Source organism: Sulfurimonas sp. (genome assembly GCF_041583195.1).
Taxonomy (GTDB): domain Bacteria; phylum Campylobacterota; class Campylobacteria; order Campylobacterales; family Sulfurimonadaceae; genus Sulfurimonas.
This window is the reverse complement of the sequence record NZ_JBFHGL010000011.1, coordinates 57,672-101,017: the sequence shown is the minus strand read 5'-3', so window position 1 is coordinate 101,017 and position 43,346 is coordinate 57,672. Positions and strand designations below refer to the sequence as shown.

The 43,346-nt window shown below is 33.3% G+C and carries 48 protein-coding genes, 1 tRNA gene and 1 rRNA gene (1 of these 50 only partly in view); 36 read left to right on the top strand and 14 right to left on the bottom strand.

What is annotated here, in order from left to right:
- The first annotated feature begins 15 nt into the window (after positions 1-15).
- Positions 16-131: ribosomal RNA gene (gene rrf / locus ABZA65_RS10400) — 5S ribosomal RNA — on the top strand.
- Between the two features lie 77 nt (positions 132-208).
- Positions 209-285, top strand: a tRNA-Thr gene (locus ABZA65_RS10395).
- Here ABZA65_RS10395 and aat read toward each other — a convergent pair.
- The 4 genes from aat to ABZA65_RS10375 are packed head-to-tail and all read right to left on the bottom strand — an operon-like array spanning position 286 to position 4,667.
- Positions 286-969 (bottom strand): leucyl/phenylalanyl-tRNA--protein transferase, encoded by a 684-nt coding sequence (gene aat, locus ABZA65_RS10390; protein ID WP_373073367.1) that lies wholly within the window; start codon positions 967-969, stop codon positions 286-288.
- Positions 951-3,131, bottom strand: coding sequence for an ATP-dependent Clp protease ATP-binding subunit ClpA (gene clpA, locus ABZA65_RS10385; RefSeq protein ID WP_373073365.1), 2,181 nt, complete (start codon positions 3,129-3,131; stop codon positions 951-953). Before clpA ends, aat begins: the two co-directional genes overlap by 19 nt.
- Position 3,132: 1 nt before the next feature.
- Entirely contained in the window at positions 3,133-3,432 is a 300-nt protein-coding gene (locus ABZA65_RS10380) for an ATP-dependent Clp protease adaptor ClpS (RefSeq protein ID WP_373073363.1), read from the bottom strand.
- On the bottom strand, positions 3,432-4,667 hold the full coding sequence (locus tag ABZA65_RS10375; protein ID WP_373073361.1) for an aminotransferase class I/II-fold pyridoxal phosphate-dependent enzyme: 1,236 nt from the start codon (positions 4,665-4,667) through the stop codon (positions 3,432-3,434). Before ABZA65_RS10375 ends, ABZA65_RS10380 begins: the two co-directional genes overlap by 1 nt.
- A 50-nt stretch (positions 4,668-4,717) precedes the next feature.
- Here ABZA65_RS10375 and bioD point away from each other — a divergent pair, with 50 nt between their 5' ends.
- The 17 genes from bioD (at position 4,718) to dxs (ending at position 22,956) form a co-directional block, all read left to right on the top strand.
- Entirely contained in the window at positions 4,718-5,365 is a 648-nt protein-coding gene (gene bioD / locus ABZA65_RS10370) for a dethiobiotin synthase (protein ID WP_373073359.1), read from the top strand.
- A 25-nt stretch (positions 5,366-5,390) separates the two neighbouring features.
- Positions 5,391-6,269, top strand: a complete 879-nt coding sequence (locus ABZA65_RS10365; RefSeq protein WP_373073357.1) for an aspartate carbamoyltransferase catalytic subunit — start codon at positions 5,391-5,393, stop codon at positions 6,267-6,269.
- Positions 6,256-7,194, top strand: coding sequence for an aminodeoxychorismate synthase component I (locus ABZA65_RS10360; RefSeq protein WP_373073355.1), 939 nt, complete (start codon positions 6,256-6,258; stop codon positions 7,192-7,194). Before ABZA65_RS10365 ends, ABZA65_RS10360 begins: the two co-directional genes overlap by 14 nt.
- A gap of 7 nt (positions 7,195-7,201) precedes the next feature.
- Positions 7,202-8,521: a sensor histidine kinase gene (locus ABZA65_RS10355; protein ID WP_373073353.1), complete on the top strand. Its 1,320-nt coding sequence runs from the start codon at positions 7,202-7,204 to the stop codon at positions 8,519-8,521.
- A gap of 360 nt (positions 8,522-8,881) precedes the next feature.
- Complete coding sequence (locus ABZA65_RS10350) at positions 8,882-9,862, top strand: transaldolase (protein ID WP_373073351.1); 981 nt, start codon at positions 8,882-8,884, stop codon at positions 9,860-9,862.
- Complete coding sequence (locus tag ABZA65_RS10345) at positions 9,859-11,058, top strand: type IV pilus twitching motility protein PilT (RefSeq protein ID WP_373073349.1); 1,200 nt, start codon at positions 9,859-9,861, stop codon at positions 11,056-11,058. Before ABZA65_RS10350 ends, ABZA65_RS10345 begins: the two co-directional genes overlap by 4 nt.
- Positions 11,059-11,128: 70 nt before the next feature.
- Positions 11,129-11,665 carry a 50S ribosomal protein L25/general stress protein Ctc gene (locus ABZA65_RS10340; RefSeq protein WP_373073347.1) on the top strand — a complete coding sequence of 179 codons (537 nt, stop codon included), beginning with the start codon at positions 11,129-11,131 and terminating at the stop codon, positions 11,663-11,665.
- Positions 11,665-12,225 (top strand): aminoacyl-tRNA hydrolase, encoded by a 561-nt coding sequence (pth, locus tag ABZA65_RS10335; protein ID WP_373073369.1) that lies wholly within the window; start codon positions 11,665-11,667, stop codon positions 12,223-12,225. Before ABZA65_RS10340 ends, pth begins: the two co-directional genes overlap by 1 nt.
- A gap of 24 nt (positions 12,226-12,249) precedes the next feature.
- A complete protein-coding gene (locus tag ABZA65_RS10330) occupies positions 12,250-13,320 on the top strand; it encodes an LptF/LptG family permease (RefSeq protein ID WP_373073345.1) in 1,071 nt (356 codons plus the stop codon).
- Positions 13,321-13,393: 73 nt separating this feature from the next.
- Entirely contained in the window at positions 13,394-14,602 is a 1,209-nt protein-coding gene (gene lysA, locus ABZA65_RS10325; protein WP_373073343.1) for a diaminopimelate decarboxylase, read from the top strand.
- A 1-nt stretch (position 14,603) separates the two neighbouring features.
- Positions 14,604-15,383: an HAD-IIA family hydrolase gene (locus ABZA65_RS10320; protein WP_373073341.1), complete on the top strand. Its 780-nt coding sequence runs from the start codon at positions 14,604-14,606 to the stop codon at positions 15,381-15,383.
- Positions 15,384-15,393: 10 nt separating this feature from the next.
- Positions 15,394-16,482: a prephenate dehydratase gene (gene pheA, locus ABZA65_RS10315; protein ID WP_373073339.1), complete on the top strand. Its 1,089-nt coding sequence runs from the start codon at positions 15,394-15,396 to the stop codon at positions 16,480-16,482.
- Positions 16,472-17,569 (top strand): histidinol-phosphate transaminase, encoded by a 1,098-nt coding sequence (hisC, locus tag ABZA65_RS10310; protein ID WP_373073337.1) that lies wholly within the window; start codon positions 16,472-16,474, stop codon positions 17,567-17,569. The genes pheA and hisC overlap by 11 nt, the downstream gene beginning before the upstream one ends.
- Before the next feature lie 10 nt (positions 17,570-17,579).
- Positions 17,580-19,292 carry a flagellar basal-body MS-ring/collar protein FliF gene (gene fliF, locus ABZA65_RS10305; RefSeq protein ID WP_373073335.1) on the top strand — a complete coding sequence of 571 codons (1,713 nt, stop codon included), beginning with the start codon at positions 17,580-17,582 and terminating at the stop codon, positions 19,290-19,292.
- 3 nt (positions 19,293-19,295) lie between these two features.
- Positions 19,296-20,321, top strand: coding sequence for a flagellar motor switch protein FliG (fliG, locus tag ABZA65_RS10300; RefSeq protein WP_373073333.1), 1,026 nt, complete (start codon positions 19,296-19,298; stop codon positions 20,319-20,321).
- Positions 20,322-20,324: 3 nt separating this feature from the next.
- Complete coding sequence (gene fliH / locus ABZA65_RS10295; RefSeq protein WP_373073331.1) at positions 20,325-21,134, top strand: flagellar assembly protein FliH; 810 nt, start codon at positions 20,325-20,327, stop codon at positions 21,132-21,134.
- A gap of 7 nt (positions 21,135-21,141) precedes the next feature.
- A complete protein-coding gene (gene dxs, locus ABZA65_RS10290) occupies positions 21,142-22,956 on the top strand; it encodes a 1-deoxy-D-xylulose-5-phosphate synthase (protein ID WP_373073329.1) in 1,815 nt (604 codons plus the stop codon).
- Here dxs and pgeF read toward each other — a convergent pair.
- On the bottom strand, positions 22,953-23,651 hold the full coding sequence (gene pgeF, locus ABZA65_RS10285; RefSeq protein ID WP_373073327.1) for a peptidoglycan editing factor PgeF: 699 nt from the start codon (positions 23,649-23,651) through the stop codon (positions 22,953-22,955). The two genes, dxs and pgeF, sit on opposite strands and share 4 nt — an antisense overlap.
- Before the next feature lie 28 nt (positions 23,652-23,679).
- Here pgeF and ovoA point away from each other — a divergent pair, with 28 nt between their 5' ends.
- Genes ovoA through ABZA65_RS10265 form a run of 4 tightly spaced genes read left to right on the top strand, consistent with a single transcriptional unit; the run spans position 23,680 to position 27,389 of the window.
- Entirely contained in the window at positions 23,680-25,569 is a 1,890-nt protein-coding gene (ovoA, locus tag ABZA65_RS10280) for a 5-histidylcysteine sulfoxide synthase (RefSeq protein WP_373073325.1), read from the top strand.
- The gene (locus tag ABZA65_RS10275; RefSeq protein ID WP_373073323.1) at positions 25,566-26,753 is read left to right on the top strand and encodes a PatB family C-S lyase; all 1,188 of its coding nucleotides are present in this window, start codon (positions 25,566-25,568) and stop codon (positions 26,751-26,753) included. Before ovoA ends, ABZA65_RS10275 begins: the two co-directional genes overlap by 4 nt.
- On the top strand, positions 26,746-26,979 hold the full coding sequence (locus ABZA65_RS10270; protein WP_373073321.1) for a hypothetical protein: 234 nt from the start codon (positions 26,746-26,748) through the stop codon (positions 26,977-26,979). The genes ABZA65_RS10275 and ABZA65_RS10270 overlap by 8 nt, the downstream gene beginning before the upstream one ends.
- Positions 26,976-27,389, top strand: coding sequence for a pyridoxamine 5'-phosphate oxidase family protein (locus ABZA65_RS10265; protein WP_373073319.1), 414 nt, complete (start codon positions 26,976-26,978; stop codon positions 27,387-27,389). The genes ABZA65_RS10270 and ABZA65_RS10265 overlap by 4 nt, the downstream gene beginning before the upstream one ends.
- Here the strand turns inward: ABZA65_RS10265 and ABZA65_RS10260 are convergent.
- A complete protein-coding gene (locus tag ABZA65_RS10260; protein WP_373073317.1) occupies positions 27,386-27,565 on the bottom strand; it encodes a uracil-DNA glycosylase in 180 nt (59 codons plus the stop codon). The genes ABZA65_RS10265 and ABZA65_RS10260 overlap by 4 nt on opposite strands.
- A 60-nt stretch (positions 27,566-27,625) precedes the next feature.
- On the opposite strand from ABZA65_RS10260, the gene ABZA65_RS10255 reads away from it, so the two are divergent.
- The 3 genes from ABZA65_RS10255 to ABZA65_RS10245 are packed head-to-tail and all read left to right on the top strand — an operon-like array spanning position 27,626 to position 29,677.
- Complete coding sequence (locus ABZA65_RS10255) at positions 27,626-28,315, top strand: dUTP diphosphatase (protein ID WP_373073315.1); 690 nt, start codon at positions 27,626-27,628, stop codon at positions 28,313-28,315.
- 20 nt (positions 28,316-28,335) lie between these two features.
- Positions 28,336-28,908: an ABC transporter ATP-binding protein gene (locus ABZA65_RS10250; RefSeq protein ID WP_373073313.1), complete on the top strand. Its 573-nt coding sequence runs from the start codon at positions 28,336-28,338 to the stop codon at positions 28,906-28,908.
- 16 nt (positions 28,909-28,924) lie between these two features.
- Positions 28,925-29,677, top strand: a complete 753-nt coding sequence (locus ABZA65_RS10245) for a YdiY family protein (RefSeq protein WP_373073311.1) — start codon at positions 28,925-28,927, stop codon at positions 29,675-29,677.
- Here the strand turns inward: ABZA65_RS10245 and crcB are convergent.
- The 7 genes from crcB to ABZA65_RS10210 are packed head-to-tail and all read right to left on the bottom strand — an operon-like array spanning position 29,674 to position 34,803.
- On the bottom strand, positions 29,674-30,063 hold the full coding sequence (gene crcB, locus ABZA65_RS10240) for a fluoride efflux transporter CrcB (RefSeq protein ID WP_373073309.1): 390 nt from the start codon (positions 30,061-30,063) through the stop codon (positions 29,674-29,676). The genes ABZA65_RS10245 and crcB overlap by 4 nt on opposite strands.
- On the bottom strand, positions 30,032-30,730 hold the full coding sequence (locus ABZA65_RS10235) for a lysophospholipid acyltransferase family protein (protein WP_373073307.1): 699 nt from the start codon (positions 30,728-30,730) through the stop codon (positions 30,032-30,034). Before ABZA65_RS10235 ends, crcB begins: the two co-directional genes overlap by 32 nt.
- Positions 30,708-31,808 carry a hypothetical protein gene (locus ABZA65_RS10230; protein WP_373073305.1) on the bottom strand — a complete coding sequence of 367 codons (1,101 nt, stop codon included), beginning with the start codon at positions 31,806-31,808 and terminating at the stop codon, positions 30,708-30,710. Before ABZA65_RS10230 ends, ABZA65_RS10235 begins: the two co-directional genes overlap by 23 nt.
- Complete coding sequence (purQ, locus tag ABZA65_RS10225; RefSeq protein WP_373073303.1) at positions 31,808-32,482, bottom strand: phosphoribosylformylglycinamidine synthase subunit PurQ; 675 nt, start codon at positions 32,480-32,482, stop codon at positions 31,808-31,810. Before purQ ends, ABZA65_RS10230 begins: the two co-directional genes overlap by 1 nt.
- Position 32,483: 1 nt before the next feature.
- Positions 32,484-32,726, bottom strand: coding sequence for a phosphoribosylformylglycinamidine synthase subunit PurS (gene purS, locus ABZA65_RS10220; protein WP_373073301.1), 243 nt, complete (start codon positions 32,724-32,726; stop codon positions 32,484-32,486).
- A 13-nt stretch (positions 32,727-32,739) separates the two neighbouring features.
- Complete coding sequence (gene purC, locus ABZA65_RS10215; RefSeq protein WP_373073299.1) at positions 32,740-33,453, bottom strand: phosphoribosylaminoimidazolesuccinocarboxamide synthase; 714 nt, start codon at positions 33,451-33,453, stop codon at positions 32,740-32,742.
- A gap of 21 nt (positions 33,454-33,474) precedes the next feature.
- Positions 33,475-34,803, bottom strand: a complete 1,329-nt coding sequence (locus ABZA65_RS10210; RefSeq protein ID WP_373073297.1) for a S41 family peptidase — start codon at positions 34,801-34,803, stop codon at positions 33,475-33,477.
- A gap of 111 nt (positions 34,804-34,914) precedes the next feature.
- Here ABZA65_RS10210 and ABZA65_RS10205 point away from each other — a divergent pair, with 111 nt between their 5' ends.
- Genes ABZA65_RS10205 through ABZA65_RS10190 form a run of 4 tightly spaced genes read left to right on the top strand, consistent with a single transcriptional unit; the run spans position 34,915 to position 37,345 of the window.
- Entirely contained in the window at positions 34,915-35,361 is a 447-nt protein-coding gene (locus ABZA65_RS10205) for a low molecular weight protein-tyrosine-phosphatase (protein ID WP_373073295.1), read from the top strand.
- A 16-nt stretch (positions 35,362-35,377) separates the two neighbouring features.
- Positions 35,378-36,307 (top strand): cysteine synthase A, encoded by a 930-nt coding sequence (cysK, locus tag ABZA65_RS10200; protein ID WP_373073293.1) that lies wholly within the window; start codon positions 35,378-35,380, stop codon positions 36,305-36,307.
- Positions 36,297-36,893, top strand: a complete 597-nt coding sequence (locus ABZA65_RS10195) for an aminotransferase class IV family protein (protein ID WP_373073291.1) — start codon at positions 36,297-36,299, stop codon at positions 36,891-36,893. Before cysK ends, ABZA65_RS10195 begins: the two co-directional genes overlap by 11 nt.
- Positions 36,887-37,345: a hypothetical protein gene (locus ABZA65_RS10190; protein ID WP_373073289.1), complete on the top strand. Its 459-nt coding sequence runs from the start codon at positions 36,887-36,889 to the stop codon at positions 37,343-37,345. Before ABZA65_RS10195 ends, ABZA65_RS10190 begins: the two co-directional genes overlap by 7 nt.
- Positions 37,346-37,442: 97 nt before the next feature.
- Here ABZA65_RS10190 and ABZA65_RS10185 read toward each other — a convergent pair whose 3' ends face one another.
- Entirely contained in the window at positions 37,443-38,345 is a 903-nt protein-coding gene (locus ABZA65_RS10185; protein WP_373073287.1) for a LysR family transcriptional regulator, read from the bottom strand.
- Between the two features lie 126 nt (positions 38,346-38,471).
- Here ABZA65_RS10185 and ABZA65_RS10180 point away from each other — a divergent pair, with 126 nt between their 5' ends.
- The 6 genes in view from ABZA65_RS10180 to ABZA65_RS10155 are tightly spaced (at most 49 nt apart) and all read left to right on the top strand, a layout consistent with a single transcriptional unit that may run on beyond the window.
- Positions 38,472-40,520 carry an ATP-dependent helicase gene (locus ABZA65_RS10180; RefSeq protein ID WP_373073285.1) on the top strand — a complete coding sequence of 683 codons (2,049 nt, stop codon included), beginning with the start codon at positions 38,472-38,474 and terminating at the stop codon, positions 40,518-40,520.
- 7 nt (positions 40,521-40,527) lie between these two features.
- Complete coding sequence (truB, locus tag ABZA65_RS10175) at positions 40,528-41,352, top strand: tRNA pseudouridine(55) synthase TruB (protein ID WP_373073283.1); 825 nt, start codon at positions 40,528-40,530, stop codon at positions 41,350-41,352.
- On the top strand, positions 41,346-41,576 hold the full coding sequence (gene csrA, locus ABZA65_RS10170) for a carbon storage regulator CsrA (protein WP_373073281.1): 231 nt from the start codon (positions 41,346-41,348) through the stop codon (positions 41,574-41,576). The genes truB and csrA overlap by 7 nt, the downstream gene beginning before the upstream one ends.
- Position 41,577: 1 nt before the next feature.
- Entirely contained in the window at positions 41,578-42,345 is a 768-nt protein-coding gene (locus ABZA65_RS10165; RefSeq protein WP_373073279.1) for a 4-(cytidine 5'-diphospho)-2-C-methyl-D-erythritol kinase, read from the top strand.
- 49 nt (positions 42,346-42,394) lie between these two features.
- Entirely contained in the window at positions 42,395-42,847 is a 453-nt protein-coding gene (gene smpB, locus ABZA65_RS10160; protein WP_373073277.1) for an SsrA-binding protein SmpB, read from the top strand.
- Positions 42,847-43,346: the 5' portion of a M23 family metallopeptidase gene (locus tag ABZA65_RS10155; RefSeq protein ID WP_373073275.1), read on the top strand. Its footprint extends 331 nt past the window's final position; the window shows 500 of its 831 coding nt (coding positions 1-500); the start codon lies at positions 42,847-42,849; its stop codon lies off the right edge, out of view. The genes smpB and ABZA65_RS10155 overlap by 1 nt, the downstream gene beginning before the upstream one ends.

The following is a 43,346-nucleotide window of genomic DNA, read 5'->3' as shown; positions in this document are numbered from 1 at the left end:
TTTACACTTGATTGTCTAGGTGGCAACAGAGAGAGGGAAACGCCTGGTCCCATTCCGAACCCAGAAGCTAAGCCTCTCATCGCTGATAATACTTGTCCTTTCAGGATTGGGAATGTAGGTCGCCGCCTAGTTGATCAGTTTTTAACTTTCTATTTATTTATTAATTTCAATTTTACTATTCATAATGTTTAAAGAATTAATATTATTTGCTGTCATAGCTCAGTTGGCTAGAGCAGCTGATTTGTAATCAGCAGGCCCGGGGTTCAAATCCTCGTGACAGCACCACTATTCGTTTATAATTTCCCATCTATTATCTATATTATCCATATTAACTTTATGTAATCTATCTAAAAAGTATGTTCTTGACACCTCTTTTGCTCCAAGACTTTTTAGATGCTCTGTTGGAACTTGGCAATCAATAAAGTCATAGCCCCATATTTTAAGGTGTTTTACCAGTATTGCATAAGCTGATTTAGAAGCATCACTTACGTCTGCAAACATTGATTCACCACAAAATACTTTACCTACAACTACACCGTATAAACCACCTACAAGTTTACCATTTAAATAGCTTTCTACTGAATGTGCAAATCCTAGGGAATATAGTTCTTCGTAAGCTTCTATAATATCTTTTTGAATCCATGTACCTGGCTGATCTTTTCTTGGTATAGTTCCACACCTGCGTATAACATTTGAAAAGTTTGTATCGAATTTATACTCAAATTTTTTCATACTTTTTTTTAGTGAACGTGAGAGTTTAAAATCATCTAATTCCATAATAAACCTTGGATCAGGAGACCACCAAAGTATAGGTTCATCTTTGTTGTACCAAGGAAATATGCCATTTTGATATGCACGGATTAAACGTGAAGGCGTTAAATCACCTCCCCACGCTACAATTCCGTCTTCATTGGCATCCTCAGGGTGAGGAAATACTAAAGAGAATTTATTTATCTGAGGGATGTACATTTTAAAACGAGTTCATCTTTTAGATCTACTTTAACATTACCACCGTTTTTCAGTTTTCCAAATAATATTTCATCACTTAGTTTGTTTGTAATATTATCCTGTATATATCTTTTTAGAGGACGAGCACCCATCTCTGGAGAGTAAGCCTCTACAGCTATATACTCTTTTGCTTTTTCAGATACCTCAATAGTTATTTTTTTAGATTTTAATTCTGAATTTAGCTCATTTACAAATTTATTTACTATACCTTTTATAGTTTCTAGGTCTAATTGTGAAAACTCTACAATAGCATCTAGACGGTTTCTAAATTCAGGTGTGAAGAATGATTTTAACTCTTCATTTGCTGATATTGATGAATCTTTATTAAAGCCCATAACACTTCTGGCAGTTGCACCTATATTTGATGTCATGATTAGTATTACGTTTTGAAAATCGGCTTTATATCCATTATTATCAGTAAGTGTAGCACTGTCCATAATCTGAAGTAAAATATTAGTAAGATCAGGATGTGCTTTTTCTATCTCATCTAAAAGTAATACTGTATATGGGTGTTTTTTAATAACTTCAGTAAGTAAACCACCTTGTTCAAATCCTACATAACCTGGAGGTGCACCGACTAAACGTGATAGTGCATGTTTCTCCATATATTCACTCATATCAAAGCGCTCAAAGTTTATGCCCAGAGTTTTACTAATTGAGATTGCAAGTTCTGTTTTACCTACACCTGTTGGGCCTGAGAATAAAAATGATGCGATTGGTTTGTCTGCTTTGTTTAAACCTGCTTTAGATATTTTTATAGCTTTTGCAACTTCTAAAACAGCATTGTCCTGACCTATAACCTGAGTTTTTAGCTCACTTTCTAAATTCGATAGAAGTTCAGTCTCGTCTTTATCTATTTTTGAACTGCTTATTCCTATGATTTTAGAGATTGTATTTTCTATATCTTTTACACCGACTTTAGTTTTTGGTTTTTTAAGCAGATGAAATGAAGCTGCCGTTTCATCAATAATATCTATTGCAACATCTGGTAAAAATCTATCTGTTATATATCTTTTAGAGAGCTCAACAGCGCTTTTTATAGCTTTTGGAGTATAAATTACATTATGGTGTTTTTCATACTTCTCTTTTAAACCCTTTAGAATTTTAATACTTGTATCTATTGATGGTTCATCTATATTAACTTTTGAGAATCTTCTGCTTAGTGCTTTGTCTTTTTCAAATCCATTACGGTATTCTGCAAATGTAGTAGCACCCATACATCTTAATTCACCAGATGCAAGAGCAGGTTTTAATTGATTTGCAGCATCCATAGTACCGCTTGTAGCACCAGCACCGATTAGAGTATGAATCTCATCTATAAATAAAATTGCATTCGGATTTGATTTTAATTCATCCATAACACCTTTTAGACGTTTTTCAAAATCACCTCTGTATTTTGTACCTGCAAGCATAGCACTTAGATCAAGTGCATAAAGATCTGCATCTTTAATAATATCAGGAACTTTCCCAGAAGCAATATTTAATGCAAGCCCTTCAGCAATTGCAGTTTTACCAACACCTGCTTCTCCAACTAATATAGGATTGTTTTTCTTTCTTCTGCAAAGTATTTGTGTTACGCGCTCAATCTCATTATTGCGTCCGATCACAGGATCTATTTTTCCAGCTCTCGCTTTTTCTAGAAGATCTATTGAATATTTTGCTAAAAACCCTTCTTCGACCTCTTTAATATCTTCTTTTACGTTTGAGTGTGAAATGATCTCTAACACATCAAGTCTTGAGATATTGTATTCATCTAGTAATGTATGTGTAAATGTGTTTTTTTCCTCAAATAGAGCAGCTATCATATCTCCTATATCGGCACTGTTTTGACCTGCACTTTGAATATGTCTGATCATAGAGTCAACAACACGTGATAGTGCTGCACTCTCATATGGCTCTATTTGAACATTTTGTGGAAGAGGATCAATATTTGTCGTGATATATGTTTTTAGAAGTTGACGCATTTTCTCAACGTCACCACCACATGCTAAAATTATATACATCCCTTCATCAGAACCTAATATTTCATAAAAAAGATGCTCAATTGTTAGATATTCATGCCTTAATTCTTTAGCAAAATTTATAGAGTTTTTTATAACCGAATTTAGATTTGAACTAATCATTTTATTCCTCCTCTATGATACATTTAAGTGGAAAACCACTCTCTTTCGCACGTTTATGTACAGTTAATACCTTTGTTTCAGCTATTTCATAAGTGTAAACACCACATATGCCTTTGTCTTTTTTGTGAACATCCAGCATAATTGCTTCTGCTTGTTCGAATGTTTTGTGAAATACACTCATTAAAATATCTATTACAAACTCCATAGATGTATAATCATCATTTAGTATTAAAACTTTATACTTTTTAGGAAATTTAATCTCAACTTCCTCTGATAATTCATGTTCAATTTGTGTTCCCATTACAAAGCCGCCTTTATAAAATCATCTATTATGTCTTGTGGATTTTCTAACCCTATAGATATTCTTATTAAACCATCTGTTATACCTAAAAACTCACGTTGTTCTTGGTTGAAATCACTATAAATAGTTGATGCCATATGAAGTGCAAGTGTACGGCTATCACCTATATTTGCAGTTAATGTAGCAAGTTTTGTTTTATTTAAAAACTCATATGCTTTTTCCTTAGTACACATATCTATTGTTAAAAGTGTCCCACATCCATTTTTAAATAACTCTTTATATTTTGCATTTTGGTCACTAGATTTTAGAGATGGATGGTTGATTTTAAGCCCTGCAGTGTCTAAAGCACTTGCAACTATTTCTACACTTTTAACTACTCTGTCCATTCTAAGAGCTAAAGTTTCAAGCCCTAGTAAAGTTTGATAGCTTGCATGTGCAGACGCACTCATTCCAAAATCTCTAAGTGCTCTTTTTTTGGCATTTGGAATAAGAGCCATTTTTCCCATTTTATCTATGAATTTATGTAGATCTTTATACCTTGCAGTTTTAAATTTATCATCACCATCGTTAATCGCACGAAATACAGCACACCCGCCAAGGGCAGATGAGTTTCCGGAGATTATTTTTGTTGTTGAATAAACAGCTATATCTGCACCTAGTTCAAGCGGTTTTATACTCATCGGTGTAATTGTATTGTCTACTATTAAAACTACTCCTGCAGAGTTTGCAATATCAGCTATTTTTTTAATCTCAGGAAGTTTCATGTTAGGATTCCCAACACTTTCACAAAAAATTATTTTTGTATTTTCATTTATTTTAGTTTTGATCCCATCAAGGTCATCAACATCTAAAAAGTGCGTAGTAATACCAAAACGTGTCAATGTTTCATTAAAAAGAGAGTAAGTACCGCCAAATAATCCACCTACGGATATGATCTCATCTCCAGAAGATAACAAACTCATAGTAGCTAAAGTTATAGCTCCCATTCCACTACTTGTAGCTACAGCGCCGATTCCACCGTCCATCTGAGCCATAACACTCTCTAATTTAGCAGTTGTTGGATTTCCCATACGTGAATAAAGTGGTTTTTTGACGCTTGCATTAAAAATACCCTCAGCAGTTTCTGGATCTCCATAAGCAAAAGAAGCAGATGACGTTATAGCAGGACTAACTGCTCCTTCTTTGTTTCCAACGCTTTGTACAAATTGGGTACAATATTCTTCAAAATTGTTCATTGTTTAATAACCTTTAAATAATGCAAGATTATAACAAATTTGGGATAATTATGAGTAAAAGAATATTTATTACTGCAACAAATACAGATATCGGAAAAACTTACACAACAAAACTATTATTAAAAGAATTAGCTAGCCGCGGACTTAGAGTTGGGGTTATAAAACCTGTTGAAACAGGAGTAATTGATTGTAAATATCTTGATGGAAATGATCTTTTAAAATGCGTCAAAGATCTTAACTGTGAATTTAGTGATTTAGATGTTGAAGATATAGTCCCAATTTCCTATGAACTGCCTGCTGCTCCATATATTTCATCAGGTGGAAAAAAATTTGATTTTGAGTTGGTAGATAAAAAAGTCAAACTCTTAGAAGAGCGATGTGATGTTTTGATCTTTGAAGGTGCAGGTGGTCTTTTGGTACCAGTTGACGAAGATAATATGGTAGCTGATCTAATCAAATATTATAAAGCAAATGCATTGTTGGTTACTCACTGTTCACTTGGTTGTATAAACGATACTCTCTTGTCAAAACGTTTATTAGATGAGATGGATATAAAGCATACAGTTGCATTTAATTGTAGAGAAGAAGATGATAGTTTTAAGAAAGTTAGTGAACCGTACTTTAAAAAAACAGACTTTAGGGTTTTAAAAGTATCTGATGAGATAGACAAAATTTGTGATGTATTGTATAATTTGTAAAATTTTTACGAGGCAGTTTTAGTAGATGCGACACTTAACACGTACAGATGATTTTACAAAAGAAGAGATAGAACAACTTTTAGAAGATGCAAAGAAGTTTTCAGACGGGAAGTTTCATAGAATTTTACAAGATAAGATAATAATTACACTGTTTTTTGAAAACTCTACACGTACAAAAAGCTCTTTTGAGATAGCTGCAAAACGTTTAGGAGCTGAGATAGTCCATTTAGATGTTGCTAAAAGTTCTACTAAAAAAGGTGAAACACTTGTTGATACTGCGATGAATTTGGATTCAATGGGGCCTGATGCTATTATAGTAAGGCATCAGAACTCAGGTGTACCTAAGATCCTATCAAACCATACAAAAGCTTCTATAATAAATGCTGGGGATGGTGCACATGCACACCCGACTCAGGCACTACTTGATCTTTACACTTTAAAAAATCATTTTGGAGATCTTGAGGGTAAAAAAATAGCGATTGTAGGAGATATTAAAAACTCACGTGTAGCTAATTCAAATATTGAACTACTTGGACGTTTTGGAATGGAAGTTATTCTTGTAGCACCTCCACATTTTTTACCAAAAACAACTTTAAGAACAACTCACTATTTAACGGAAATCATAGATGAAGTGGATGCTATTATGAGTCTGCGTACCCAAACTGAACGTCACTCTTCTCAAAGTTATGCATCACTGAAAGATTATGCAAGTGATTTTTGTATAACTGAGGAGTTGGTTGGTGATAGAGATATTATACTTCTTCATCCAGGACCTGTGCACAGAAATATTGATATCAGCGATGCTATGCTTGAAGATAAGAGATGTAAAGTACTAGAGCAAGTAAGCAACGGTGTACTTATGCGTATGGCAGTGCTGAAAAAACTTATACATGATGTGGGATAAACTTAACAACTTCGGAAAACTAAGAAAACCTTTTTTATTCATAAGTGATTTTGAAGCAAAAGAGATAGTAGTTATCCCATTAGATGAGTTAAAAAACTATGATGTTGAATACTCTATAGATGAACACTACGCTTACAAGAAACATCCATATACTTTAAAAAAAACTCCTATTAACTTTGATGAATATAAAAAGAAATTTGATTATGTTCAAGAAAAAATCAAAAACGGTGACACATATCTTTTAAATTTAACATCTAAAACAAAAATAGAAACACATCTTAGTTTAATAGATATATTTAATATATCCAATGCTCATTATAAGCTTAGATACAAAGATAAATTTGTTTGTTTTTCACCGGAAAAATTTATACAGATTAAAAATAATAAAATAAACACCTTTCCTATGAAAGGTACTATCGATGCAAGCATTCCTCAGGCTAAAAGCGTAATACTCGCAAATCAAAAAGAGATGGCTGAACATATTATGGTTGTTGATCTGTTGAGAAATGATCTAAATATAGTCTCAAGTAATGTAAGAGTAGAAGATTTTAGATATATCACATCTATTGATGCAGGTGAAAAAAAATTATTACAGGTCAGTTCCCATATATGTGGAGATCTAGATGATAGTTGGCATGGGAAGATTGGTAGCATACTAAAAGAGTTGTTACCTGCAGGTAGTATAAGTGGTACACCAAAAAAATCTACATTGGATATAATAAAAAGTACTGAAGAATACACACGTGGATTTTTTAGTGGAGTATTTGGAATTTATGACGGTGATTCTTTTGATAGTGGAGTTATGATCCGTTTTATTGAAAAAACAGATGATGGATTAGTATACAAAAGTGGCGGCGGAATTACACTTGAAAGTGACGCAGAGAGTGAATATAATGAGATGCTAGATAAAGTTTACATACCATAGGATATTTATGAGTTTACTGGAAAACTTTTTAAAAAGCGGTTTTGATTTTGATGATAAAGATTTTATTGTTGAAGGTAAATATCGTGTAACAAATATGATGTTACTGCTATTTATATCAGGACTGATTTTTGGAATACTTACAAATGTTGGTAATCCTGAAAAATATTATCTTATTAAAATAGAGCTATCACTTATAGTTTTAAGTCTTTTGATGATATATGTATTAAGATTAAATACAAAATATTTTTCTTTTATACAAACTGTCTTTTTATTGAAATTTTCTATTTTTTTTAGTTTTTTGTTTTATATCAGTGACTTGTATGATATGAAGTTTTTATGGATATTTTTATATCCGCTAATCTTGCTAAATATACAGTCTGAAAAAAATGTCAAATACTGGTTCATACTTATGGTTGTATCACTTTCAATCGTACCTTATCAGCCATTTGTAGATGTGGCTTTTTCAAAATCTCAGATGCTTTATGTAGTTATTGCTTTTGTTATTGAGAGTTTAGTTGTATATTTTTATCATACAAAAATGAGTTATGCTGCAAATACAATAGTTTCACAACGCGAAAAACTAGAAAACAAACTTGAAGAGTTAACTAAAAAAGACAAGATGCTATCAACTCAATCAAAACAGGCTGTTATGGGAGAGATGATGAGTATGATTGCCCACCAGTGGAGACAGCCGTTATCCGGTGTGACTCTGCAGATATCTAACTTACAGTTTGAGAAGATGCTAGGTAATAAAATAAGTGATGAGAAACTTGAAAAAACTTTAAATAGCATAAGTGATACTCTAGTTTACCTATCAGAAACAGTAGATGATTTTCAAACATATTTTCATCCAAAAAAAACAAAATCAAAAGTTGAAATACATGAGGTTCTAAACAAAGCAATAAATTTTGCAAAAGCAAGAGCCGATAGCAATAAAATTAATATTGAGATAAATAAAAGTCAATATATAGATATTGTAACTTATGAAAATGAGCTGATTCAAATAATTTTAAACCTCATAAATAATGCTATAGATGCATTAATATCTCATGAGGAAGATAAAGATTTAATAATTTCAATAAGAGTTGAAAACTTTTATAATTCTATAAAAATATATGTCACAGATAATGGAATAGGAATTTCTAGTGAAAATATAGAGAGGGTATTTGAACCTTATTTTTCAACAAAAGACAAGAATGGAACAGGACTTGGACTATACATGTCACAAATTATTGCTCAAAAACAGTTTGACGGGGGAATAAGCGTTAGCAGTTCAGGTTCAGGAACTACATTTATCGTAGAGATTAAAAAAGATGTAAATTTTTAGAGATGTTACACAGCTTTTTAATTGCGGTATCTAACCTTATACTAATAGAAATATTTGCCGGTGCATATTACTTTTTTTATTTTGCAATTCTTCTTTTATACATTTACATATTTAATTTGAAAATAAATATCATTCTAGCTTCATCTATTACTATATTGCTATATGCTTTTTTTTATTTTTTTGATCAGTATATATTTGAGTTTTTTTTATATTTTGAAATATACAAGTACTATATATACATAGAAAATGAACTTTTTATCGCACTCAGTACAATTCATATAATTTTGTTAAAATATGTATCTTATTATTTTGATTTAAAAAAAATGGGTTATAATTTAATAAAAAATTAGGAATATTTATATGTATATAGAAGATTTGAAATTCTCGCTTTGGGCCGATTTTATCGAGAGAGACTTTCTTGATAAAGAGTTTAGAGAATTGATTGAATCAAAAACTATAAACGGTGCGACTTCCAATCCTGCAATTTTTAAAAATGCTATTCTTAACTCACCTGCTTACAAAGAGCAAGTAGCAACTTTGAGTGAACTATCACCTAAACAAAAATATGAAGCTGTTGCTATTTTTGATATTAAAAAAGCAGCGGATATATTAAAACCTTTATATGATGAGGGTGATGATGGTTATGTAAGTATAGAAGTTGATCCATTTTTGTGTGATGATGCTGAAGGCACTATAGCAGAAGGAAAAAGACTGTATGCTGAAATAGCACGTCCTAATGTAATGATAAAAGTTCCTGCAACAAAAGCAGGATTTATTGCAATGGAAGAATTGGTAGCATGTGGGATTCCAGTAAATGCAACTCTGATCTTTACTAAAGAACAAGCTATATCTTGTGCAAGAGCTTTTGAAGCAGGTGCTAAAAAAGCAGATAAAGCAGTAGATACTGTAGTGAGTGTCTTTGTAAGTAGAGTTGATCGTGCAATAGATGATACATTGGCAAAACATGGTGTAGATACCGGATTAAGCGGTATCTATAACTCAGCTGATATATACAATGCTGTTGAAGACCTAAAAGTTGAGAGATGTCGTACACTATTTGCAAGTACAGGTGTGAAAGATGATTCTTTAGCACCTCACTATTATATAGAGAACCTATTAGCATATAACAGTGTAAATACTGCTCCTATTGAAACGATAGAAGCTTATGTGCAGATGGGTTTAAAAGATAAAGCACTTCCTATATCCAATGAAGTTATAAAAGAGCACTTTGATAAAGTTAAAGGTGCAGGGATCGAGATGGATGAGGTATATGCAAAACAGATAGAAGACGGACTGCAAGCATTTAAAGATGCATTTCAAGATATATTGGAGAACTTATGAGTGAAAAATTTGATGTAAGTCAATTAGATTTTAAAATAAGAGACAAAATTAACGATTATCTCAAAAAGATGATTGCTTTTGGAGGAAGTGACCTTCATGTTAAGGCAAAGTCTGTTGTACGTGCACGTAAAGACGGTAAGATTCATCAGTTTCCGGGTTGGATTATGTCTGAAGAGGAATCCCGTACTTTGGCAAAAGAGGTCCTAAAAGGTGATTATGTAAAATTTACAGAGCAAAAAGAGTATGACTCTGTTCACAAATACAATGAAAAATACAGTTTCCGTGTGAACTTCTTTTTCCAAAAAGACGGTGTATCTGCCGTATTTAGGATTATTCCAACAGAGATTCCGCCACTTGAAAAACTTGGAATGCCTGATATTGTTAAATCATTTGCAGATAAAGAAAGAGGTATGGTACTAGTTACCGGTGTTACAGGGAGTGGTAAATCAACTACTCTTGCATCTATAGTGGACCTTATAAATAGAACAAAATACAAACATATAATTACGATTGAAGATCCTATTGAATTTACTCATAAAGACAGACTGTGTATTGTTAACCAACGCTCAGTAGGTAAAGATACGCTTTCGTTTAAATCAGCTCTAAAAGCAGCTCTTCGTGAAGATCCTGACATTATCCTAGTTGGTGAGATGCGTGACCGTGAAACAGTTGAACTAGCTCTTCACGCTGCAGATACAGGACACCTTGTTTTCTCAACACTTCACACTACTGATGCAAAAGAGACAGTAAACCGTATAATCTCTTATTTCCCGGTAGATGAGCAACAACGTGTTCGTGTTTCACTCTCAAACGTTATACAAGGCGTTATCTCACAAAGACTTATACCGACTGAAGATAAAGATGGAAAAGTAACTGGTCGTCGTGCAGCTATGGAGATCATGGTGCGTACACCTACAATTGAGAAACTTATTTTAGAAAACCGCGATGTTGAGATCCCTGATGCGGTTGAAGCAGGGCGTGATCTTTATCATTCACAAACATTTGATCAGTCACTTCTTGACCTATATAACGAGGGTGTTATCAGCAGACAAAGAGCAAAAGATTATGCAACTAGTGCATCTGACCTTGAGCTTAAAATGAGTGGACTCAACAGTGGAAAAGTTGATGCTAATATAGCTGATAAGTATGATAAAGATGCAGTTACAGAGGATGATGATATTTTTGATTTAAAATAAAAATATTGTTTAACGGATATTAAAGTTTTATTTGGATAAAATTCCAGACATTTTTTATTAAGGATTAAATATGTTAGAAGGTATTATTAGAGAGAGTACTGGTAAGAAGGCTGTTAAAGCTCTTCGCCGTGATGGTTATCTAATTGCCAACATCTACGGAAAAGGTTTAGACAATGTTAACGCTGCGTTTAAATCAAATGAATATATCCGTACTGTTCGCAACAAAGAGACTATCGCATTCCCAGTAAAAGTTGACGGGAAAGAGTTAAATGTTGTTGTTCAATCATATGAATCTCACCCGTTAACTGCTGAGTTATTACACGTTGACTTAATGGTAGCACAACCAGGTGTTGTTACACACTATAAAGTTCCAGTAAACCCAGTTGGTACACCGGTTGGTCTTAAAAACAAAGCTATGTTAAACGTTGCTAAGCCTCGTTTACGCGTAAAAGCTAAAATTGAAGATTTACCAAATACTATTGACATCGATGTTAACGATTTAGACTTAGGTGATGCAGTTATGATTCGTGACTTAGCAGAGATTCCAAATGTTAAATTCACTGATGATGGACGTGTATCTGTACTAAGTATGATTAAAGCTAAATAATCATGCTCATAGTTGGTCTTGGAAATCCCGGGGCTAACTATGAAAAAACTCGCCATAATATTGGTTTTATGGTGATAGATGCTCTAATAAAGCGTCAAAATGCCACAAAACAAAGCTCATCAAATTTCGATGGGGACCTTTTCAAATTTTCAAATCATTTTTTATTAAAACCGCTTACTTTTATGAACTTATCAGGTATATCTGTTGCCAAAGTTAAAAAGTTCTATAAAGTTGAAGATGTAGTTGTAATACATGATGATTTAGACTTGCCTTTTGGAACACTTAGATTTAAAAAAGCAGGTGGGCATGGTGGTCATAATGGTTTGAAGTCTACAGATGCTCACATTACAAAAGAATATATACGTGTCCGTATGGGTATAGGTAAACCTGAACATAAGGGTGAAGTGGCTTCTTATGTTCTCAGTGATTTTAGTGAGCCTGAACAAGCCCATCTTGATACTTGGATAGAACAAGCTTGCGATTCAGTTGAATATTTACTAGAAAACTCTCTAGAAGATGTAAGCTCTAAATATACTATTAAAAAATTTCAGCTAAAATAACATCAAATAAAATGATGGACACTGATGTTAGCTTTTAAATATGTTTCATATCACTTTCTAAAATACTTTTTTATTATTCTTTTTGCATTGGTTTTATTCTCAGTAGCATTTGAATATACATCTAAGTCTGTAAATACAGTTGAGTCTGCCAACTTGCTTTTAATTTTTTTAGTATACAAAAGCTTTTATGCTATAGATATGCTTTTACCTATATCGCTTGTTTTTGCAATGATATCTACAAAGATATTTTTAATTAGATCAAATGCACTTGTATCGTTTTACTCACTTGGATATTCAAGAGTAGATATATTAAAACCTTTTTTAGTAGTTTCTGTATTGATAACAGGTATGTACGTTTTAATGCATTTTAGTTCTTCATTTTCAAAAGCAAATTCACATGCTAAAAATATAGAAGACAATGCAGAATACTTAAGTCCCACACGAGATTTATTCTTCTCATATAAAGAAAAATTTGTATATTTTTCTAAGATGCTTCCATTACAATCACGTGCAGAAGATATACGTATTTTTACAGCAGTTAATGGCTCTTTAAAAGAGGTTGTAATAGCCTCAAAAGCTGTTTATGAAGATGATTTTTGGCATATTAAATCAGGTGATATTATAAAAAAACCTGACAATTTAGGATTTGATTCTCCAGGGATTACGGTAATTAATAATCAAGATTTAAGACTACTAGAGGGTTTTAAACCAAAAATTCTTGATCAGGTTTATGAGGGTAAAGTTGATTTTACAATTAGTGATGCAATAGATGCATTACTGATTTTAAAAGATGAAAATATTAATCTTGATACTATAAAAGGAGCACTGTATAAAATAATAATATATCCGTTTTTTGCTCCTTGTTTAGTTGTTATCATTTTCTTTTTTGTTCCAATTAGTGCAAGGTTTTTAAATGTTTCATTGTTTAGTTTTGGGGCAATAATAGCTACACTTGTTGTATGGGGTGTTATGTTTATGCTTTCAGAATTTGCAAAAAATAAAACAATTCCATCAGAAGTTGGAATATTATTACCGGTAACAATTTTATTTCTTATAGCCCTAAGACAGTGGTATAAATACCGTTTGAAAACATAAAGAAAACTCACATAACAAAATAATAAGCACTTTTTAGATAAAATATCTCAAAAATATGTTTGGGATAGTATTAATGGATTTTAAAAAAATTGCAAGTGAATATAAAACACCACTATATGTGTATGATTTAGATCATATGACAAAGCAATATGAAAAATTAAAAGAAGCGTTTCGTGGTAGAAAAAGCATATTGGCATATGCTGTAAAATCAAATTCAAATCTAAGTGTTGTGAAACATTTTGCTGACATGGGAAGCGGAGCTGATTGTGTATCTATCGGTGAAGTACGCCGTGCACTTGCTGCTGGTGTAGCTCCATATAAAATTTTATTCAGCGGTGTTGGAAAAAGCGATGATGAGATTCGCGAAGCTATAGAAGCCGATATCCTTTACATCAATGTAGAGAGTGAAGCTGAGCTAGGCCGTGTTGAGCTGATTGCAAAAGAGTTAGGTAAAGTTTGCCGTATTTCTATCAGAGTTAATCCAAATATAGATCCAAAAACTCACCCGTATATATCTACAGGATTACACGATAACAAATTTGGTGTTGAAATAGATGTTGCAAAACGTATGTATATTAAATCTAAAAATTCAGAATTTTTAGATCCTGTTGGAATTCATTTTCATATAGGTAGTCAATTAACTGATCTTGAGCCTATCTATGAAGCAAGTGAGATAGTAGCTGATATGGTTAGAAGTCTTCAGGCTATAGATATTGAACTTAAATTTTTTGATATCGGCGGCGGACTTGGGATTAAGTACGATAATGAAACTACGATTGAACCTTACGATTATGCACAAGCTATACTTGGGACTCTAAAAGGTTTAGATATTACGGTGATTTGTGAGCCAGGTAGATTTTTAACAGGAAACGGCGGATATTTCTTAACAAAAGTTCTTTACGAAAAACAAAACGGTGAGAAAAGATTTGTAGTAGTTGATGGTGCTATGAATGACCTTGCACGTCCAAGTTTATATAATGCATATCATAAAATTGAAGCTATAACAGATAATAAAGGTGAGGTTAGTAAAGCTGATGTCGTAGGACCTGTTTGTGAGAGTTCAGACTTTTTTGCAAAAGATTGTTTCTTGCCAATGCTTGAGCATAATGATCTACTTGTTGTTCACTCTGCCGGTGCTTATGGTTTTGGTATGGGAAGTAACTATAATACTAGAAATAGAAGTGCAGAAGTTGCCGTAAAAGGCGGTGAAGTTAAACTTATTCGTAAGCGTGAGACTTATGAAGATCTAATAGCTTTAGAGAAAGAATTTTTAGGAAAATAGTTTGTATTTCATAGATGTTCAAGGTACTCTCATTAGTGATGAAGATAAAAGCCCTATAAATGGAGCTATAGAGTTTATTGATAAATTAAATATTGATAAAACTCCATATATGGTTGTGACAAACAACACTAAAAACCCATCAAATGAGTTTTATGAGTTTTTAAAAACCAGTGGCTTTAATTTTGATTTTGAAAAGTATCTTGACCCTTTAATGATGCTTGAATCTCGTGTAGAGAAAGATAGTGTAGCAGCTTATGGAGCAGAACAGTTTTTAGAGACTTTACAAAATATGGGGTATAAGTTTAATTATGAAAATCCAAAAACCGTACTTGTCGCTATAAAAGAGGATTTTACCTCAGAAGAGTTTGCCCAGATGATTGACTTTTTACTTAGCGGTGCAAAACTTGTTGGTATGCATGAGACTTCAATCTATGCAAAAAACGGCAAACGTTATCCTGGTGTAGGGGCAGTTTTAAAACTTTTAGAATTTGCAACCAGTTCTAAATATGACGTAGTCGGAAAACCAAGTTTAGCTTTTTACCAAGAGGGTTTGAATGCACTTAAAAAGCAAAAATCAGATGTTAACTACAATGACGTAATTATGATAAGCGATGATGTAAAGGGTGATCTAGGCGGTGCAAAAGAGCTTGGAATGAAGAGCATTTTTGTAACTAGTGGAAAGTACAGAACGAGTGAGGAGATAGTTCCATTTTTAGAGGAACATCTAAAACCGGATGAAGTTTATGCAGATATGGCAGATATTTTAAAACAGATGCAATAGGGAAGTGGATATGAATACATTAGACGATTGTCGTATAAAGATTGACGAGCTTGATGACAAACTACTAGAAATACTAAATGAACGTATGAAAGTAGTAGAACGTGTTGGAAAGATCAAACACGATACAGGTGGTGCTATTTATAGACCTGAACGTGAAAAAGCTATTATTGAACGTTTAAGTGCTAAAAGTAAAGAAGACGGCGGCTTGTTAAATAAAGAAGCTATAGAGGCTATATTTTTAGAACTGTTTGCAGTATCACGTAATCTTGAATTACCTGAACGCATTGCGTATCTAGGACCTGAAGGAAGTTTTACTCATCAAGCTGCTGAGAGTCGTTTTGGTGCTATGAGTGATTATATGCCACTTAGTTCTATATATTCTGTATTTAAAACACTAGAAGCAAAACGTGCCAAATTTGGTGTAGTACCAGTTGAGAACTCACGTGATGGAATTGTAGGTGAAACACTTGATCTCCTGGCAAAGTCATCTGTGAAAATTGTAGCTGAGCTATATATGCCTATCCATATGTCGTTTGCAACTAAATGTAAAGAGCTTAGTGATATCAAAAAAATATATTCAAAAGACAAAGGTTTTGGACAATGTCGTGAATTTTTAAATGAACATGGGTTCTCAGACGTAGAACTAATACCAGTTGAGAGTACGGCAAAAGCTGCAATTTTAGCCAGCGAAGAGCCTAATTCTGCTGCGATCTGTTCTCATATTGCAGCGAAGCTTTATGGAGTACCTATACTTTTTAACGATGTTGAAGACGAGATTGGTAGTTCAACAAGATTTGTAATTTTGAGTGACTTTAAAAACGGGATGAGTGAAAATGATAAAACTTCTATTTTTGTACAGTTAAAAGATGCCGTAAAAGCAGGTGCACTTGTACATTTTTTAAAAGACTTTGATGATGCCAATATTAATATGTCTAAAATAGAATCACGCCCTTCTAAAGACAAAGAAGGATTTGGATATTGGTTTTTTATAGATTTTTACGGTCATATTGATGAACCTAGAATACAAGAGATAGTAAAAAAACATGATGGAGAGATAACATGGCTGGGAAGCTATGTAAAGGGTGATAATGAAATTTAATAAACACATTGAAAATATAAAAACTTATGAAGGTGGAAAACCTATTGAGTTAGTTGTTCGTGAATTTGGTATTAAACCAGAAGATGTTGTAAAACTTGCTTCAAACGAGAATCCAAACGGATGTTCAAGCAAAGTGCAAGAAGCTGTAAGAAACATAGTTGCAAATATGGCTTTGTATCCTGATGATTCTATGATGAAACTAAAAGCTGGGCTTGCACGTCGTTTTGATCTAAAAGATGAGAACATAATCATCGGTTCAGGAAGCGATCAGATTATAGAACTTGCTATACATGCAAAAGCAAATAAAGATAGTAAAGTTTTAGTAAACGGCGTTACATTTGCAATGTATGATGTGTATTCAAAACATATCGGTTGTGAGATCATTAAAACAACTTCGACTGATTCACATGACCTTGAGCAGTTTTATACGCTTTATAAAGAACATAATCCAGATATCATTTTTTTATGTACACCAAACAATCCGACAGGTGATGCTACTGACGCTAAAGATATATTTGAATTCATATCAAAAATAGACAATGATACTCTTGTAGTAGTTGATGGTGCATATATGGAATATGCAAAATATAAAGACTCTAACAAAGCTATTGAGCCAAAAGAATTAATAGAAAAGTTTGAAAATGTATTGTATTTAGGGACTTTCTCAAAAGCTTATGGTCTTGGCGGTATGCGTGTTGGATACGGTCTTGGACGTGCTGATATAATTAAGCAGTTATATAAACTTCGTCCACCATTTAATATTACAACACTTTCACTTGAAGCAGCTTCTGTGGCACTAGAAGATGAAGAGTTTGTAAAAAATAGTATTGAAATGAATTTTAACGAGATGAAACGGTATGAAAATTTCGCAAATGAACAAAAAATAGATATAATTGAAAGCTATACAAACTTTATAACTTTATGTTTCGTAAATCCGAGAAATTCTACTGATATTGCAGATGCACTTCTTAAGCGTGGAATGATAGTTAGAGATTTAAGTGGGTATGGGATGAATGCTATCAGGGTTACTGTTGGTAAACCTGAACAAAATAGCAGATTTTTTGAGTTACTTTTAGAATATTTATAATGGGAATTTAATGGATTTTAAGGCACTTTTTTCACAGTTAGTTGTTTTATACGCAAAGTTAACAAAAGAGCAGAAAATAATCATAGCAGCAGCTATCGTCGGGATAGTTGGATTTTTAATTTTTTTAGTTGTATACACTTCGAAAACTACAAAAGATAATAAATATGAAGTACTTTTTGACAAGTTAAGCTCTTCTGATGCTGCCAAAGTTATTGAGCAGTTGGAAAAAGATAATGTCCCTTATAAGTTAGAAGACAGAAATGTTATTAAAGTTCCTAAAGAGTATGTGTACAAACAAAGAATCTCAATTGCATCTTTGGGAATTCCTAAAGATAACGGCGTAGGATTTGAGTTATTTAACGAGCAAGAGTTCGGTGCTACTAGTTTTGACCAAAATGTAAAATATATGCGTGCTCTAGAGGGTGAGCTCTCTCGTACTATTGAAGCGCTGGCTCCTATTGAGAGTGCCTCAGTTTCTTTAGCCCTTCCAAAAGATTCTCTTTTTATTCAAAAACAGATAGACCCTACGGCATCTATTATGGTAAATATTGTAGAAGACAGAAGACTTTCACCTAAACAGATTCGCGGTATAAAAAATCTTGTTGCATCGGCAGTTCCTAAATTAACAAGTGAAAATGTTATGCTTGTAGATAGTGATGGCGAGACTTTGGGTGATGAAGATGAAATGGCTCAGATGAGTGAGTTATCTCAAGTTCAACAAAGATTTAAAAATAAAGAAGAGAAGAAAAAGCAGAAAAAAATTATTGAAGTAATTTCACCTTTTGTAGGTGGTGAACAAAAAGTTCGTGCGCAAGTTACTATAGAGTTTGATTTTTCAATTAAAAACTCAACTAGTGAAACATTTGATCCTGAAAACGTAGTAAGAAGTGAACAGGTCAGTGAAGAATCACGTGAAGGTTCAACTCCGCCAGAGGTTGGAGGAGTTCCGGGTACAGTTAGTAATATAGGTCCGGTTGAGGGTCTTAAAAGTAACCAAATTACAGAAAAATACTCTAAAAATACAGGTACGACAAACTATGAAGTAGGTAAAACTGTTTCAACGATTAAAAGTCAGTTTGCTAGGGTTAAACGTATAACGGCTGCAGTTTTAGTAGACGGTAGATACAAAAACAAGCTTGATGAAAACGGAAATATGACTAGTGATAAAGAGTATGAACGACTATCGCAAGCTGATTTGGATGCTCTGTCATCTTTAGTTGCACGCTCAATAGGTATAGATGAAAACAGAGGTGATGTTATAACGGTTCAAAACCTTCAATTTAAACGCTCTAAAGGTATTATTGAAGTTGATGAAGTTAGTAAAATTATGCAATTTTCACAAACTTATCTGGCACCGTTCTCTGGACTGTTTAAATATATATTTGTGCTTATATTACTACTTATCCTTTACAAAAAAGCTATATCTCCATTTGCTGAGCGTATGCTTGAGGTTACAAAAGACGAAGAAGAGTTAGAGCGTCCAAATCTTGAAATCGATGATGATGAAGAGGAAGACTTAGTTGAAAAAGTTCAACAAATGCGTAAAAAAGTTGAAGATCAGCTTGGGGTTGGAGAAAACTTTAATGAGGATGAACTTAAATATGATGTACTTCTTGAAAAAGTTAAGACAATGGCTGAAGATGAACCAGAAGCTATCGCGATGTTACTACAGACTCTGTTAAGCGAAGAACAGGCAATGTCTGATATGAAAGATAAAGGCTAATTTATGAATTTAAATCAGGTGCAACAGGCTCAATTTGATGAGATGAGTATGGGAGAAAAGATCGCTATACTTTTATTGCAGCTTGGTGAAGAGATAACTTCTACACTTTTTACGAATATGAACGTTGACAGCATAACTGAAGTGTCAAAGTTTATAGCTAAAGATAAAACTGTTGATCGTGGAGTTGCAACGGCTATACTTGAAGAGTTTTATGCGATCTTCCAGTCTGGTCAGTATCTGACAAGTGGTGGTTTAGAATATGCAAGAGAGTTATTATATAGAACACTAGGTCCTGAAGAAGCTAAGAAAGTACTTGAAAAACTTTCAAAGTCTATGCAGGAATCTCAGAACTTTTCATATCTTTCAAAAATTAAGCCGCAACAGCTTTCAGACTTTATTATTAATGAGCACCCGCAGACTATTGCACTTATTTTAGCTCATATGGATTCAACCGAAGCTGCAGATACATTAAGTTTCTTCCCTGATGAATTAAGAAGTGAAGTATCTATGAGAATGGCAAAACTAGGTGATATCTCTCCATCTGTTATTAAAAGAGTTTCAGCGGTGCTTGAATCTAAACTTGAATCTCTAGCCTCATATAAAGTTGAGGTTGGTGGACCGCGTGCAGTTGCCGATATCTTCAACCGTCTTGGTGCTAAGAGTTCCAAAGCTACTCTATCTCAAATTGAGCAGCAAGATGAAGAACTTGCAACTATCATTAAAGAGATGATGTTTACGTTTGAAGACATCTCTACTCTTGATAGGACAGCTATTACGGAAATACTTAAAGCAATCGATAAGAAAGAGCTTATGCTTGCTCTTAAATCAGCTCCTGAAGAGCTTAAAGAGAAATTTATGTCTGCGATGAGTGAGCGTGCACAAGAGGCATTCTTAGAAGAGATGCAGTTCCTTGGTGCAGTTAAAATGAAAGATGTTGAGGGTGCTCAGCGTAAAATCGTTGAAACTGTTAATGGACTTGCCGAAGCTGGAACTATTCAGATGGGTAGCAACGAAGAGATGGTGGAGTAGAACTTGGCTAAGGTTATTGCTGAAGATAAATTATCTAAACATACTATGGATAAATACAAATTTAAAGTATTTTCTATGAATGCAGGCAACGCTGATGAAGATAGTGTGCAAACATCAGAAAACCAGAGTGTACAGAGAGAAAGTGTTCATGTAGAAGGTTCACATGTCCAAGAGTTGAATGAAGTTGATTCATCTGCATTAAGCACTGGCTCAAAAGACTCATTAATAGAGTCTTTAATGAAAAAAACCGATGAGATGAGTTCGAACTTTATCAAGCTGCAAATGAAGCTTGAAACAATGAGTGACGAACATAAGCTCGAACTTGAAAAAGTAAAAGATGAAGCATTTCAAAAAGGTGTAGAAACTGGACTTGAGCAAGCTAAAGGTAATTTGGATAAAAGTTATGAAGAGGGCTTAAGCCATTTCACATCATCTGTAGAAAAACTAGAAAACAGTGCTAAAGAGTTTGAAATAGCACTAGAAGGGATAAAAGGATCTTTAATTGAAGCGGCTTGCGATATAGCAAAAGAGGTAATATCTATTGAGTTATCTGAAAATTCAAATGAGATTGCTAAAGTTTTATCAGAGGAGCTACTAAAAGAACTTCAAAGTGCATCAAAAGTAAAACTAAAAGTAAATCCTAAAAATCATGGAGCGATCTCTCAAGCACTAAGTTCGATGCAACATGTAGAGATCCTCTCAGATAATGCTGTTAGTGAAGGCGGCGTTATAGTACTGAGCGATGCCGGAAATATTGATGCTCAAATTAAAAAAAGATTTGAGAGAGTTAAGCGTGCTGCTTTAAGCGAGTAAGAAGTATATGGATATAAAATCAAAAAATATTAAAGAATTAGAATCTATTTGTAGTGATATAAGAGAAAAAATTTTAGAAGTAGTAAGTAAAAACGGCGGGCATCTAAGTTCAACACTAGGTGCAACAGAGCTAATTGTAGCTATGCACAAGGTGTTTGACAGCAAAAAAGACCCTTTTATATTTGATGTATCTCACCAATCGTATGCACATAAATTAGTTACTGGCAGATGGGATGAGTTTGATTCTCTTAGAAAATTCGGTGGACTTAGCGGATACACTAAGCCAAGTGAGAGTGATGATGATTATTTTGTCGCAGGTCACAGTTCAACTTCAATCTCTTTAGGTGTAGGAGCTGCAAAAGCAATTGCTCTAAAAGGTGAACAGGAAAAACGTATACCTGTTGTAATGATCGGTGATGGTTCAATGACTGCAGGCATGGTTTATGAAGCATTAAATGAGCTTGGTGATAGAAAATATCCTATGGTTATAATACTTAACGATAATGAGATGAGTATTGCAAAACCTATTGGTGCACTTAGTCGTATGCTTTCATCTGCGATGGCAAGTCCTTTTTATCAAAGATTTAAAAAAAATACTGAGAGTTTTGTAGATAATTTTGGTGATAGTGCTCACTACATTGCAAGAAGAATGGAGGAGTCACTAAAGCTAATAACTCCGGGTATTATGTTTGAAGAGATGGGAATTGATTATATCGGTCCGATAGACGGGCATGATCTAAAGTCGCTTATAGAGACATTTGAGTTGGCAAAAAAACTAGGCAAACCTGTTATTGTTCATGCTCAAACTCTAAAGGGTAAGGGTTATGAGATAGCTGAGGGTAAAGAGGAGAAATGGCATGGTGTTGGTCCATTTGATATAGAAAATGGAGCCTCGTCAAAAAAGTCATCTTCAAAATCAGCAACTCAGATATATACAGAAGCACTTATGCACTTGGCAAAACGTAATGAAAAAATAGTTGGTGCAACTGCAGCTATGCCAAGCGGAACAGGTCTAAGTGAGCTGATGGAGACATACCCTGATAGATTTTGGGATGTGGCAATTGCTGAGCAACATGCTGTTACATCTATGGCAGCACTTGCAAAAGAAGGGTATAAGCCTTTTTGTACGATCTACTCTACATTCTTACAGCGTGGATACGATCAGGTTATACACGATACATGTCTTTTAGATCTTCCTGTTGTATTTGCATTAGATCGTGCAGGTATTGTAGGGGAGGATGGTGAAACTCACCAGGGTGTATTTGATATATCGTTTTTACGTGCAATTCCAAACATGACTCTATTTGCACCAAGAGATGAGAAAAGTTTTCATCAGGCTATGGCTTTTGCATCAGAGTATGAACATCCGTGTTCACTGCGTTATCCTAGAGGTTCATTTACAGAGACAGATCTGCCTGAGTCTGAAGAGTTTGAATTAGGAAAATCTCAGCTTTTAAGATCATCTAAAGGCGAAAAGCTCTTTATTGGTTACGGTGCGGGTGTTAACCGTGCATATGAAACAGCCCAGCTGATGGATGAAGATGTAAGTATTTTAGATTTGCGTTTTGTTAAACCGCTTGATTGTGAGATGTTAAAAGATCTAAGCACTAAACATAAAAAGTGGTATGTATTCTCAGACTCTTCTAAAGCAGGTGGTGTAGGTTCTGCTATTTTAGAGTTTTTATCAGATGAGAAAATTACAGATATTATTTTAGAGAGCTTCGAATATGGGGATAAATTTATAACACACGGAAATACGAAACTTGTTGAAGAGTCTTTAGGACTTTTACCTGAACAACTAGCTAAAAAAATTCAAGGTTAATTTAAAATAATTACCCCTGCAAACCTTCCGGTTTGCCCCTCACGTCTATATGAGTAATACTCTTTTTCATCACATGAACTACATTTTTTTGTAAGTTCAATATTTTGATCTTTAATGCCACATTCGTGCAGTTGATTTAAAATTATTTTATTTACATCAAGGTAAAACTTTTCATCTATTCTTTCAATAGCGTAGCTTAGGTTTAGATCTTTAGCTTCTTGATCTATCTCATCTCCAACCTCATAACAGTTTGTGCATATACTCGCACCAATACTAACTTTTATGTTTTTAATATCTGAATTAAAGTCAGACACAAAACTATCAAGGACATTTTTAACAATATTTTTAAATGCACCCTGACGTCCTGCATGTGCAACTGCTATAACTCCTTTTATCTCATCAAAAAAAAGTACAGGTGTACAGTCAGCTACCATGACCATTAAAGGTGTGTGTTTTTTGTTAGTTATAAGCGCATCACAAGTGGGAGGGTTTTCAAAGTTATCTTTTTCATCTATAATATGGACAATATCGGAATGGATTTGTTTCATATGAACAAGCTTCTCAAGATCGTAGGAGTGTTTTAAAGAAAGTATTTGATGGTTATTTATAACCTTCAATTCATCATCACCTACATGAAAAGCCAAGTTGCCATCCTCTTTGGATGTGAAAAAAAATTTACTCTGATATAATGACATAAGCAATTGTATCTAAAAAGGGTTTGTTTTGAGTAAATTAAGTCTTTATCCGCCTACACTACACGGTACAACCATAGAAGACAAACGTCAAGAGATTTTAGAATATTTTCACAATACTTATGATCTATTTGAGATGATGTTTGAAATTTTAAAAGACGATATCGTATTTTATAAAAAGAGTGAGCCCACACGTCATCCTATGATCTTTTACTTTGGCCATACTGCAGTATTCTATATTAACAAACTTATAAATATGAATATAATAGATAAAAGGATCAACGAGAATTTTGAATCGATATTTGCAGTTGGTGTGGATGAGATGGAGTGGGATGACCTGGACCCATCAAGATACAAGTGGCCTGAAGTTTCACAGGTAAGAGAGTATAGAAACAAAGTAAGAGAACGTGTTGATAAACTTATAAAAGAGATAGACTTTACTTTACCTATTACGTGGGATAGTGATATGTGGATAGTTCTGATGGCAATTGAGCATGAACGCATACATATTGAAACTTCAAGTGTACTACACCGTCAAATGCCCTTAGAATTTATAAAAGAGATTCCTGAGTTCAAAACTTGGGATGATATGAATTCAGTTGTTTATAATTCACTTGTAAAGATTCCTAAAACTCATGTAAAACTTGGAAAAGAGTATGATGATAAATATTACGGCTGGGATAATGAGTATGGAATATATGAAGAAGAAGTAGAAGAGTTTAGCACATCAAAATATCTGGTTTCAAATGCAGAGTTTATGGAATTTGTAAAAGAGGGTGGATATGAGAAAAAAGAGTATTGGTGCGATGAAGGTAAGGAGTTTTTAAAAAAAACAAATGCCAAACATCCGCCCTTTTGGATCAAAGAAGATAAAGGTTATAGTTTTAGAGCATTAACTAAAAAAATAAGGATGCCGCTATCTTGGCCTGTTGAGGTAAACAACCTTGAAGCCATGGCATTTTGCAGATACAAATCAAAAAAAGATGCAAAAGATTATACGCTTCCTAGTGAAGCAGAGTATGAAGCGATATGTAAATATGTAGGTGTTGAAGATATTCAAAGTGAATTTTATGCTAACCATAACTTTGACATGATAGGAAGTGTATCTGTAAATATAAATGAGTATTTTAGCGCTGATCAAAATAGTCTTTACGATGTTGTAGGGAATGTTTGGCAGCATTCACGAACACCGATTCGTCCATTTGAAGGCTTCCGTGTTCATGAAGCATATGATGACTTTACAACACCTACTTACGATGAAAAACACGCACTTATACTTGGATCTTCATGGGCAAGCAGCGGAAACTTGATAATGAAGCATTCACGCTATGCTTTTAGACGTCATTTTTATCAACATGCCGGTTTTAGATATGTCCAGACAAATATGAAAAACGATAAAAACACGCAAGCCGATATGATGGATGATATAAAGAAGAACTATAAACTACAATTTGAAAGTGAGTTTTACAATAAAATTATCCCAGAGTTATTGAAATATATTGATAAAAGATCTAAGGCTTTAGATTTAGCTTGTGGGTGCGGCATGGTAAGTCTTGAACTCTCAAGTGAGTTTGAAAAAGTTGAAGGGATTGAGTTTTCTGCCAGATTTATAAAAGAAGCTATAGAGATAAAAAACAATTCTAAAAACGGGTATAAAAATGTTGAATTCTGGCAGGGTGATATAAAAAATCTAAAACCAAATTTTAAAGATTACGACTTTGTTTTTTTGAGTAACTTAAAAGAGAAAAAAGTTGATGTAGATAGCTTTTTAAAATATGCTTATACAAGGATGAATGAGTCTTCTGTATTTGTTTTATTAGATTTTGAAAACTGCTATGATAGTAATATAAAAGATAAGTTTTCACTTTTGGATAAAAAAGAGATAGAAGGATATCAACTAAGTGTTTGGAGAAAAAGTTGAGTTACAGTTTTGAAAGTTCTGCATGTAGAAAAGATACAAATGCAGAAAAATACAAGTTAAGAGAAAAGCTTTTTGGAACAGATGATATCGAGCCTGTTTGGGTTGCAGATATGGACATTGACACACCAGATTTTGTTGTAGATGCTATTAAAAAAAGGCTTGAACATCCTGTCTTTGGCTATGAAGAAGTTCCAGACAGCGCATATGAAGCTCAGATAGATTGGCTTTATAGACATCACGGTGTAAAGTTTGAAGTTGAAGATTTTTTTTATTCCCATTCGGTTGTTGCTTCTATGCATGCAGCCATACAGGCTTTTAGTGAAGTTGGGGATAATATAATAGTTCAAACACCGGTGTATCCGCCGTTTTTTAAATCAGTAACAAAACTTGATAGAAAAGTATTGTTAAATCCATTAAAAAAACTTAATAATGGGAGTTATACTTTTGATTTAGATGATCTAAAATCAAAAATAGATGATAAAACAAAGATGATCTTACTTTGTTCACCTCATAACCCGGTAGGGCATGTTTGGAGAAAAGATGAGTTAGAGGAACTTTTAGATATATGTATACAACATAATATTGTTGTTTTTGCAGACGAGATACATTCTGATCTTGTATATAAACCAAACAAACATATTCCTTTTGCATCTTTGAGTGATAAAGCAAGAGATATAACGGTAAGTACATACGGCGTCGGCAAGACTTTTAATATGGCAGGTTTTTCAATAAGCACAGTGGTAATCACTAATAAGAAACTAAGAGAAAAATTCCAAGAAGTCCATAAAAAAATTCACTTTGCAGAGGGAACTACACTCTCACACGTAGCTTTTGAAGCTGCATATAAACATGGTGATCTTTGGCTTAGCGAATTACAAGAACATCTATATAAAAACTATACTATGTTAAAAGAGCTTTGTGACAAGTATCCAAGTCTAATAAAATTAACTCCTATTGAAGCTACATATTTAGCATGGTTAGATTGCAAAAATATTAGTAAAAGTGATAAAGAGATAAGGGAGTTTTTTATAAATGAAGCAAAATTAGGACTAAATTCTGGAATTAGCTTCGGCAGGGCAGGAAGTGGATTTATGCGCTTGAATTTTGGTGTATCATCTGCTAAAATGTCGAAGATTATTTCACAATTGGAAACTGCATTTAGAAACAGGGGAAAAAATGGTTAAAAATATTGACTGGGGAGAGTTTAAAGCATTCCGCGCAACAAATTTAAAAGAACAAGATAATTTTATGACGCTGCTGGACTTTCTAAAAAGCTACTATAATCTTTTTAGTGTATATGATATTTTCGATACGCTAAATAATGATGAAACGTCAAAAATGATGTTGGATAAAAGAAATATCACTACTGCGGAAGAATTAGAACCTTACCTTTTTAAAGCGATACATTGAGTCTGGAAAAGATTGAAAGCTTTATAGATAAGCATCATGTACTAAGTTTAGCAACAAGTGTTGAGAGTGAACTTAGTGTATGCAATCTTTTTTATGCCTACGATAAAGACGATATATGCTTTATCGTTGCAAGCAGCGATGATACCACACATATAAATCATATACTAAAAAACTCTTTTGTAGCAGGAACTATTGTACTTGAGACAAAAACGGTTGGAAAGATACAAGGGTTACAGTTTAGAGGAAGTTTTACTTCTTTAGAAGATCAAAGATTAAAAAAACTATACTTTAAAACATTTCCGTATGCACTGGCAATGAATCCTAAGTTATGGCAGATTAAAGTTGATTATTTTAAATTCACCGATAATAATTTAGGGTTTGGAAAAAAACTTATATGGGAGAGAGACTAAGAACTCTTAGGCGGTTTTTTCTCTACAAACTGTGTGCAGTCGATTCCTGAACTTTGGAAAACAACCATAGATGGAATTTGCCCAGATCGAAAACCGTAGGCTCTACATCCGTGAGGTTTTCCCGACTGCCAAGTAACAAAATAGTGTATACATCTTCTACAATTTATTCTTTTCATAAACGGAATTTTATCATATTTAGATACAATATTTTTAGTAAATGAAAGAGAGATGATTAGATGGATAAAATACTAGTAATGCTTCAACTTCAGAATCAACTTAACGATTCTACAAACGGTGAGGACTGGACAAAAGGACTTACTAAAAACAACAAAGTGATCAACTGGAAAAGATGTATCTATATGGAATGTGCTGAGATGATCGACAGTTTTTCTTGGAAACACTGGAAAAATATAGATGCCGATCCTGATTGGGATAACTTACAGATTGAAGTGGTTGATGTTTGGCACTTTATTATCTCACTTGCTATAGAAAATTATGTAACTAATATGCGTGGCGGTGTAGAAGATCTAGGTATAGATATATCTAATATGCCAAGTTTTGAAAAGATCGATGTTAGTAATGACAAGTTCGCGTCTCAAGATGAAGTTATAGAAAAAGTTGAGACTATTATGTCAATAGTTCTTTCTAAATCAGAATTAGATTTAGAAGCATTAATTTCTGAGTTTTTTGAGCTTGTTATTATGAGTGGATTAGATCTAAATACACTTTACAGATTATATGTAGGTAAAAATATTCTAAATCAGTTCCGTCAAGACAATGGTTATAAAGAGGGTTCATACATTAAAGTATGGAACGGTGATGAAGATAATGTTGTTATGAAAAGAATCTGGGAAGATAACAGTGATATTAAGCCTGATGCACTTTATATAGAGCTAACAAAAACATATATATCTATTAATAATTAATGTAAAAACAAGGTATTTCTTTGGAGAACAATTTAATTGAAGTTAAAAATTTATCTTTTGGATATTCAAAAGATAAACTGCTTTTTGACAATTTGTCATTTACACTTCAAAAGGGTCAAATTAAGGCTATTGTAGGACAAAGCGGTGCAGGAAAGAGTACACTTTTTGAACTTATTTTAGGTAATCTAAAACCAATAGAAGGTTCTATTGGTTGTGTAAGAGTAAGTGAGGTTTTTCAAGATCCATACAGCTCATTTCATCCAAGTTACACCATTTTAAATCAGATAGAAGATGTGGCTTCAACAGATGAGTTGAAAACACATTTGGATGTATTAAACCTAGACTATGAACTACTTTTAAAACTTCCACATGAACTCTCAGGTGGGCAACTTCAGCGTGCTTCAATTTTAAGAGCTATTTTGATGAAACCTGAAGTTTTATTGCTTGATGAGCCTACAAGTGCACTTGATAATGTTATACAGTTAGAAGTGATGCATTCTTTAATTAAAAAACTCGATGATATTGGTATGTTACTAATAACTCATGATCTTGAGCTTGCCAAATGGTGTGCAGATGAAATTATACAGATATGAAAAGGATAAATAAAATATGAAATATTTAATAGCAATACTAATGTTAGTGAGCCATCTTTTTGCAGTTGTGTCTATAAAGCCGGTCGAAATAGGAGAAAACCCTGGAGTTTCAGGTGGTATTGAAGCAGGTTTACAAACAAAAAGAGGAAATACACGCAAAGATGCATATAAAGGCTCTATAAGAGTTGTATATGATACAAATGCTAGTTATGTAACATGGGCTCAAATATCAGGAGAGTATGGCGAAGCAAACGATGTTGAAGATACAAACAATATTTACGCACATGTTAGATATATACATAAACTGACTGAAGAGGTTATCAGATATGAATTGTTTGCACAAACTCAAGAAGATAAGTTTAAAGCTATAAGTCACAGAAGACTTGCTGGTGCAGGATTAAGGTTTAAAATTTTTAATACACCTATTGGTGGAAAAGGTTATTATGGTTTAGGTGCATTTTATGAGAATATAAAATATGTAAATCCTACATTAGATCCTGATGAAGAGAATGTAAGGTTAAATAGTTATTTAGCTTATTCAGTTGACTTTTCAAATAAATCATCTTTGGCATATACTCTTTACTATCAGCCAAGTACGGAAAAGTTTAGTGATTACGTTATGACAAACCAATTAGAACTTATATTGCAAATATATGAAGAATTATATTTAAAGTTTAGTGCTACTTATGATTATGATGCTTATCCGCCACACGGCGTAGATGAAAAGTATGACTTCTCACAGTCTACAACTTTTTTATATAAGTTCTAGACTTTAAAAAAATACTTTACTAAGTAAAAACCGCTTCCTGCCATAATAATAGTTCCAAAAGCGTTAGCACTGATATTTAGAAGTGCTAATGCTATATAACCGCCCTCAAGAAGAAAAAAACTCTCAATTGCAAAAGTCGAGTATGTTGTAAGTGCTCCAAGGATACCTGTAGATATAAATGATTTTACATGTAGTGAAAAAAGTGTAGTGTACATAAAGTAGGCTATAACAACACCCATAATAAAGCTGCCGATCAGATTAACACCAAGTGTACCAAAAGGTAGATCGTGTGGAACTTTATGCGATATAAGACCGTTTAAATAAGCTCTTAAAACAGCCCCGATAAAACCACCACTACCTATGGCTAGGATTGTTTGCCAGCTCATTATCATACACCTTTTGCATTTTTTCTCTTAAGTTTTTTAGCCAATCTTGGTTTGTTTTATCAGCTATAAATGAGTCCATATAGATCAGTTTAATACGACCCGGTTTATAGTAGTAGTTTTTTATATTGTAATACTTTGCACTCTGCATTATAACTACCGGTTGAACTTTTAATTTGTATTTATCGGCGATCATTTTTGCACCCATTTTAAATGGTAGCATTTTTCCCTTTGTACTTCTTGTGCCTTCAGGAAACATAGTTATTGTTTTTCCCATATCCAAACGTTTTTTTACGTCACGAACAAGTTTTACAAGTGATGTTTTGCTCTCACGCTCAACCGGGATGTCGTTTGGAAGTTTTAGTGCAAGTCCGAAAAAAGGTATATCAAATAACTCTTTTTTGGCAACCCATGCAAGATCTTTTTTTGTACTTGTCTCCATAATAGCAATATCAATATCACTTTGATGGTTAAGGAGTATCATATTTGCTTCAGGATCTTCCGTGCCTTCGATCTCCACACAAAAAAAAGTGCTTAGTCTTATGATCCATGCAGATATTTTAGGGGCCATAGGCTGAGGAACAATATGAAAAATAAGTATAAGTATAGTAAGTGAGACAAATATTATGATTGTAGCTATCAACCAACTAATATTGGCAAATATTTTCATCTTTAACCCATCCTATTTTATTGTTTTTTAGTTTTACTTTTACAAAACCTTTCGTATCGCCCTCTTTTTGAAGGTATATAAGCTCTTGAGTAGTCTCAAAAATAGTCCCGTTACTAACAGGCAGAAGATATATATTTGTTCCTTTTTCTATACATAGATTTTTTGAAGGAACTGTAATGTATGCAATATATGCGATAGGAAAAATTATGATGATTGAATATATATATTTTCTTCTCCACAGAATAAGTAATAATAAAACTAAAGTAACCGAGATAGCAATAATTAGTTTCACTCTTTCCTTTGACTGATCTTTTGGTTTAAGATCTGTCTGTGTTGTTACTTTATCATCATCTACAATTATAGGAATGCTTATATTGTTGAATCTATTCTGTTCTAGATTAAAGTATGAAAATTTGAAATTTTCAAGTTTTTTATCTACCACTACAAAGTAAGTTATTCTTGAATCCTGAATAGATTCTGTAATAGACTCGATGCCCTGTTTAAACACATTTTTAAAGTTCATGTTAGCTATGTCACATCTTGATGCTTCAGCTACAAATACAATTATATTATGTGTATTGTCAAAGCTTGTTGTCCTATACTCAATTACTCCGAAATAATCAGCAATTATATTTGAGAAATTGTTTCTAGGATTTAAAGATATAACGTTTAGTTTTTTACCTTCTAAAACAGTTTTATCATACTTGTTATTTGGATTTGGCTCTATATAGGCTTCAATGTCCGGAAGTTTTGCCCATTTTTGAGTAGCTAAAAAATAAAAAGTATCATAAAAATATTTTCCGTTTTCTTCTCTGTATGGAATAGTATTTAGTGCTTTAAGACCGCTTTGGTTTGAGAAGTTGTATTTAATTTGTTCATAGTCTTGAGTGATAGAGAGTGTGCGTATAGTTACTGGAAAAATTTCCCCTTTTACTATACGCTGAGGAGTCTCTTCATAGTTAGTATATAGTACTTTAACTGAATTTTCTACAGAGCTATTTGATTCTAGAGAACTGTTTATATCATCTTCGGCAAATAGTGTCAGTACAAATAATACAGTTAAAAGAAAATGGCGCATTATGCTTTTAAAAACCCTTCAAGCATTTTAACACCGTCATCACTTCCAAGTATTGCTTCCATAGCACGTTCTGGGTGTGGCATTAGTCCAAATACATTTTTTTCTTTGTTGCATACACCTGCGATTGAATCAACAGAACCATTAGGATTTAACTCGTTTCCATTTTCATCACAGTAAGTTACAAGAATCTGGTTATTTGCTTTTAACTCTTTTAGACCATCTTCGTCAATATAGTAGTTTCCGTCATGGTGTGCGATAGGAATATTTACAACATCACCGTTATTTAACTCTTTTAAAAAGTCATTGTCGTTATTTTGTACTTTTAAATGGTGGTGTTTAGATATAAAATGAAGGTGTTCATTTCTTTTTAATGCACCTGGTAATAAACCTGCTTCTGTTAAAACTTGAAAACCGTTACAAATACCTAAAACTTTTCCACCATTAGCTGCATATTTACCTACAGCTTTCATAACAGGTGAAAATTTTGCAATAGCACCACTTCTAAGATAATCTCCATATGAAAAACCACCAGCTACTACAAGAAGATCAGTATCAGAAGAAACTTCTTCAGATTTATGCCATAGAATTTCAGTAGAACATCCAAGTTTTTCAAATGCATGTTGCGTATCATATTCACAGTTAGTTCCTGGGAATTGAAGTATCGTTACTTTCATTTTACTTTACCAGCTCTATCTCATAATCTTCAATAACAGTATTGGCTAAAAGATCTTCACACATTTGAGTTACTTCTTCTCTTGCTTTAGCTTCATCAGTGTGTGATAGTTGCATAACTATTTGTTTTCCAACTCTTACATCTTCTACACCGCTGAAATGAAGAGAATCAAGTGCGTGATGTACAGCTTTACCTTGAGAATCGAGTACACCTGCTTTAAGAGATACGTTTACTATTGCTTTCATATTTTATTTATTCCTATTTATTTAATATTCTTTGAAGAACTTGTTCATAAGCTACTTTTAGCCCACCTAAACCTTGACGGAATCTATCTTTATCCATCTTCTCACCACTTTCCATATCCCAGAAACGACAGTTGTCAGGAGAGATCTCATCAACTAAGATGATGTTTCCGTCTTTGTCTTTTCCAAATTCAAGTTTAAAGTCAACTAGATTAAGACCTTTTTCTGCAAAGTACGGGCGTAAAATATCGTTAACTTGTCTTGCCATACGGCGAAGTTTGTCAAGTTCATCCTGATAATCAACTAAACCTAAGATCAATGCATGTTGATCGTTTAGTTTAGGATCGCCAAGTGCATCGCTTTTATAGTCAAATTCAACTAGAGTAAAAGGTAAAACAGTACCGTCTTCAATACCAAGTGTACGAGTTAAGCTACCTGTTGCGATATTACGTACAATTACTTCAATTAGAATTACATCAACTTTCTTGTGAAGCATATGGTTATCGTCTAACATCTCTACAAAGTGAGTTTGAATTCCATTTTGCTCTAAAAGTTTAAACAGCTCAGTTGATATTTTATTGTTGAGTGCGCCTTTACCAGCCTCACTTGATTTTTTCTCACCGTTAAATGCAGTCAAGTCATCTTTGAATTCTGAAATTACTAGGTTTTCATCGTCAGTTAAAAATAACTTTTTTGCTTTACCTTCATAAAGAAGTTCTCTTTTTTCCATTTTTTTGTTTTATCCTTTCTTTTATTTTTTCATAATTATTAGAGCTTTAATAATATCAACGCCCTCTTTTAGTTGTAGATCATTATTTAGCATCTTTTCTGTGATAATCTCTTTGTTGTCTTCTAGGTCTTCTTCTACCGCTTCTTTTTCTTTAGCATCTACTCCGTCAACTTTTTTAAGCTCCTCTTTTAGGTGTTTTTTAAGATCGGCTTCTTTGATTGAAAAACCGTTTTCATTTGTTTTTATACTTCCTGATACAACTTCAATGTCAGGTGTTACACCAACAGCTTGAATAGTACGCCCGCTTGGAAGATAGTATCTTGCAATAGTAAGTTTGATAGCTTCATCTTCTGTAATCGGCAGTACAACCTGTACACTCCCTTTACCAAAAGTTTTCTCACCAACTACTACACCGCGTTTGTGATCTTGAATAGCACCGCTTACAATTTCAGATGCACTTGCACTTCCGCCGTTTACTAAAACAACTAAAGGTACATCCGTAATAGTTGCACTTGAACTGGCATTGTAAACTTGTTTGTCAGAATCTTTGCGACCCCTTTGAGAAACCACAATACCATTATCTACAAAAAGATCAACAAGCCCAACAGCTTGGTCTAAAAGTCCACCAGGATTATTTCTAAGATCAAGTATGATCCCTTTAGTTTTACCTTGGTGTTGTTTAATAGCTTTCTCAACATCTTGTTGAACTTTTTTATCAAAGCTTGTAACACGAACATATAAAATTGTGTCATCTATTGTTTTTGTATATACAGACTGAATAGTTATATTTCCGCGAACTATATTTACTTCAATAGGTTTTGATTCACCCTCACGTACTATTGTTATATCTATCGGATCGCCAATCTTTCCACGCATAATAGATACAGCTTCATCAATAGTCATATTAAGAGTTGATTCTTCATTTATTTTTAAAATGATATCACCGGCTTTAAGACCGGCTTTATCTGCAGGTGTACCTTCTAGAGGCGCTATAACTGTTAAAGCACCATCACGTATACCTACAGTGATTCCAAGTCCGCCGAACTCACCATCTGTTTGAACTTTAAGACGTTTATAGTCTTTTGCAACAAGATAGTTTGAGTGGGCATCCAAATTTTGCATCATACCGGCTAACGCTTTGTCCATCAGCTCTTCGATACTTACATCATCCACATTGTACTGTTCAACAATAGAGATAACTTTTGTAAACTTTGCTAGAGCTTCAAGTCTAGAGGCCTCTTTTGCTACATCACCTTGCTTAGAATCTGCAAAAAGAGTAGTGGAAAACATCATAAGAAATGCTACTGCTACACTTATAAAACCAATTGTTATAAACTTTTTGTTTTTCATTGGGAATCCATTTTAAATTTAGAATGCTTATTATAGTAAAAAGATGTTTAAATAACAATAACTGGTTTAACCGATATGATATAATTTCTCAAAATTATATAAAGAAGAAGTATGATTAGATCAGTTATATTCGTATGTTTAGGAAATATATGCCGCTCCCCTTTAGCTGATGGAATTGCAAATAAATATTCATTAGACAAGGGCTTGAATTTAGTTGTAGATTCAGCAGGAACAGGTGATTGGCATGTAGGTGAAAACCCTTGTGAAAATTCAATTAAAGTTGCACACAAAAACGGTGTTGATATATCAAATTTAGTCTCAAGACAGGTAAAAAAAACAGATTTTGAAAAATACGATTTAGTAGTAGCTCTTGATGATAAAAATTTAAGTGATCTTAATGCACTTGGAGCCAAAAATTTGGTAAAGCTTGGTGATTACGGATATGATGGTGCAGATGTGCCTGATCCGTATTTCTTTAACGGCTTTGAAGGGTTTGATAAAGTTTATGATATGATACAAACTTGTGTAATCAATTTGATAGATGAAAATATAAAATAAGACTAAAGGGAATATTGTGGCTAATATTGCAAATAATGTAACTGAACTTATAGGAAATACGCCTCTTATTAAATTAAACACCCCTTCAAAGTTAAGTGGTGCTACAATACTTGGAAAGTGTGAATTTATGAACCCTACAAGTTCTGTAAAAGACAGACTTGGATTTAATATGATCAGACGTGCACAGGAAAAAGGTTTGATCAATGAAAACTCTACGATCATTGAGCCTACAAGTGGAAATACCGGTATTGCACTTGCAGCAAATTGTGCAGCACAAAATTTAAAACTTGTACTAACTATGCCTGAATCTATGAGTATTGAGCGACGTAATCTTCTAAAGGCACTTGGGTCTGAACTTGTTTTAACACCAGCTGCCAAGGGAATGAGCGGGGCAATTGAGAAAGCTAAGGAACTTGAGGCTTTAACAAACAACTCTATTATCCTTCAGCAGTTTGAAAACGATGCAAATGCAGAGATTCACACCCTTACTACAGCACCTGAGATTCTACGTGATACAGATGGAAATATAGACGCATTTGTAGCGGCAGTTGGAACTGGAGGTACACTTACAGGTACTGCTACAGTGTTAAAAAAAGAGATTCAAAATATTGCAATTTTCGCAGTTGAACCTACAGACTCACCAGTGCTTTCAGGTGGTGAAGGTGGTCCTCACAAAATTCAAGGAATTGGTGCAGGATTTATACCTAAAGTTTTAGATACATCTGTATACTCTGAAGTTATTCAAGTAACTAACGAAGATGCAATTAATACTGCCAAAATGCTGGCTAAAGAAGAAGGCTTACTTGTCGGTATTTCAGCAGGTGCAAATGTTTGGGCTACAATGCAGGTAGCATCACGTGAAGAGTTTAAAGGGAAAACTTTAGTAACTATACTTTGTGATACAGGTGAAAGATACTTAAGTACAGCACTTTTTAATGAAGAGTGAATTTTTAGAGACTATTAAAATTTTAGATGGAACTCCTTACCATCTAGAGTATCATCAAAAAAGATATGAAAGTGTATTGAAACACTTTGGCATCAATGAACATAAAACTCTGTCTGATTATATTAACGCTCCAAAAGACGGACTATACAGGTGCAGACTGGTATACACACCTCAAAATCTGGAAAAAATAGATATAGAATTTATAAAATATAATAAACGCAATATAAATACTTTAAAACTTGTATATGATGATCAGATAGATTACTCGCTAAAATCAACTGACAGAACAGAACTTAACCAATTGTTTGAAAAACGTCAAAATGCAGATGATGTTTTAATTGTAAAAAATGGGCTTTTAACAGATACTACAATAGCTAATATAGCTTTGTTTGACGGTGTTTGGAAAACCCCAAAAAAACCTCTTTTAAAAGGTACGACAAGAGAAAGACTTTTAGACAGCTCTAAGATTTTTGAAGCAGATATCAAATCTGAAGATCTTAAAGATTTTTCAAAAGTAGCACTCTTAAATGCAATGATAGATTTTGATATAATTGCAGATAAGAATATAAAGGATGTTTTTTGTTAGAAGATTTTATAAGTGAACCTGATTTTGCAAAGGTAATGAAAAAGAATATTCAAGATTTTATAATATATCTTTTTGAAAAAGATAGACATTTTGGAGTTCTTTGTAATATTAAAGACGTAGGCTTTTCTCCAGAACTACCTGAAGAGATCTTATCTCAGTTTCATGCAATGACTTTGTTTTATCTTGCCGCTTATACTTTTGAGAGTGCCAGAATAGAAGATGATATGCTTGTATTTGAAGCAGGTTTTGGAGCAGATAATTTTGGTTCAGTTGTTAGTGTTCCGCTACTTAGTATCGTTCAAATTATAATTGATGATCAACCGGTACTTATTAATTTGGCAAAATATCAAAAAGAAGAAAAAGTAGTTAAAAAAGAGGTTGACGATAAGGGGATTGAAAATTCTATGAATATATTTTTATCAAACCCTGATAATTCAAAATTTTTAAAATAAATTTTGCATCGTCTAAATCTCTTTGACGAGCGAATCTTACTTGGTAAGATTCAGCCGAAAAAGAAAAAGATTTGGACGGCTTATTCTTTAAATCAATTTAGATTTTACTTAGAGAAAGAAGATAACTTACAACGTTATCAACAAATGCATCGTGTTTTCTGTCTTTTGAATACGCTATGTAGAACTTACGCTCAATCTTATAGTTTTTAATTCTTGCACAAAATAATCTTTCAGCTTCAACATCGCCTCTTATTACGTGTCTACTCATAACAGATACAAGCGGACGCTCAGCATTTTTGTCAGAGTTTAAAATAGCTTCTTTTATAGCAGTAGGAGATTCCATAACACTTACTACGTTAAAGCTGTTACATTGAACACCAATCTCTTCAAAAACTTCAGCTGTTAGTCTTCTTGTATGTGATTGCTCATCACGGCATATCCAGTCAAAATCAAGCAGATCTTCAGCAGTCAATTGTTTTTTAATCGGTTGGTTTGAGAAAAATACTAGTTCGTCTTCGATCCACTCTCTATAGATAATATCATCTTTAAATACAGGTGATTCAATAAGAGCTAAATCAACTTTTTTATCTTCTAAAGCTTCTATAATGTTACAAGATTTATCAACATTCATATAAACTTCGTTGTCTATTCTCTTTTTAATCTCACCTAAATAGTTTGGTAGAACATAGTTACCGATTGCATTAGATGAACCTATTACAAAAGTGAATTCTTTATTAATAATACTTATAAGTTCTTTTTCACTGTTTTCTATTGCTTTTTCAAGCCTTTTCGCAATTCTGTAAAGGTCTTCACCTTCTTTGGTAAGTAATATACCGTTTTTCTTTCTTTGAACAATCTTTGTGTCTAAATAATCTTCAATAAACTTTATTTGTTGTGTAACAGCCGGTTGAGAGATTCCAAGTTTTGCCGAAGCCTTCGAAAAACTCTTTTCTTTTGTAACCATTAAAAATGTTTGCAGTTTAGCAAAATCTTTTAACATAATAATTCCTATAAGTTAAAGTAATGATGAAAGTATAACTCAAAATTATAATAAAAGCAACATCTCCATTATAATTTAGAATATTTTTGATATAATAAATAAAATTTAAAAGCTTTAGTGGGGAATATGGAAAAAATTTTCGCAAAACTAAATGATGAACAGAGTGATGCTGTAAAAAAAACAGAGGGTCCTGTACTTATTTTGGCAGGTGCAGGAAGTGGAAAAACAACAACGATCATCTCTAGATTATCTTATCTGATACAAGGTATTGGTATACCTGCTTCAAATACATTGACACTTACGTTTACGAATAAAGCTGCAAAAGAGATGCGTGAACGTGCGATAGATATGATTGAAGATATCTCTTATCCGCCACTGCTTTGTACATTCCATAAATTCGGTCTTTTATTTTTAAAGTTCAATATCCATTTAATGGGTAGAAAAAACAACTTTGTCGTGATCGATACGGATGATAAAAAAAGAATTTTAAAAAAGATAAACTCAGAGATTGCAACCCCATTAATTGCAAGTGAGATCTCAAGATATAAAAACTCACTTATGACACCTGATGATGCTTACAAACAAGCAGAATTTTATAATTACCAGCAAATCGCAAAAGTTTATGAAGAGTATGAAGCATATTTAAACGAAAATAACCTTGTAGACTTTGATGATCTTATAGCGCTTACTTACAAACTTTTGGATGAGCATCCAGAACTTGCAAAGAAGACAAGTGAAAAATACCAGTACATTATGGTAGATGAATATCAAGATACAAATGAACTTCAATTAAAACTTTTACAAAAGTTATGTTCTACTCACAACAATATATGTGTAGTGGGTGATGATGATCAAAGTATTTACGGTTGGCGTGGAGCTCACATAAGAAATATTATGGAGTTTCATAAAGACTTTGAAAATACAGAAGTTTTCAAGCTTCAAAACAACTACCGCTCACGTGAACCAATCTTAAAAGTTGCAAATGCTCTAATCGAGCATAACCGTTCACGTCTTGGAAAAGAGCTAAAGCCTACTCGCGGAAGCGGTGATGATGTAGTAGTATTAAACTCTCAAGATGAAACTGAAGAGGCGCGTAAAATTGCTACAAATATAACAAAGCTTATAGACTCTGGTGTAAGTGCAAAAGATATTGCCGTGCTTTATCGTGTAAACGTACTTTCTCGTTCAATTGAAGAGGGATTAAACCGTGCACGTATAAATTATAAATTAGTAGGCGGTCAGCGTTTCTATGACCGTGCAGAGGTAAAAGATCTAATCTCTTATATCCGTGTAGTTACAAATGTACATGATGACTTCTCTTTCAAAAGAATTATAAATAAACCTAAACGTGGTCTAGGTAAGGCGAGTGTAGATAAACTAGAATTAGCAGCCCACGAAGCAGAAAAGTCTATTTTCGCTTATATAAAAAGCTCTACTGCTGCAGAATTAGAAGCTCTTGTTAGAAAGAAAAATGCAAAAACTCTAAAACAATTTATAAAAGACATAGAGAGCGTGTCAAAAGTTGCTGAAGAATCTACTTATGATTTTATAGATACTTTAGAGGAGACTTTCAAGTTAAAAGATATATATAATGGTCAACCTGATGCAGAAGATAGAGTAAGAAATATGGATGAGTTTTATGCACTATTTCGTGACTTTATAAAAAATAATCCTCAGTCTGGATTAGATGAATTCTTAAATGAACTCACGCTTCAAAGTGAACAGGACCAGGTAGAGGGTGAGAGTATATATATGATGAGTATTCACGCATCTAAAGGCTTAGAGTTTGATCATATATTTATTATAGGTATGGAGGAGGGCTTCTTACCGCTTGTGGGTGATGGAAGTGACTTAGAAGAAGAGAGACGTCTTGGTTATGTGTCTTTTACACGTGCAAAAGAAAGACTTACTCTATCTCATGTTGGAAGCAGATTTTACAAGGGTCGCAGAAGTGATCTGGAAAAATCAAGATTTTTCAATGAAGCTGGACTTTGTCAAGGAAGCTTAAAAGTTGAAAAAAATACAGCCTTTAAAAAAGGCGATCTTGTGCGTCACAAAATCTTTGGAACTGGTCGTGTACTTGGCGTGAGTAAAGCGGGAAAAGAATTCAAACTAAATATAAATTTCGCAGGTACTAAAAAAGAGATACTTGCTTCATTTATAGAACGTTTATAGGTTATGTATGAATAGACTGTTTGTTGCATACAAACCATCAAATATCAGCTCGAATTTTTTTTTAACTAAACTAAAAAGAAAATATAACCAAAAAAAAGCTGGTTTTTCTGGTACGTTAGATCCTTTTGCAAAAGGTGTATTGTTAATTGGTATGGGAAGTCATACTAAACTTTTTCGCTTTTTAGATAAAACTCCAAAAACTTATCGTGCTACATTATGGTTAGGTGCTAAAAGTGATTCCTTAGATACAGAGATGATCGAGAGAATTGATGAGGTAAAAGAGTTTAGCGAGAGTCAAATATTGGATGTTCTAAAATCGTTAGAGGGTGAGCTTGAATATGAACCGCCGATATTTTCAGCTAAACGTATAAACGGTCAGCGAGCGTATGATCTAGCCCGTGCAGGTGTGGAGTTTGAACTAAACAAGATCAATTCAACTATATATGAAACTAAACTAATCTCTTATTGCCACCCATTTGTAACTTTTGAAGCTACAGTAAGCGAGGGTACTTATATAAGATCTCTTGGATTACTAGTTGCAAAAAGACTAGGATTAGAATATGGAAGTCTTTCAATGCTCGAGAGATTAAATGAAGGACAGTTTTTTTATGATAATGAAAAAGCATTAGATATCAAAAAATCTTTGAACATTGAGCAGAATTTTTACAATGGAGATCAAGAAAATCTCAAATATGGAAGAGTTCTTGCTTTAGAAGATTTAGAAAACAAAAAAGATGGATATTATTGGATAGATAATGATGATAATATCTCGATAATTAAGATAGAAAATAAACAAGTCAAATATGAACTTGGCAGGATAAATATATGTTAGTTTTAGCACGTAAAGTAGATGAATCAATACAGTTGGGGGATGATATAATTTTAAAAGTTATATCTATAGACAAAGGTGTTGTAAAACTCGGTATTGAAGCACCTAAAGATGTAAACATAATCAGAAGTGAACTTTTAGAAAACGTAAAAGATTCAAACGTTGCTTCTTCTAAAGAGATCGATGACTCACTTCTTTCTCAACTAAGCTCGATCATTAAAAAATAAAATGAAAATATACAAAGCGTATGCAAAAGTAAATACTTTTTTAAAAATTACGGGTGTACGTGGAGATTACCATGAGATCATCTCTCGTTTTATGAGAGTTGAGAATCTTTACGACGAATTATCATTTGAAAAAAAGGAAATTCAAGATTTTAAAATAATCGGTGATTTTTCTTGTACTACAGAACAAAATACAATCTATAAAGCATATACCGCACTTCTTAAATATACAAAAAGTGAATCTCTAAAAAATCTTATGCAGACATATGCTGTAAAAGTTGACAAAAGTATTCCTGCTTTTGCAGGACTTGGCGGTGGAAGCAGTGATGCGGCAACCTATCTTAAAATGTGTAATGAAGTTTTACATCTAGATCTGAGCATAAAAGAATTAGCTGAGATTGGACTTGAAGTTGGTGCTGATGTTCCATTTTTTATATATGGATATGACAGTGCAAATGTCGGCGGTATTGGAGAGATTGTAGAGAAGTACGATGAAGCACTTCTAAACTTTGATGTATGTACCCCTAAAGTAGAGATCTCAACTCCAAAAGTTTACAAATCTTACCGTGCAAACTTTTTTGATCCAATTGACGAGACAGAAGTTAAAAGGTTAAAAAACACTACATCTTTAGAGATATTAAACTCATATACTCCAGAAGAAGCAAATGATCTGTTTAAACCTGCTCTAAAAGAATACCCAGAGCTGAAAAAACATCAAAAAGATGGTTACTACTTTAGCGGAAGCGGAAGCAGTTTCTTCAAAGTTGTATAAGCTTTGTTATAATTACAAATAGTAATTAAAAAGAGAGAAACAAATTTTTATGGGTGAACCATACGCAAAAAATAAAAAAGCTTATCACGATTATTTTATAGAAGAGAAGTTTGAAGCCGGTATTGTACTAACAGGTAGTGAAGTTAAAGGTATTCGCGCACGCCGTATAAATATGAAAGACAGTTTTATACGTCTTGATAACGGTGAAGCCGTTTTGTACAACATGCACATCGGAAGACTTGAAACAACACACCATTATTACGGGCATGAAGAGCGTGGAAGCAGAAAGTTGCTTTTGCATAAAAAAGAGATAGATAAACTCCAAAAAGCGGTTGACCGTGATGGATATACAATAGTACCGCTGCAACTGTATTTTAATGATAGAAATTTGGTAAAGGTTCAGATTGCTATTGCTAAGGGTAAACAACTTCACGATAAGAGAGCCGATCTTAAGGCTAAAGATCAAAAACGTGATATTGAACGAGCTATGAAGGATTATTAATGAGAATATTATTATTAGCGCTATTTTTACTAAGTAATCTGTTTGGAATAAGATTTGAGATATCAAATACAGAGATAAAAAACGGACAAACTGCACTTATAAAGTTTGAAAAAGAAGATGGTATAAATTATAACTATGCAAAAGTAGAAGACAAAAAATATATGATCTTCTCAGATTATGTTTTTATACCTGTAAGTTATTATCAAAAACCGAAAAAACTTGATGTTGTAGTTCACTATACTAAAAACAATAAAGAAAAAACAAAAATCATCCCAATTAAAGTTGTTGATGGCGGTTATGAAAAAGAAACTCTTAAAGTAGACGGCTCGAAAGTAAAACTATCAAAAGAGAATAAAAAAAGAGCTTCAAAAGAGTATACCGAAGCTATTAAGATCTATAATACTACGACAGATAAAAACTATGTTGATTCAAAGTTTATTATGCCGATGGAGTCTAAAATTACAAGTGATTTCGGACGTGCAAGAACATTTAACGGAAC

Bases quoted from the DNA above. Each gene is read 5' to 3' on its own strand.
- aat (WP_373073367.1), bottom strand. From the start codon at position 969: ATGTACATCCCTCAGATAAATAAATTCTCTTTAGTATTTCCTCACCCT.
- clpA (WP_373073365.1), bottom strand. From the start codon at position 3,131: ATGATTAGTTCAAATCTAAATTCGGTTATAAAAAACTCTATAAATTTT.
- ABZA65_RS10380 (WP_373073363.1), bottom strand. From the start codon at position 3,432: ATGGGAACACAAATTGAACATGAATTATCAGAGGAAGTTGAGATTAAA.
- ABZA65_RS10375 (WP_373073361.1), bottom strand. From the start codon at position 4,667: ATGAACAATTTTGAAGAATATTGTACCCAATTTGTACAAAGCGTTGGA.
- bioD (WP_373073359.1), top strand. From the start codon at position 4,718: ATGAGTAAAAGAATATTTATTACTGCAACAAATACAGATATCGGAAAA.
- ABZA65_RS10365 (WP_373073357.1), top strand. From the start codon at position 5,391: ATGCGACACTTAACACGTACAGATGATTTTACAAAAGAAGAGATAGAA.
- ABZA65_RS10360 (WP_373073355.1), top strand. From the start codon at position 6,256: ATGATGTGGGATAAACTTAACAACTTCGGAAAACTAAGAAAACCTTTT.
- ABZA65_RS10355 (WP_373073353.1), top strand. From the start codon at position 7,202: ATGAGTTTACTGGAAAACTTTTTAAAAAGCGGTTTTGATTTTGATGAT.
- ABZA65_RS10350 (WP_373073351.1), top strand. From the start codon at position 8,882: ATGTATATAGAAGATTTGAAATTCTCGCTTTGGGCCGATTTTATCGAG.
- ABZA65_RS10345 (WP_373073349.1), top strand. From the start codon at position 9,859: ATGAGTGAAAAATTTGATGTAAGTCAATTAGATTTTAAAATAAGAGAC.
- ABZA65_RS10340 (WP_373073347.1), top strand. From the start codon at position 11,129: ATGTTAGAAGGTATTATTAGAGAGAGTACTGGTAAGAAGGCTGTTAAA.
- ABZA65_RS10330 (WP_373073345.1), top strand. From the start codon at position 12,250: ATGTTAGCTTTTAAATATGTTTCATATCACTTTCTAAAATACTTTTTT.
- lysA (WP_373073343.1), top strand. From the start codon at position 13,394: ATGGATTTTAAAAAAATTGCAAGTGAATATAAAACACCACTATATGTG.
- pheA (WP_373073339.1), top strand. From the start codon at position 15,394: ATGAATACATTAGACGATTGTCGTATAAAGATTGACGAGCTTGATGAC.
- hisC (WP_373073337.1), top strand. From the start codon at position 16,472: ATGAAATTTAATAAACACATTGAAAATATAAAAACTTATGAAGGTGGA.
- fliF (WP_373073335.1), top strand. From the start codon at position 17,580: ATGGATTTTAAGGCACTTTTTTCACAGTTAGTTGTTTTATACGCAAAG.
- fliG (WP_373073333.1), top strand. From the start codon at position 19,296: ATGAATTTAAATCAGGTGCAACAGGCTCAATTTGATGAGATGAGTATG.
- dxs (WP_373073329.1), top strand. From the start codon at position 21,142: ATGGATATAAAATCAAAAAATATTAAAGAATTAGAATCTATTTGTAGT.
- pgeF (WP_373073327.1), bottom strand. From the start codon at position 23,651: ATGTCATTATATCAGAGTAAATTTTTTTTCACATCCAAAGAGGATGGC.
- ABZA65_RS10270 (WP_373073321.1), top strand. From the start codon at position 26,746: ATGGTTAAAAATATTGACTGGGGAGAGTTTAAAGCATTCCGCGCAACA.
- ABZA65_RS10260 (WP_373073317.1), bottom strand. From the start codon at position 27,565: ATGAAAAGAATAAATTGTAGAAGATGTATACACTATTTTGTTACTTGG.
- ABZA65_RS10255 (WP_373073315.1), top strand. From the start codon at position 27,626: ATGGATAAAATACTAGTAATGCTTCAACTTCAGAATCAACTTAACGAT.
- ABZA65_RS10245 (WP_373073311.1), top strand. From the start codon at position 28,925: ATGAAATATTTAATAGCAATACTAATGTTAGTGAGCCATCTTTTTGCA.
- crcB (WP_373073309.1), bottom strand. From the start codon at position 30,063: ATGAGCTGGCAAACAATCCTAGCCATAGGTAGTGGTGGTTTTATCGGG.
- ABZA65_RS10235 (WP_373073307.1), bottom strand. From the start codon at position 30,730: ATGAAAATATTTGCCAATATTAGTTGGTTGATAGCTACAATCATAATA.
- ABZA65_RS10230 (WP_373073305.1), bottom strand. From the start codon at position 31,808: ATGCGCCATTTTCTTTTAACTGTATTATTTGTACTGACACTATTTGCC.
- purQ (WP_373073303.1), bottom strand. From the start codon at position 32,482: ATGAAAGTAACGATACTTCAATTCCCAGGAACTAACTGTGAATATGAT.
- purS (WP_373073301.1), bottom strand. From the start codon at position 32,726: ATGAAAGCAATAGTAAACGTATCTCTTAAAGCAGGTGTACTCGATTCT.
- purC (WP_373073299.1), bottom strand. From the start codon at position 33,453: ATGGAAAAAAGAGAACTTCTTTATGAAGGTAAAGCAAAAAAGTTATTT.
- ABZA65_RS10210 (WP_373073297.1), bottom strand. From the start codon at position 34,803: ATGAAAAACAAAAAGTTTATAACAATTGGTTTTATAAGTGTAGCAGTA.
- ABZA65_RS10205 (WP_373073295.1), top strand. From the start codon at position 34,915: ATGATTAGATCAGTTATATTCGTATGTTTAGGAAATATATGCCGCTCC.
- ABZA65_RS10195 (WP_373073291.1), top strand. From the start codon at position 36,297: ATGAAGAGTGAATTTTTAGAGACTATTAAAATTTTAGATGGAACTCCT.
- ABZA65_RS10185 (WP_373073287.1), bottom strand. From the start codon at position 38,345: ATGTTAAAAGATTTTGCTAAACTGCAAACATTTTTAATGGTTACAAAA.
- ABZA65_RS10180 (WP_373073285.1), top strand. From the start codon at position 38,472: ATGGAAAAAATTTTCGCAAAACTAAATGATGAACAGAGTGATGCTGTA.
- truB (WP_373073283.1), top strand. From the start codon at position 40,528: ATGAATAGACTGTTTGTTGCATACAAACCATCAAATATCAGCTCGAAT.
- csrA (WP_373073281.1), top strand. From the start codon at position 41,346: ATGTTAGTTTTAGCACGTAAAGTAGATGAATCAATACAGTTGGGGGAT.
- ABZA65_RS10165 (WP_373073279.1), top strand. From the start codon at position 41,578: ATGAAAATATACAAAGCGTATGCAAAAGTAAATACTTTTTTAAAAATT.
- smpB (WP_373073277.1), top strand. From the start codon at position 42,395: ATGGGTGAACCATACGCAAAAAATAAAAAAGCTTATCACGATTATTTT.